Source organism: Streptomyces sp. NRRL S-646 (genome assembly GCF_000720765.1).
GTDB lineage: Bacteria > Actinomycetota > Actinomycetes > Streptomycetales > Streptomycetaceae > Streptomyces.
The window spans coordinates 56,357-113,223 of record NZ_JODC01000023.1 but is presented as its reverse complement, the minus strand read 5'-3'; the positions used below and the strand labels follow the sequence as shown (position 1 = coordinate 113,223).

Genomic DNA, 56,867 nt, shown 5'->3' with positions numbered 1-56,867 from the left:
TTCGACGACCGCCTGGTGCTCGACGACGTGAACCTGGAGGTCGACCGCGGCCGCATCGTCAGCGTCATCGGGCAGAGCGGAGGCGGCAAGACCACCTTGATGCGCTGCATCAACCTCCTCTGCGGCGGCGGGTGCGGATCAAAGAGCCGTCCGGCAGTACCATCCCGCCACCCGATCGGGTGATCTTCTTCAGCGCGCGGTCCAGGCGCGGGGCGCGGGCGGCCAGCAGCCCGACAACTTCCCGCACCCACCGTGACACCGCGATGCGGTGCACCCCGTTCCCGCCGGCCGGGTCGCCGGGCCGCTGGTCACAGCGCAGCACAGCCAGCACGATGCCCGCGATCTTCCCCGCGGGCAGGGCCCGCCACCGCGATCCGATCTTCCTCAGGTGGCTGCGGATGAGGTCGGCGAGCCACTTCAAGGTGGCGCTCGACAGCGGCAGGCGGGCGGTGCAGACAAGACCATCGGGGCCCTCGGCGAGACTGTTGTTTTTCTTCGCACCAAACTCAACTGCCGCCGAGGGGCCTCCAGTTACGCCATCGTGCCGGGTCGGGCGGTGGAGGGGCGCTTGGCTTCGGCAGTGATGATCTCGACCGCCTCGGTGATGCGGTCGTGGAGGGTCCGGTAGCCTACCAAGCGCAGGTGCGGGCCCTGCTGGTCCTGACGAACCGGGAAGTCGCCCGCTGACCGACGATCTCCACCCAAGTCACCCGCCCACAACCAGCGTGAGCACCCCGACGCCGCCGCACACCAGGCCCGCGACCTGCTACTTCACGATGCACACCACTCACTGCGCAGGGCGTCGTTTTCGATGGCCGGCTGGCGGATGGCCTCCTCGTACAGGTTCCGGCGGGCTGACTTCTCCCCGCACGTCTGCCGCGTCGACATCAGGTACCGCTCCAGGTGACGCACCCGCAGCTCCTCCACCCGTCGCGGCGGTTCCGTGAGCCCGTTGACCGTGGACACCTCCCGGTCCCAGCTCGTGTCTTACAGACGAGGTCCACGCTCGTCGCGACGACTCCACCACTCGTACGTCGCCTGGTCATCCATGGACGCGTCGCGCCAGTCACGCCGGCCTCGCGCGAACCACAGAAAGTCGAAGTACGTGCGCAGATCCCGGGCCAACTAGCTGACTACAGCTTTGGCCAGCTGCCCAACGCGAGGTTCGCGACCTGCAGCAGCTCAGGGCGGGAACTACCACTCGCGGCCTGGACGGCGATCCCATTGGCGACTGTTCTCAGGTAGAGCGCAAGCAGATGAGGATCTGTGGAAGGCGGAAGGTCACCGGCGTCCACTGCCTGTTGAAACCGGCGCGTCAAGTGGGCTATCCCCTCCTCACGCCATGCGATGAGTGCGTCTCGGACTTGGCGGCTCTCATCCCCGGTAGCCAACGCACCCTGCACGCCAAGACAGCCCGTGGGCAACCCCGGCATGGTTGCCGCCTCGACCGTCCCGTGGAGCACAGCAGTAGCCACTGCTCGACTTGTGGGCTCTGCCAGAGCTCGAGCGAAGTAGGAGGTCAAGCCCTCGGTGTACCGCTCCAGCGCCTTGTAGAAGAGGTCTTCTTTGCTGCCGAACGCCCTGTACAGGCTTGGGCGGCTGATACCCATCGCTTCGGTGAGGTCGTCAAGGCTGGAGCCCTCGAAACCCTTTGACCAGAACACCAGGACTGCACGATCGAGTGCCTCGTCGATGTCGAACGCGCGGGGCCTGCCAGGAGGGACCGGTGTCGTCGAGCGCATTTCTTCATCCTACCCCTTCGGTACCGATCGGTACGGATGTGCTAGCGTGTTTCGTACCAATCGGTACGGTAAACGGAGAGGTGGCAACATGTCACAGACCGTACTCATCACTGGCGGAACCTCAGGCATCGGCTTGAGCCTCGCGCAATCCTTCGTGGAACTCGGGGCGTCTGTCGTCGTTTGCGGACGTTCGCAGGCTGCGCTTGACCGATTCGCGCAGGCGCACCCGCAGGCGCTGGCCGTGCAGGCTGATGTGACGAACGCAGCTGACCGGGCAGCGTTGCTGCAAGCAGTCGCTGATCGCTTTGGGCGTCTGGACGTGTTGGTCAACAACGCCGGTACGTTCGAGGAACGAGACTATGCCGCCGGCAAGAACCCCAATGCGACTCTCGATGACGAGGTGGCGTTGAATCTCACCGCCCCCATCCACTTGACGGGTGAAGTGCTCGAGCGATGGCCATCGCCCGACGCGATCGTATTCATCACCTCGGGGTTCGCTTTGGTCTCGCCCACTCGCGCGCCCACCCACGGCGCGGTGAAGGCCGGCCTGCACGGCTTTGCGGACGGCTTGCGCCGTCAACTCGCCCCGCAGGGCACCCATGTCCTCGAGGTCCTCCCACCGTCTACGGACACGCCCATGAACGCCGAAGCCACGGGGAAGAAACTGACTCCCGAGCAGGTGGCGGCGGTCACGATGAAGGCTCTTCGGCGGGGGCGGAACATGGCATTCCCCGGTCAGACGAAAGTCATGCCCGCCATGCTGCGCATCGCGCCGGGCACACTGCGACGCGTCGTCGCCGAGCTCTGAACCCCACAGAAAACCCTCCCCCAGCAACACCTCACCGAGCGGGCCGAGTGGGCTCCCATCTCCCGCGAAGCCGAAGGCAAGTAGCCGTTTCGACCCAGGGCCAATGCCGTGACTGTGTTGGTGATCTCGCCGGGGTCAGCTGTGGGCGGTGCAGAGGGCGCGGAAGCGGCTTGGTGCCCTCCGGGGAGGGGCGGGTCGGTTCGGCGACCGTCGTTGCGGACCAGGTCGAATTCCTGACCCGCCAATCCTGAACAACTGACCGGCCCGTTACGGATTGAAAGGATTCTCCATGCCCAAATTCCCCCTCCACCTGGTTCCTTCCCGCAGAGCGCTGACGACTGGGCGCTTCATCGTCGCGGCCACCCACTTGTTCACCCCGCGGCTGGCTGCGCGGGTTTTCCAGCTCACGGCCAGCGGTACCCCCGCGATCCCTTATTCGCGGATGTTCGCGATCCGCAACGCTGCTCTCGGGCTTGGACTGCAACGGATGGACGGTCTCACCCGGCCTCAGCAGCAGCAGTTTCTTGCGGTGAACATCGTCATGGACTCGGTGGATGCCGCCGCTTTCCTGGCCGCGGGCCTGCGGGGCGACGTCAGCCGTAAGTCGACCATGCTGTCGGCCGCCGTGGCTCTTTCTGCAGTTGTGGCCGGTACCACGGCCCTCATCGAGCACAACAAGCAAGCGGCCGCCCAAGAAACGGCGCCGACAGCGACGGCGCCATCGGACAGCGACTGGGAGTGACCGCACCGGCGTGGCTCCGCAGCTGATCCACCGCACCGCCTCCATTGGCTGGAGGCCTCCGAGGACGGGTTGGCGGTCTCTGTCGAGTTCAGCATCAGTCCCGATGTCAGTGCGCCGGTTTCGTGGAGACCTTCCTATGCAGCCAGCTCCTCGGTGAAGCCGGGCCGGTAGCCGTGTTCGCTCGACGAGGATCTCGCACTGGCGTACCCGTCCGTCCATAGTTGTGTCTGAGCCCGCGCGGCCTGTTCGCAGTGGAACGAGGCGGCCATCAGGCGACAGTGAACGACGGCCGACTAGCAACTCCTGGATCTCCTGGTTGAGGGCCGTCAGGTCTCCGCGCAGGGAGCAGGTGTCCGGCGGCTGCCAGTCGATCTCGCCGGAGGCGTCAATGAGGTCGACGAGCAGGCCGCCGGCATCGCGCCAACGCCGGTAGACCGTGGCGCGGTGCACAGCGGCGCACCCGCCCGGCCCCGTGCCTCCACTGTGCGCCCGGCTCTGGTCAGGCGTGCCGTGGCACCTCGGCCCCCGGGGCGCGCGGGCCGGGCACCGTCGCTGCTGAGGACAGGTCCAGGCCCAGTGCCGGGCTCGGCGAGAACGCGGGAGCACGCCCTCGCGACACAAGCCGATGGCGGAGCCATGGGTCGATCAAAGGGGAGTGGCCTTTCGGCTCCTGTGCTGCGCGTCGCAGTCTGGAAGGTGACGTGTCGAACCAGCGACGTACCCACGAGTGAGGCTGGACTGTTCGTGCATTCCCAGCGCGGCCGCGATGCGCGAGAACGACAGGTCGGCCGCCGTGATCAGGTCAAGGCCTGAGTCCTGCGAACGCGGTCGACGACGCCGCTGAAGGTCGTGCCCTCCTTGGACAGGGACCGCTGCAGCGAACGCGGGTGGAGCCTCAACGCGCGAACGCGTAAAGCAACAGCATTGTCCCAAACCCAGGCCCAACCCCGAAACGGACATCAGCTCACATCCCGCACTCTCAGTTCCTCATGCTCGGCGGTGGTCACCCGTCGTCCCGCTCGCCGCGGTCGACCTCGGCCTGGCGGACCCAGTCGCGCGGAACTTGTTTCCGTGCGGCTTCGGACGGCTCAGATCTCCTGGGGCTTGTAGGAGCTGGGGTCGCGCAGGATGACGCGGCGCAGGAGGTCGACGGTTTTTGGTGACGCCCTCGACGGGGGCCACAAGAACGTCCTCGTGCTCGATGCTCAGGACGTCGTCGTAGCCGGCGCGGCGCAGGGCGAGGCAGAAAGCGCGCCAGAAAGAAGGCGAGCCGGGGCGGGCGGCCGCGCTTGACGTCGCCGTCGAGGGCCAAAGTTTCGGTGAGATCGATCAATTGCTGCCGGAACATACCGGTCAGAGCGGGATCGGACAGTAGAGCGTGGTCCCACTCCGGGGCCGGCTTCTGCGGAGCCCGGGGTGCTGGGATGACCGGGCGGGGCTGAGGGTGGAGGACATAGTTCCAGTCGCCGTGGAAGGCGTGTCGGGTCAGTGGCAGGGCCGCCATCTCCGCGTCGCCGATCCGGACTCCGGTTGGGTAGGTGTTGGTGTCCAGCTCGGCCATGACGCGTAGTCCGGTGCGGGTGGTGGTCGCGGCGATGGACTGGACGATGACTTCGTGGCTGGTCACCGGGCGTCCGCCTGCTCGTTGAGATAGCGGAACTGGGCATCCCGGTCTGGATGTTGGCTTCCCTCGATGGTCTTGGCGTTGGCCTGCAGGCTGAAGCCTTCCTCCCGCGGCAGATCGGCGATGGTGTCTGCACTGACTTTGTGCCCGGCCCGGGCCAGCTCCCGCGCCAACGTGCGGGTCGACTTCACCGTCCACAGCAATGGCGACATCGGATCACCGCGCTCGTCCCGCTGCCAGGGAGGCCATTGCGGCATGCTTCGCCGCAAGCAGGAGCTTCAACTCCAATTTCGTCGGCTCGCTCGAAGCCCACAGGCCACACGTCACACGGTGGGTCCAGGCTCACAGCGTGATCAACTCATGCCACGTAGCATTGAGCGAAGAGACGTTTGGGGAAATGGTTAATGGATGAAGCGCATGAGGAGCCTCTTGGCCATCGAATGCTGATACTCATCAGCCAACTCGAGCGGGGTTTTCCCTTCAAGGGTAGCCTTTTGCGGTGACGCCCCATAACAAAGGAGTACTGCGATGAGCGTGACCCCCATGTCGCGGCCAGCCTGAATCGCCACGTCGCTCTCGTAGTCAATCGCGTGGGCCAGTAGAGTCATTCCGCTACAAGCTTCATCCGGATCGACTCCCGAATCCAAAAGACGAGCCAGCTCTGCCGCATCGCCGTCTTCAATTGCCTGGTGAGTCGGGTCTCCTTGGTGCTCTCGGTGAGCTTGCTCAGGTCGCCCTCGGCGTTCCACGCCAGCGCCTGCTGCGCGCTCGGACCCGGTCGGGAGGTGGTGTTGCCGCTGCTGTCGTATCCGTAGGAGCCGGCTCGGGCACCTCTGGTCTTGTCCAGCGTGTGCGGCTTGGCGTCAGCCGTCGTGTGGTCGTAGGTGTACGTCGTGGTCTTGTCGCCCGACGACGTGTGCTGCGTTTCCGTCTTGCGCTGTCCGCCGTCGGTGTACGCGTACGACGTCCAGTACGGGGCCGCGCCGTCGATGTTGGACATAGTGCGGCCGGAAGCGGCACAGTCCGCGGTCTTCGGGTCCAGGACTCGGTCAGTCGGCTGTAGCCGTCGTAGTCGAAGCACTGGTAGTCAGCCTTCGCTGTGCCGCCCTGCGTGCTCGTGTCGAAGATGGACTTGACGTTGCCCGCGTCGTCCTGGGTGAAGTTCAGGTCCTGGATCGAGTAGCTGTGTACATCGTCCGTGACCTGAGCCCGAGTCAGGCGGCGCGTGCCGTCCTCGTAGGACCAGGTGATGTACGCCTTCTTCGCCGAACTGCTGCCGTCCATGCCCAGGCTGAGCTGGCGCAGGTCGCCCTGCGGACTGAACGCGGCGCCCTGGAGATAGCCGGTTGTGCCCTTTGCGGTGAGTTGGTGGCCGGTTGCGTCGTAGGTGTAGGAGACCGTTTCCGCCGACAAGCCGCCCACTGCCGGAGCAGCGGTCTGGCTGACCGTGCCATCCAGGTTGTAACCCGTGCTGAATGACAAGGTCTTGGCCACGTACCCGTCCGCGACCAGCGGTTCGGCGTCAGGCAGGATCAGCTGGTTGGCAGTTGCCCGGTACAGCGCGTCGTATGCCGTGACCTTCTGCGTGGACGCCTTGCCGGTCACGCCGCCGTCGTAGCGCACGGCAGTGTCCTGCTGTCCCTTGGCCAGCGAGTCGAAGGTCCAGGCCGCGAGCTTGTTGGTGTCGGTCTTGGAGACCTGCCACATGCCCGTCTTGCGGCCGAGATCGTCGTACTCGTACAGCAGTTTCTTGGTCTGGTCGTCGTTGGGGGTGGTGCTGACGACTTGATCGAGATTGTTGTACTCGGTGGCGCTCTTGCCCTTGTCCGGGTCCGTGGCCGTTGCCTGACGGCCGAACAGGTCATACGTGTACGACCACTTGGCCTTGTCGGGGCCGGTGATGGTTTCCTGCTGGCCTGCGGGCGTGTACGTGTATCTGGTCGTGGTGTAGCCGGTGCCGGTCGGGGTCGAGCCCGCGTATCACGGCGTTCCGTCGTCTGCCCCAGGGCGTCCGTGACGACGGCCGTGGCCTGGCCGCCGTTCGGCGCGCTGGTGGAGACCGTGTCACCCGTGTAACTGGTGTTGATGGTCCAACGGGTGGTGGAGTGTGTCTTGGTGACGGCCTTGATCGGACGCCCTGCGCCGTCGTAGGTCGTGTCCGTCTGGATGGGGGCCTGGCCCTCCGAGGTCTCCACGGCGGTGGAGCTGGGAGTCGAGGTGCTGTCCCAGATGTCCGACTGCTGGCTGACTGCGAGCCCTCGGGTGTCGTAGAGGGTCAGGGAGATGAGCCGGCCGCCCTGCGGGGTGGGGGACTGGGTCTGCCGGGTCCGCAGCAGCGAGTCGTAGAAGGTGTAGCTGGTGTTGTAGCCGGATCCGTCGCCCTTGAGGGTGCTGGTGGACACCCAGGACATGGAGGTACTGGTGACCTTGTAGTCGTAGACGTAATTGGGCGTCTTGTTCAGGACCTTGGAGCGGTTGGGCAGCCATACCTTGGTGAGGCGGCCGAGGCTGTCGTACTCGGTTTCCGTGACCTTGTTGTTGGGGTCGGTGACTTTGAGCGGCGAGGCCGTGGCGAAGTCGATCGAGGTTGTTGACTTGTACAGTTTGGCGTTTTCGACGACGGTCGACGTCAGGGGTCCCGCTGCGGTAGGCGTGTAGGTCGTCTTTGAGACCTGCAGGCCGTTGGTGTCCTTGGTGATGGACGGGCGGCCGAGCGTGTCGTACGTCGTCGTCGAGACCTTCTGCCAGGTGGGCGCGTCGTCGCTGCCGTAGCCCTTGGCGCGTCCGGTCCAGGTCGGGTCGCCCTTGGTCGGCTTCTGGGTGGCCGACCAGGTCGTCGCCGCGGCGTCGTCGTAGACGACAGCGGTGTCAGCGACTATGTCGCCGGAACGGGTGGAGTCCGCCGGAAGGTCCAGGCTCGAGTCCGCAATGGAGCAGCTCTTGGACACCGTACGGGTGCGGGAGACAAGGGAGTTGATGCCCTTGTCGTCATTGCGCGCGTACCAGGTGCGGTTGCACTTCTCGTCACCGGTGACGGCGTCGTCGCCCAGGTCTTCGACGGTTTCGGCCATGCCGTAGTCGTCGAAGGTGGTCTTCACCGTGCGCACACGGTCGGACGGGGTCAGCTTGCTGGTGATGTTGGTGCGCGTATGGGTGGCGCCGGTGCGGACGTAGTACGCCTCGATGTCGGCGTACGACTTGTGCTGGGTCGCGGTCCGCTTCGACCACGGGGCGTTGACCGTGCCCCCGACCTCGTTGTTGCCGTCGTAGGTGACGGTCTCGCGGGTGAAGCCCGCGAACTGGTCGGAGTCGGTGATCTCGCCGGCCTTGATGCCGGAGACCTTCACCGTCTTGCGGGCGTCCTGGTCCGGGGTCTTACCGTCCGAGCCAAGGACCCGGTCCCCGTTCATTCCTCGCAGGTAGACGGTGACCGTCTTGCTCTGCGTGCCGGTGGAGATGCAGCCGCTGCGCAGGCCGAGGACTACTGGCGGGAGGGGGTTATTCCGACCGTGCACTATTCCCCGTCTTCCATGCCGTTGCTTCGCCGCTGCGTCGCCCGATGTTCGCTCGGATTGTTGGCGACCCCCTGGCTATGTCAGGTCCTTGCGCATCAACGTGCACATGGTTTCGTACCGCTTGATCGAGCCCTCTTCGGTCTCCACGTCCCAGGAGTCCAGCTCACGGCCGTAGGGCCGGTAGCCCAATCGCTCGTAGAGGGCTCGGGCTCTGGGGTTGCTCTCCTCCACGCCCAGTTCGGCCACCGCCAGACCACGGGCTGTGATCCGAGCCTCTGCGGAGCTGATCAGCAGGGTGCCGATGCCGCACGACTGAAGCGCCGGATGGACACCGAGCTGCCAGAGCGTGCCGGCACCACTCTTGAGCACGTAGTCGACGCCGCCGATCGCCACCGGCACGTCTGAGGGCCCGCAAACGGCCAGGTAGTCGACCTCGCCGCGCTCGGCCCGGCGCAACTGCTCGGCGATCTGCCTCACGTGCATGGCGGAGCCCGACCAGTCGCACGAGGGCAGGTCTTCGTGGGTGAGATCGCGCACGGACAGGGAGATCCTGATGTCGGTCACTGTGACCACCTCCGGCGTGAGAGGCTCCACGACACCCCGGACAGACGCAACATCATTTGGGCAGCCGCCTCGGGGCCGAGTCATCTGCTGCCCGGGCTGCGAGGTACCCGGCCCAGTCGCGTCGGGCGTAGGCGACCCAGCGGAGCGCGGTGTGGCGGTGCATCCCGGTCACGTCGGCGAGGATCGGGCCGGGGAGATCAGCAGCGAGGGCGGCCAACGCCCCGTTGCGCGCGGTGCGAACCATGATTCCGTGCCGGTTGAGTTTCTGGGTCATGCCGTGCGTCGAGATCGGCTTGCCCGGGACCATGCCCGGGAACAGCCACTGGGGACCTGGGTGGGCTTGTGAGAGCTGCGGCCGCGGTTGGGGCTGTTCGGCAAGTTGCCGAAGGAGTTCGGCGAGCCGTGGAGGCAGCAGGACGGGGTGGCGGCCCAGGACCAGGTGGGCGTGCTTGTCACCGAACTTGAGGTGTTCAGACGTCAAGTGGCAAAGGCGTTCGGTGGACGTGCCGAACAGCAGGGTGATCGCGCCGCTGGCCCGGACGTCGGTCGGCAAGGCATCGTCCATCAGGCAGCGTTGGAGGAGCTGCCAGCGATCGTCGTCGTCGAGCAGGTCCTGGGGCTCCTGGCTCGGGATGGAGGGGACGGTCAGTTCGCGGGTGAGCCGACGGCTCGTGGTCCACTTCAGGAAATAACGGATCAGGTAGCGCCGCTGGCTGGTGGCCCCGGCGATCCAGTCGTCGATGTGCTCCTGGGCAAGGTCGGCGAGAGCCAGGCCGCGTTGGTCCATCAAGGGCAGGAAGTCCAGGGCCACGCTGACGCGGCGCCGCAGGTCACGGTCGGCGGAGGCAGGGTGGCGGCGCATGGCGGCCCGTTGGCGGGCGCGTCGGAGCAGGAACCAGTTCAGGAACGGACGGGCGAGGCTGGCGTGCGCGGCCGGCTTGTCCGCAAGCTCGTGCTCCAGCCAGCCCGGGATGCGTTCGAGGTCCTCGTTGCGTTCCTCCAAGACGCGGGTGTGGACGAGGAGTTGGCGGACGTAGCGCTGGTTCCGGCTGGGCGGGAGCTCATCCAGCAGCTGGTGGCTGAGCTCGTGCCCTTCGGACGCCAGCCGAGCGAGGAGCTTGGTGTTCGGGCTCTCCTTGAGCCACTGAATGGCGGGGAACGGCGAGGGAGCGTCCGCCAGCGCGGCCGCGAGCGGTTCCAGCTGCGGGGCGACCGTGCCGTCGGGCCCGGCCAGCAGGGCGTTGACCCGCTCGGCGAGGACGCAGTGAGCGCATCGGCCGCGGCTGTGAGGATTGCCGGCCCGGCCGCACTGCTTGCAGGTGTAGTCGGCGGCGAATCCGACACATGGTCCGCAGACCTCGGCGCCGTCGTCATCCCGCGCGATCAGTGGCTGGACCATGCCGCAGCGCGGGCACTCGGCCGGTGAGCGGAGCACGGCGGTGTAGCACGTCACGCAGACCGGCCCGATCGGCCAACGGGTGTTGACCGGTTTGGTCCGGCCGCAGCGGGCGCACGGCTCGCCGGTGCGATGACGCTGATAGCAGGTGGCGCAGACTGGCTGTCCCTGTTCGTCACGGCTGGCGCAGGGGCGGACCCGGCTGCAAAACGAACAGGTCGCGTCGGGGCCCTGGTAGCAGCCGTCGCAGAGGTCCGGTTGCCCGTCGCGCGCGTTGCGGGCGATGCGCTTGAGCTGCCCGCACCGACCGCAGAGCCGCCGTTATAGCAGAGGTGGCACAGCGCGCCGTCGTCGTCAACGAGGGCGGCGGCTGCGGTCTTTCCGCAGCTCACGCAGGTGTGCATGGGGCGTTTCCAGCACTTGATGCACAGCCCTCGGCCGTCGTCCCGTCGTACCACCGGGTGTCGGAGTTGCCCGCACTCGGCGCACTCCTCGAACGTGGCGGGGTCGGCGCGGTAACAACGGTTGCAGGTCGGCCCCTCGGGGCGCCGGGCGACGACGCGCTGGCCTTCGCGCTGGCACCGCGCGCAGGTTTCGCGTCGGCGGCTTCGGGCGTCGCACGAACCGCAGAGCCGCCCCTCAGGGCGAAGTTGCCGCAGGTCAGACCGATCTTTCCGCAGTGTGCGCATCCGGGACGGACCACAGAGTGCCCGGCATCGTGTAGGACTTCAGCGAGCCGAAGCAGGACGGGTGGACAGACCGAGCTGCCTGACGTCAGCGCGTCGGGGTGGGCAGCGAGGTGACCGGCCAGTTCTTCCAGGTAGCGAGCTGCCCCGCGGGTGGGGATCGGCACCGCGGTCACCAGCGCGGCGTCAGCCTCCTTGCGGCCGAGCGACGGCAGAGCCGAGGTGAGGTGGCCGACGGCGGCGGCCGTCGCGGCCTCCAAGCGGGCTGCCTGCGCGGCGAGCCGGGCAACAGTTGACGGAGCCGTCGGAGAGGATGCGCTCACAGGCCAGGGGCGGGTACTGGTACCACTGCCAGCGGCAGCAACCGCACCGCGCCGTCTACGACGGGACGTCGGGACCGCCTTCTGCAGACGCCGGCCGCTCATGCGACAGGCACCGAGCTCTGAGCAGTCATCGCGGACAGCGCAGTGAGGGGCTCCACGTCCTCGGCGTGGAGCCCCTCACTGCAAGCGGATCATGGAAGGCTCAGTCGCGCAGCAGCTCGTGCTGCCATTCGCTCTCCGGCTGATGGTGCAGGTCAAGGTATGCCTGGGCGAGCACGGCCGGATCGAAACGCGTTTCACCGCCGCCGATCGCTCCGGCAATGGTGACACTGGTCGCATGCACGCCCGTTCCCGCCAGCTGTGCATGCAGTGCTTGTACGTACGCGCGAAGCGCGGCCTTGCCGACGGACAGCGACGCGAATTGCGGGTGGGGGGACAGCGCGAGACCACCGCCTGTGAACAGCAGGCTCCCTGGCCAAAATCCACCGGGCGCGCTGACAGCAGGACCTCAGGCCGTCCGGGTCGCCGCAGCGGCCCCGGTGACGAGAACGAGGTGAGGAGAGGTGTCACCTGATGACCACCAGATGACCGCTGTCCGCACGGCACTTTGTCAAAGTCCAGGGAATGCTTGGAGAGCGTCACGGCGAGCGATCAGCCGCCGACACGCCGCGCGCACTACCTCGACCGCACCGGAAGGAATCTCACGCCATGACCGCGACCGCGCCCAAGGCTCCGACTGCACCAGGGGTGCGGTCCTGGTGGGGAATCCCGTACGCCACCGCCGAGCGATACCGCCGCCCCGTGGTCGCGGACTTCACTCCGGACCGCCCGTATGACCGCAAGGGCGTCGTCCCCGTCCAGCCCGATGCCGGCGACTGGCTCGAAGCAGACAGCGGGATGGGCGAGGACTGCCTGAACCTGAACGTGTGGGCTCCCGAGCAGCCGGCCGGGAAGGCGCTTCCGGTGGCCGTGTACATTCATGGCGGCGGATTCGAGTACGGCGCGAACACGCAGACCACCTCGAACGCCGCCGGTCTCGCCGCGACGGGACGCGTGGTGAGCGTCTCGGTCAACTACCGGCTCGGCGCCCTGGGCGCGCTCTCGCTCTCCCAGTACGGCGGGCGGCTCGCCGAGGCCAGCAACCTGGGTCTGCAGGACGTCATCACCGCCCTCACCTGGGTCAAGCACAACATCGCCTCCTTCGGTGGCGACCCCGACGAGGTCACCGTCTTCGGCCACAGCGCCGGCGCCTACACCACCCTCGGGCTGCTCGGGGCGTCCTCCGCGGACGGCCTGTACCGGCGACTGGCCGGGCTCTCCGGCGCGCCCTCGCGCCTCGTCCCGGCATGGTGGGCCGAGGAGCTCGCGGAGCGGTTCGTCACCGAACTCGGTGTCGCGGGCAACCCCGACAAGCTGATCGATCTCGACGCCGCCTCCCTGGTGGCCGCCCTCCACACGGTCTGTCCGACGGACCTCGGAGTCCGCGGCGGGATGGACAACCAGAGTCTCGGTGTCGTCCTGGACGCCGGACAGCCCGGCGGGGTGGTGCACGCCCACCCCCTGGACGTCCTGGCCTCGGGCTCGCACCGGGGCATCGACGTGCTCCTGAGCACGGCCAGTGACGAGATGGGCTGGTGGGTGGCGAACGACCTCGACCGGTTCGACCCGCACACCGTCGAGCGCGTCACCGACGAATTCGCGGGGTGGCGCATTCCCCGCTCCCGTGCCAAGAAAATCGTCGACATCTACGACCAGGGCGGCCGCAGCCCTGCCGAGGTCCGCGCCGCGTCCCTGACGGACTACATCTTCACGCTCCCCGCCGCCCGCGGCGCTCTGGCCCACGCCGCCGCGGGCGGGAACGCCCATCTCCTCGCGATCGGGCCCGCCGAGGGCGCGCCTGCCGTGCACGGCACCGAGATGTACGCCCTGGTCGGCCAGGAAAAGCCGGGCCGCAGCCCCGAACAGGCCGACCGTGACACCCGTATCCGCGACATCGTCCTCGACTTCGTCACCGGCGAGCAGAGGCGCCTGTGGCCCGCCGTCACGGACCGGCCCACCTCGGGAAGTATCGGCAGCCTTCCCTACGAGCCCAGCGCCCACTATCAGGAGGTCCTCGACCTGTTCGAGAACATCGCCCGCCCCTGACGGCCGTCGGACGATTACGCAACTGCGCACCAGGGAGTAGGGAACTCGACATGAGCCAACCGTCAGCAGCCGGTGACGCCACGCCGGGGACGATGCGGGCCGTCGTCGTCACCCGGCCCGGCGGTCCCGACGCACTGGAGATCAAGGATGTGCCGGTGCCCGTGCGCAAGCCCGGCTGGGTGCGGATCAGGGTGAAGGCGTTCGGCGTCAACGAGTCCGAAGTCACCACCCGCAAGGGCGAGTCGGACGCCGAGGTCACCTACCCGCGTGTACCCGGCATCGAGGGCGTCGGCGTGGTCGATGAGGCCGACGTGGACAGCGGGCTGCGGCCGGGACAGCAGGTGGCCACGATGACGGGCGGCATGGGCCGCTCGTACGACGGCGCGTACGCCCAGTACGTGACGGTCCCGGCGGCGCAGGTCATCCCGTTTGATTCCGGCCTGCCGTGGGAGGTCGTCGGTGCGCTGCCGGAGATGTTCCAGGCCGCCTACGGATCGCTGACCACCGGCCTGGACCTCAAGGCCGGGCAGACGCTGCTGATCCGCGGCGGCACCTCCACTGTCGGGCTGAGCGCGGCCACGATCGCGAAGGACCTCGGAGCCACCGTGCTGTCCACCACCCGCAGCCCGGGAAGAGCCGGGGACCTGCGGGCTGCGGGCGTCGACCATCCCCTCGTCGACAGCGGCACGATCGCCGACCAGGTGCGCGAGCTGATGCCGGAGGGTGTCGACGCCGCACTGGAGCTGGTGGGCTGCTCGGTCCTCGCCGACACCCTCGACGCCGTCCGCCGGCGAGGCACGGTCTGCTTCACCGGAGCCCTCGCGGGCCAGTGGACGATCCCCGACTTCAGCCCGTTCATGATCCCGGGCGGGGTGCGGCTGACGTCCTACGGCGGTCAGGCCGCAGACCTCCCGGCCGACGTCTTCGCCAGCCAGCTCCAGGCCATCGCCGCAGGGCGCCTCAAAGTCCCGGTCGCGAAGGTCTACCAGGGCCTGGAACAGGTCCGTGACGCCCCGGCCGACGTCGAGTCCGGCACCACGCCGGGCAAGCACGTCGTCGTCCTGGACGACTGAGACCTGGGCAACTCTGAAACGACAAACAACCGCGCACGATGCCTGCCGGTCGACGACAGCCGGCCACAACATCCCTAAGAGGAACCGGCACAGGAGTTGGAGAAGTCCTTGATGGACGGCCCAGCCCGGGCATCCCACCCGGCGCCTGCCAGCAGGCGCCGGGCTTCCACCAGGCGCCGCTCGTCGATGAGTTCCCGTACCCGCTGCCAGCAACACCCCAGAGAGCAGGATCCATATGAGAATCCGACTGACCGCCCGAGAGACCGTCCTCACCGCAACCCTCGACGACAACGCGACGGCACGCGACTTCGCCTCGCTGCTTCCGCTGACGCTGCAGATGGACGACCTGCTCACGCGCGAGAAGTACGGTCACCTGCCCCGGTCTCTGACCGCAGGGGGCAAGCCGCAGTTCGGCTACGAGATCGGCAACATCGCCTACTGGTCACCCGGTCCCGACATCGCCCTCTTCTATGCCCACGACGGCCAGTCCATCCCCGACCCCGGCATCGTCATCCTCGGCCAAATCGACTCGGGGGCCGATGCCTTCAACAAGTACGACAGCACGGTCGACGTCACCATCGAGGCCATCGACTGAGCCCCGCCCGGAAACCACCGAGAACCGTCAGTCGGCCTCGCCGGCCGCGAAGGCGGCCGGGGTGAGGCCGGTGCGGTCGCGGAAGAAGCGACCGAAGTTCGCGGGATCACTGAAGCCGAGGTGGACGGCCACAGACCGGGCATCCCACCGGGCAACTCCCAGCAGGCGCCGGGCTTCCAGCAGGCGCCGCTCGTCGATGAGCTCGCGTACACCCTTGCCGGTGGCGTCCCGGGCGGCACGGCTCAGGGTGCGGACCGAGCAGCCGAGCAACTCGGCGTAGTCCGCGGCTTGGTGCAGCTCGCGAAAGTGCAGCTCCAAGGCGTCCAGGAAGCGTCCGTACCGGTCGGCGCGGCCCGCGTGGGCCGTGGCAGTGCCGACGGGGGCGATGCCCGGGGAGTTGGCCAGGCGCAGCAGCAGCGATTCGAGCAGGCTGCGCCGCAGGGCGTGGTGGATGTCGAGGGGACGGCGCCCCAGTGCGCGGTGTTCGTCCAGGAGCTGGAGTGCCGTCTGCCGGAGCCAGGCGGTGTCGTCGGGGTGCGGGGTCAGCACGGCAGGGGCCTCGTGCGCGGTGAGTGGGGCCAGGAGACGGGCGAGGTCGGGCCGCAGCACGTCCGGTTCGAACAGGATGAACGGGCCGCGGGCCGCGCCGGGCGGATGCCAGCACTGAGCATGCCCGGGACGCACCCACAGCCACTGACCGGGCGCGACGGTCCGCGTGACGTGGTCGACGTCATGCAGCAGCTCACCCTCGGTGACCGCGATGAGGTAGTGGAAGGTGGCACGGCCCGGACGGGGCGGGTTCCACGGCCAGTCGTCGTGGTGGGCGAAGAAGTCCTCGACGGTACTCACCTCAAGGCCGTACGGGGTACCGACCGGAGGCTGGAAAGCGAACAGCGGAACCGCGGCCGGACTGGCCGCGTTTCCGCTCGGGCCGGGGTGTCGCTTGTCGACCATCACGTGTCCGCAGCCTACCGCCCTTCTGCTCGGCTGCGGCGGAAGGATGGACGTGCCACCGCGCCCGCGCGGCGCACCCTCCGCGTCCTTCGATGCCACAGTCCGTCACCACCTGAGGAAGGCAACGCCCCATGAACGGATCGGCCCTGCACAAGACCGCCGCCGACTGCGCCGAGGAACTTCCCGGAGCTCACCTGGAGCACCCCTTCGGCCCCGACTGGGAGGTCTTCAAGGTGCGCGGCAAGGTGTTCATGCTGATGACCGAAGTGCCGGGGCGGCCCGTCGTGATCCTCAAGGCGGACCCCGGAGAGGCCCACGCCCCGCGGGAGCAGTACCGCCACATCACCCCCGGCTACCACATGAACAAGAAGCACTGGATCACCGTGGAGGGCGGAGAAGGCGTCGACACGGAGCTCGTCAGGGAGCTCGTAACCGACTCCTACCGGCTCGTCGTCGCCCATCTGCCCAAGGCCGAGCAGCCCGTCGACCCGCACACCTACGGCACCGGGCCGGCCCGGTGAGCGCGGCCGGTGACCGCCTCCAGGACACCGCCCGCCAGACGGCCCTGTCCCTCCCCGACGTCAGCCACGGCCACCCCTTCACCCCGGGACTCGACGTGTACAAGGTCGCGGGCAAGGTGTTCCTGATCGTCACCGAGCACCCGGACGACCAGATCATCACGATCAAGTGCGAACCCGAGCACGCGCGGGCACTGCAGCGCGGCCATGCCTCGATCACCCCGGGCCGCTACCTCGACAAGCGCCACTGGATCTCGCTGGGGCCGGGCCCCGGCATCACCGAGCGGCTGATCACCGACGCGGTCGAGGATTCCTACGACCTGGCCGCCGAGCAGCTGCCGATAGGCGACCGCCCCAGAGCCCGATGAGCGCCGCGCAGTTCCTTCGGGGCCGCCCGGCTCGGGAAGACGGCACCGGCTTCGCCATCGACCGCGGACCCTTCTTCGACCGGCCCCGCGACTACCTGGACGCAGGCACAGGCCGGCACGCTCGACTAGGTTACGGCCGAGCCGGGCGGGGTCGGCCTCCCGCCCGACGCGAGTGCGCCGAGTGACCGTAACCCGTGTCCCAGCAAGGCGATAAGCCGTGCGCGCTGCCGTACCGCTTACACAGCTCGGTCACTGACCGCCTATACACAAGGGTGCGGGTGCCGTAAGAAGACGCCGTGGGTGTGGACAGCGCGCGGGATGCGGGCGATGAGGACCGAGGGGTCGTCTCCCGGGTACAGGCACTGGTGGACTGTCGGTATTCGAGGGTTGCAGTATTCGCCGTAGAGCAAGCAGTTCCGTACCCGGCTCGGTCACGTCAGCGGTGACACGGTGTAAAGCTCTCGCCGAACGGGCGCTGTCTGCGCGAAGACGCCGGAGCAAGAAGAAGACCGGCCTCTTGCGGTGAACCCGCGCCGGCCGCCCGCGCTCCGGTGCGGGCCTTCGCCCTCTGCCACCGCGCCGTACGGCCCCCTCCCGACAGCGGCAATCCCGCGCGGCAGAAGGCTCACCCGGCGCTACGAGGTTCACGGCGCCGGTACGGCACCGATCTGCTGCATCACCCCGAGGAGATCGGGCTGGCCCCGTTCGCCGACGATCCGGCCGTCGGCCAGGTAGTAGAAGTTCATGGCCTGCACCGAGATCTTGTTGCCGCTCGCCGGGATCCCGAAGAATTCACCGTCGTGGGTTCCCCGCATGGTGAACCGCGCGGCCACGGTGTCGCCTTCGGTGACTGTCTCCTTCAGCGTCCACTGGACGTCGGGGAAGGCACTGCGCATCATCCCGATGACTTCCATGTACCCATCGGGCCCTCGCAGTGGTTCCGGGTGGCTTGGCGCGTGGAACACCGCGTCCGGAGAAATGACCTCGCGGGCGAGATCCTCGTTGCCCGTGTTGATGAACTCGACGAAACGGTTCATCACTGACGCGGTGGACTGCGATGACATCTTGCTGTGCCTCTCCAGAGACGTTTGGACGGGTACCAGTGAGCGTAACATCGAATCGATGTTTACATCGATTCGATGTTCACGTGCGAAGATGGGCTCATGCTGGAACTCGCGATACTCGGCTTCCTCGCCGAGGGACCCCTGCCTGGACACGAGCTGCGCCGCCGCGTCTCACAGCTGACCGGCTATACGCGGCCGGTCAGTGACGGCAGCCTGTATCCGGCGATCAATCGCCTGACCAGGGCGGGTTTGATCGAGCGGCGCGCCGACCCGGCCGCGGGGGCGGCCCGGTACGTGCTCAGCCTGACTGCGGCCGGGCGGGCCGAAATGCTTCAGCGCCTGCGCAAGCCCGCCGACCACGAGATCACCGACTTCACCCGGTTCTACGTCGTCCTGGCCTTCCTCTCCCGCCTGCCCGACGTGGCCGAACAGCACGCGGTGCTGCGCAGACGGCTGGAGTTCCTGGAAGAACCGGCGAGTTTCTTCTACGACAACGAGCGGCCCCTGCGTGCCGAGGAGATCGCCGACCCCTACCGGCGGGGCATGCTGCTCACCGCCCGCGCCACCAGCCGCGCCGAACGGACCTGGCTGCGCGAGACCCTCGGGGAGGAACCGCCCGTATTCGACGCCGGATACACCGACAGCGATCCGCATGCGCCCGCTGCTCCCGCGAGCTGACTGTCCACGGAGGTACCCCCATGCTTGCTTCCTGGTACGACGACCAGGGCCCCGCCGCCGATGTCCTGCACGTCGGTGAACTCCCTGATCCCGTCCCCGGCCCCGGCGAGGTCCGCGTCCGCGTCACCGTCTCGGGCGTCAACCCCGGCGACACCAAGAAACGGCGCGGCTGGCTCGGCTCGTCCATGCCCTTCCCGCGGGTGATCCCGCACAGCGACGGCGCCGGAGTCATCGACGCCGTGGGCGCCCAAGTCGACGCCCGCCGCGTCGGACAACGGGTCTGGGTATACGGCGCCCAGTCCTACCGCCCCTTCGGCACCGCCGCCCAGTACACCGTCGTACCTGACCACCAAGCCGTACCTCTGCCAGATCATCTGAGTGATGAGCTGGGGGCGAGCCTCGGCATCCCCGGCATCACCGCCCACCGCACCGTCTTCGCCGACGGCCCGGTCGAAGGCCAACTGGTCCTGGTCCACGGAGTTCTCGGCGGTGTCGGCTCCCTGGCCGCCCAGCTCGCCCACTGGGCCGGCGCCACTGTGATCGCGACCGTCCGCCGAACCGCCGACCTCAACCGCGTCGACGCGGCCGTCGTCTCCCACGCCGTCGCCCTGGACACCGGCGACCCCGCCGCTGCCATCCGCTCGTACGCGCCGCGGGGCGTCGACCGGATCGTCGAGGTCGCGCTGTCCGACAACGCCGATCTCGACAACGCCGTCGCCGCCAACGACGCCGTCATCGCCGCCTACGCCACCCGCACGGACCGCACGGAGATCCCCTTCTGGCCGCTGCTGTTCAACAACGTCACCCTGCGGCTGCTCGGCAGCGACGACTTCCCCGCCGAGGCCAAGCGCCAGGCCGCCCGCGACCTCACCTCCGCAGCCGCCGCCGGCGCCCTCACCGTCGCCGTCGGCGACCGTCACCCGCTGGACGACATCGCCAAGGCCCACGACCACGTCGACGCCCGCGGTGGCCACGGCCGCATCCTGCTCAACATCCTCCCATAGGCCCTGTACTCCCGAAGCTGCTACGAAGTGACAAGTAGCTCTCTGTAGCGGATCCGGGGTCTGCTTGTCAGAGTTTGGATCTTCTGGGCTCATCGAGGGACCTGCTCGGCGAGTTTGGTCCGGTCATGACGACCGGAAGGAGCCCGGGGTGCGGCAGGAGTGGGAGCCGGAGGACCTGATCGAGGTCTGGACGCTGCTGGAGGAGGACCAGGAGCGACTGCGGAACAAGTCGGGGGCGAACCGGTTGGGGTTCGCGCTGCTGCTGAAGTTCTTCGAGGTGGAGGCCCGGTTCCCGGAGGACGCCGGGGAGATCCCGGTGCCGGCGGTGTCGTACGTCGCCCAGCAGGTGAAGGTGCCCGCGGAGGAGTGGGCCGCGTATGAATGGTCGGGGCGGGCGACCGGGTGGTCAGTTGTCGTGTTCGCGGGCGGGCATGTCGCCTCGCGTGGCCCGTCGTTCAGTCCGGTGTCTCGCCCGAGTCGACAGGCTGGGAGTCGTTGGCCGGTGCGGATCGCTCAATGCCGTCGTCGGTCGCAGCCCAGCTGGCCAGCAGGTTCCGGGCGTCCTGCGAGGGTGAGTGGGGCTCGGCGGTGTAGGTGAGGAGGAACTGGCTGGGCCCGTCAGGGACTAGAGCCTGTCCGGCGGATCTTGCCGGGCCGACGTGCCCAGGGTGGATGAGGCAGTACTCGACGGGGTGGTGTTCATTAATCACTCGCGCGCCCCTACGACCTGCGGGAGACTCCCCGCGATGACGCAACGAACCGATACGCCTCCCACCTGGGACGAGCGCACGCAGCTGATCACCTTCCTGGACTACGCTCGTGACACGGCGCGAGCCAAGTGCGAGGGCGTGTCTGTGGAAGACGCCCGCAGGGCCCCGCTTCCAAACTCACCGCTGATGACCCTGTGTGGGCTGATCAGCCATCTGCGGTGGGTCGAGTACCACTGGGTCCAAGTGATGTTCCTGGGGGAGGAACCAGCGGGTCCGCTCACGCAGGCGAGTGACGACGACCCCGACCCCGAGATGCGGACAGCTGTCGACATCCCGTTGCCCCAGCTTCTCGCCGCATACGAAGAGCAGAGCGACCGCTACCGTCGCCTGCTGTCCGACCACGACTTGAACGCAAGGGCCAAGCGTCCCATCAGTGACGGTCGCCACGTGGACCTCCGTTGGGTAATCCTCCACCTCATCGAAGAGATCTCCCGACACAACGGGCATCTCGACATCGTGCGAGAGCTCGTCGACGGACGGACCGGCGTCTAGCTCCCTTCAGCTGGTCACAAGCGGAGCCAGAGTCTGATCGAAGCGACGGTGACGGTGCCGTGGAAGACGTAGGCAGGCTTGTCGAACCTCGTGGCGACAGCCCGGGAGTTCTTGAGGGCATTGATCGTTCGCTCGACTTCGTTCCTCCTCTTGTAGCTCGTCTTGTCGAAGCCGGTGGGCCGGCCGCCCCTGCTGCCCCGGCGCTGGCGGTTGGCCCGCTGACTCTTCGGTTCGGGGATGGTGTGCTTGATTTGGCGTCGCCGCAGGTAGTGGCGGTTGCGGCGGGAGGAATACGCCTTGTCGCCGCCGAGATGGGCCGGCCGGGTGCGCGGGCGCCCACCATCGAGACGGGCAACTCGGATGCGTTCCATTACGGGGATGAGCTGCGGGGCGTCGCCCCACTGGCCCGGCGTGATCAGCAAGGCCAGCGGGCGACGTCCGCCTTCACCGGCGAGGTGGATCTTGCAGGTAAGGCCGCCCCGGGAGCGTCCGAGTCCCTCGTCGGGGCGGTGCTGCCGGGGCGTCGTTCTTTTCCCGGTACTCGTGGGCGTCTCCTGCGGGCCCCGGCGGCGTGCTGGTGGGCCCGGCAGGAGGTGGAGTCCACGCTCACCATCGACCAGTCGATGCGGTCCTCTGCATCGGCGTCGGCCAGGACGGCCGCGAAGAGCCTGTCCCATGTGCCGTCTGCCGACCAGCGTCGGTGCCGCTCGTATGCGGTCTTCCACTTGCCGAAACGTGCAGGCAGATCCCGCCAGGGCACTCCTGTGCGGATCCGGTACAAGATCCCGTTGATCACCCTGCGATGGCTCGCCCAACGGCCTCCCCGCTTACCGGACTTCGGCAGATGCGGCCTCAGCCGGGCCCATTCCTCGTTCGTTAGATCTCCCCGACCCATGGACATGCCAACGAGTCAAACCCGCAACGGTCACATGATCCGCCGGACAGGCCCTAGCGGCCGAGCGACTGCGAGCCGTATGGCCAGCAGGATTGGGGCGACGTGGATTCGAGGGTCCGCTTGCTGGTTTTGGACCAGCGGCTGTACGGAGAGCATCCGGCTACGGCCAAGGCTTCTACCAAGCGTTCACCGTTTGGTGTTCCAAGCTGCTGTTGGGTGGGATTCCCGAAGATTTCTAGGCGATTCACGCCGAGCCTCCTCCGTGCCACCACACTTGCTGCTGCAACGCGAACCGCTGGAGGCTGTGATCAACGAGAAATGCGTTGCTCGCGGCGACTGAAGGAGGGTGCGTGCCCGGAGGGCCCACTGCCGACACTGGCACGAGTACATGCCGGAGAACGTATACCTGGGCTCTCGTGAGCAGGTCCGGCGGTGCCGGAGCGGGGCAAGGCCCGCTACGTCCACCCCGGCGATGTGACATCTCGTGACAGATGAGAGGCTCGGGCGGGTGAGTGAGCCACCGATGAACACCCTGCAATACCGCTTTGACGGGCCAGAAGACGCTCCTGTCCTGATCCTCGGTCCCTCACTGGGTACCACATGGCACATGTGGGACCGCCAGGTGCCCGAGCTGGCGAAGCAGTGGCGCGTCTTCCGCTTCGACCTGCCGGGGCACGGCGGCGCGCCCGCCCACCCGGTGGGTTCCGTGGGCGAACTCGCCTCCCGGCTGCTGGCCACGCTCGACGCGCTCGGCGTGCAGCGCTTCGGCTACGCGGGCTGTGCACTCGGCGGTGCGATCGGTCTCGAGCTGGCCCTGCGCCACCCCGAGCGGCTCGCCTCGCTCGCGGTGATCGCCGCCTCGCCCCGCTTCGGCACGGCCGACGAGTTCCGGCAGCGCGGGGTGATAGTCCGCACGAACGGGCTCGACCCGATAGCCCGTACCTCGCCCGACCGCTGGTTCACCGGCGGGTTCGCCGCCGCGCAGCCCGCGATCACCGACTGGGCCGTGCAGATGGTCCGCACCACCGACCCCGGCTGCTACATCGCCGCCTGCGAGGCCCTGGCCGCCTTCGACGTACGGCCCGAACTCGGCCGCGTCGGCGTGCCCACCCTCGTGCTCGTCGGCTCGGAGGACAAGGTCACCGGCCCCGCCGAGGCCCGCACCCTGGTCGCCGGCATACCCGACGCGCGCCTGGCCGTCGTCCCCGGGGCCTCCCACCTGGTGCCGGTGGAGCAGCCCGCCGCCGTCACCGACCTACTGGTCCGGCACTTCTCCACCGCCTGGCAGCCCGGCTACGTCGAGTCGTCCACGGGCCAGATCGCCATCCCGGCCGCCCCCGTCAAGCCCGTGATCGCACCGTCCCCGCAGCCTCATCAGCCCGCGCCGATCGCCGAGATAGCCCCGGCCGCCGTCGTACCCCCACCGGTGAACGGACGTCCCGACCCCTACGACGCGGGCCTCAAGGTGCGCCGCGAGGTGCTCGGCGACGCGCACGTCGACCGCGCGCTGGCGCAGGCGGACGAGTTCTCCGGGGACTTCCAGGAGTTCATCACCCGGTATGCGTGGGGTGAGATCTGGGACCGTCCCGGTCTCGACCGGCGTGCCCGCAGCTGCGTGACGCTGGCCACCCTGGTCGCGGGCGGCCACCTGGAGGAACTCGCCTTCCACACCCGCGCCGCCCTGCGCAACGGCCTCACGCCGAGCGAGATCAAGGAAGTACTGATGCAGACGGCCGTCTACTGCGGCCTGCCGGCGGCGAACAGCGCGTTCAAGGTGGCCCAGCAGATCATAAGAGAGGAAACGACCCCCACCGAGTGATCGTCAGCCGGGCAGCGAAAGCACCAGTCTCAGCCGCCCGAGCCTCCCCGGACCGGGGCAGGATGGTAGCCATGAAGCTCACGAAGAAGTCGCACGCCTGCGTCCGTCTCGAGAAGGACGGGCGCACGCTCGTCCTCGACCCCGGCGGGTTCAGCGAGCAGGACGCCGCGCTCGACGCGGATGCGATCCTCGTCACGCACGAGCACCCCGACCACTTCGACGAGGGCCGGCTGCGGGCGGCCATGGAGGCCAACCAGGCCGCCGAGATCTGGACCCTCGCCTCCGTCGCGGAACAGATCTCCGCCGCCTTCCCGGGCCGCGTGCACACCGTCGGCCACGGCGACACGTTCACCGCCGCGGGCTTCGACATCCAGGTCCACGGCGAGCTGCACGCCGTCATCCACCCGGACATCCCACGCATCACGAACGTCGGCTACCTCGTCGACGGCGGCAAGGTCTTCCACCCCGGCGACGCCCTCACCGTCCCCGACCACCCGGTCGAGACGCTGATGCTCCCGGTGCAGGCGCCCTGGAGCAAGATCTCCGAGGTCATCGACTACGTCCGCGAGGTCAAGCCGCAGCGCGCCTACGACATCCACGACGCCCTCCTCACCGACCTGGCCCGCCCCGTCTACGACCGCCAGATCGGCGGGCTCGGCGGCTCGGAGCACCTGCGGCTGACCCCGGGGGACTCGGCGGAGGTCTGAGGACCCGATGCCCGGCGGGCGGGCCGGCCGCGTTGTCAGACCGGCCCGGTAGGTTGTGAGGCATGCGCATTGCGACCTGGAACGTGAACTCGATCACCGCCCGCCTGCCGAGGCTCCTGGCCTGGCTGGAGAGCAGCGGCACGGACGTGCTCTGCCTCCAGGAGGCCAAGCTGGCCGAGGAGCAGTTCCCGTTCGACCAACTGCGCGACCTCGGCTACGAGGCGGCGGTGAACGCGACCGGCCGGTGGAACGGCGTGGCGGTGCTCTCCCGCGTCGGCCTCAAGGAAGTGGTCAAGGGTCTGCCCGGCGACCCCGGTTACGACGGCGGTGCGGAGCCCCGAGCCATCTCGGCGACCTGCGGCCCGGTCCGCGTCTGGTCGGTGTACGTGCCGAACGGCCGCGAGGTGGACCACCCCCACTACGCCTACAAGCTCCAGTGGTTCGAGGCCCTCAAGGCCGCTGTCGCCGGCGACGCGGCCGGCAGCCGCCCCTTCGCCGTGCTCGGCGACTACAACGTGGCCCCGACGGACGACGACGTCTACGACGTGGCCGCCTTCGAGGGCCTCACCCACGTCACCCCCGCCGAGCGCGCGGCCCTGGCGTCCCTGCGCGAGGCCGGCCTCTCGGACGTGGTCCCGCGCCCCCTCAAGTACGAGCACCCCTTCACCTACTGGGACTACCGCCAGCTCTGCTTCCCCAAGAACCGCGGCATGCGCATCGACCTGGTCTACGGCAACGCCCCGTTCGCCAAGGCGGTCACGGACGCCTACGTGGACCGCGAGGAACGCAAGGGCAAGGGCGCATCGGACCATGCACCGGTGGTGGTCGACCTGGAGGTGTAGAGCGTCGCCTCCAGCCCCTCTTCGGCCCGACGGACGTACGCGAGGCAGGCATTTCAGCCCGTCCGGCGTTTGAGGACGAGGCCGTTCAGGCCGAAGCGGGGTCCGGGGGCGCAGCCCCCAGGCGGTCACGGCACCAACGCACGCAGATCCACCGAGCGCGCCATCGCGGCGAGCCCCGCATCCCCCGGATGCAGATGATCCCCACTGTCGTAAGCAGGCAGCATCCGACCCGGCTGCCCGGGATCCCGCACCACCGCATCGAAGTCGAGCACGGCATCGAACACCCCGGCACCCCGGATCCACGCGTTCACCGCGGACCGCTCCGCTTCGACCGCAGCCGTGCACCGCGCCTCGCCCCCGCAGGGCAGGATCGTGGCCGCCAGCATCCGCAGGCCCCGCGCATGCCCCCGGTCCGCGATCTCCTGCAGCCCCGCGACGATCTGCTGCGCCGTGGTCTGCGCCCGCAGGTCGTTCACGCCCTCGAAGACGACCGCGGTGCGTGCCGAGGTCTGGGCGAGGACGTCGCGGTCGAACCGGTTCAGGGCGCTGACCCCGGCCATGTCCGTGGAGACCCCGTCACCGGGATACCGGTCGGTGACCACCCGGTTCCCGGAGATTCCCTGGTTGAGCACCCCATAACGCGGTACCCCACGCTGCTTCAGCAGCCGTCCGGCCAGCACGTCGGGCCACCGCCGGTTGGCGCCCGTGGTGGACTTGTCCCCGTCGGTGATCGAGTCCCCGAGCAGCACCACCGACCCCGGCCCACCGCCCACGTCCACACCCGTCAGCAGGGGCCACCTGGTCAGGGTCGTGGTGTACGCCGCCCCGGAGCCCTCCGCCGTATGGTCGCCCGCGGTGCTCACATACGACCGCTGCACCGCCAGCTGGTGCACGGGCGCAGCCGCCACCGGCCCGGGCAGATGGAAACTGACCAGCAGATTCGCATCCGAGGGCACCACGAAGCCGAGCGGATCGCTGAACGCCTGAGCCCCGGCCGGGATCTCGACCCCCGCCGCGCCCCGGAACGACAGCGGCACCGGCACGCCCCGCGCCGTAGCCCCCTCCTGCTGCACGGCCACAGTCGCGCCACCGATCCGTACCGGCGCCGCCGCGAAGGTGTTGTCGAACCGCAGCCGCACCCGCGACCCGCCCGCCGACGTGTGCACCACCAGCCGTACCGTCCGGTCACTCCACGGCCCCACGGCCCGGACACCGGAGGTCGCCGCCGCCCAACTGCCGGTCCAGCCCCCGCCCGAGGCTCGCACCGCCAGCGCGAAGACATGCAGACCGGCTGCGCGCGGCAGCCGCACGGAGGCGACCTGGAGCCCCCGGACCAGCGGCACGGTCACCACGTACAGCCGTGCCTGCTCGGTGAGTTGACCGCCGGGTGTGTTGATGTGCGGCAGTGCCACCGCCTTCGTGGCGAGCGGGCCGGCGCGCCAGTCGGGAGCGGTCAGCGCGTACGAGGAGCGGGTGCCGTCCCGGTACGAGACCGAGCCCGTGCCGCTCGCGCCGGCCCCGCCCGTGCCCGCCACCAGGAAGGCGAGCGCGTCGCCGCGTCCGCCGACGCGTACGGACTGTCCGTCGGCGAGTACGTTGTCCGGCTCGCCCGGCAGCCGCCGCGGCCAGGTCAGCCGGGCCCCCTGCACGGTGAGCGCGCGGCCGGGCGTCCAGCCCGCGGCCTGCAGGTCCTGTGCCGACAGGGAACCGCCGTAGCCGTCGAGGTTCGCCAGGCCCGGACGGGCGTTGTCGCTGACCGCGACGCTGTCGAAGAGCCGCTGCAGCGGCTGTGGTTGTGCCCTCTCGTCGGCAGCAGCTCCTGCCGACACGGCCGGCGCCAGGAAGGCGAACGAGACGATGGCAACCGCGAATCCCCGCACATGTCGACGCACGGCCGACTCCTCCCGCTCACCGGTGGGACGAAAGACGCATCGCGAAGCTAGAGAGACGTGAGGGGCCCGTCAACGAGCCATGCACGGAGTCGACGCGAAATCGACCCGAAGTGACCGCCCGCGCGCCTGTGGTGCGCACGCCGGTGCGAATGACACGCTGGGAGGTATGAAGATCCCTTTTCTGGGCCACCGGCATGAGAAGCACGGCATCCCCGACCCGGAGGGCATCGCCGAACTCCTCTCCGAGTGCGAACTCCTCCGCTCGCAGGCGTCCCAGGAGGGCGTCCAACTCGACGATTCCGCAGCCTCGTTGGAGGCCCTCGACCAGCTGCTGCCGCGCTGGCGGGACGACCCCGAGGTGCTGCACTGGCTCGGCAACGACGCGGGCCTCTATCTGGGCACCGTCATCGTGCGTACCGTGCCCGGCGCCGCCTGGGAGATCTGGCCGGACGGCCAGCCCGTCGTACGGCTCGCCTCGGGCCGCGAGTTCGACGTCGTGACCTCCGGGCACGAGTGGGCGGCCAGCGGGGTGCCCGAGCTCTCGCAGCTGTACGGGGAGGTCGCGGAGACATGAGGGGAGGGACCGACCTAAGATCGACGTAAATACGGCTTATGCCCGAAAAGTGCGTGTCGTGACGTAAGTCAACTCCCGTCCGGATAGTTTGCGGCAACCACGACACAGCTGAGAGTGAGTAGGGCTGCGAATGGCCGTCGATCCGCTGATCGAGCTGCATGACGTCAACAAGTACTACGGGGAGTTGCATGTCCTGCAGGACATCGACCTCACCGTCGGCAAGGGGGAGGTGGTCGTGGTCATCGGCCCGTCCGGGTCGGGAAAGTCGACACTGTGCAGGACGATCAACCGGCTGGAGACCGTCCAGTCAGGCACGATCCTGCTCGACGGGCAGCCGCTGCCCGAAGAGGGCAAGGCCCTCGCGCGGCTCCGCGCGGACGTCGGCATGGTCTTCCAGTCGTTCAACCTGTTCGCCCACAAGACCGTTCTGCAGAACGTCTCGCTGGGCCAGATCAAGGTCCGAGGGCGCAAGAAGGAAGAAGCCGACAAGCGCTCCCGCCGGCTCCTCGACCGCGTCGGACTCGCCGACCAGGCGCCCAAGTTCCCCGCTCAGCTCTCCGGCGGCCAGCAGCAGCGCGTGGCCATCGCCCGCGCCCTCGCCATGGAGCCCAAGGCGCTCCTGTTCGACGAGCCCACCTCAGCCCTCGACCCCGAGATGATCAACGAGGTGCTCGAGGTCATGCGGCAGTTGGCCCGCGACGGCATGACGATGGTCGTCGTCACCCACGAGATGGGCTTCGCCCGCTCTGCCGCCAACCGCGTCGTGTTCATGTCCGACGGCCGCATCATCGAGGACCGCGCCCCGGAGGAGTTCTTCACCGACCCGCACAGCGAGCGCGCCAAAGACTTCCTGTCCAAGATCCTCAAGCACTGAGCGACAGAGCCATGCCCGGCCGGCGGCAGCCGGAGATCACTGCTTGCGCAGCGGAATCGACACGTACGACGGGTCGTTCGCCGGCGAGGAGAAGGTCAGCTGAGCGCCGGACGGGTTGTGCTCGATGTAGAGCGGGTCGACCGTGTCGACGACCAGGGCCAGCCGGTGCCCTGCCGGGACGTCGTAGGCCGTGGAGAACAGATCCAGGTCGAGACCGAACGGCTCTCCGGGTGTGCGCCCGTGGAAGGTGTACGGCGCGTTGCTGACCAGCTTGCCGAGGCCGAGCGGCCCCACGTCGTAGAGATAGGCGACGAGGGTGCCGCTCTCCTTGGTCGGGGTGACCGTGGTGTGCAACTCGGCCGTACCGCGGATCTGCTGGGCGGCGGCGTACTTCTCCGACTGCCATACGGCGGCCCAGCGGCGGGGGAGCAGCGGGATCGAGGCCATCGGGGGCAGCTGGGCGATCTGGTCGAGGATGCTCGACAGGAAGACGATTCCGCCGTCCGCCCCCGAGTCGACGTTGGTGTGGATCGTGGTCGTGCCGCCGAGGGCGATCTTCCGCTCCGTCGCGGCGACCGACTTCCAGTCCGGGTAGCCCTCGTAGCCGCCCGTGGAACGGGACTTGAGCTGGACCGGCTCCTCACGGTTGATGCCGTTGTCCTCGCCCTTGAGGTAGTGGTCGAACCAGCGCTCGGTGTCGGTCCACACATCGTTGGGCAGGCCGAACAGTCCGGTCAGCTCGGCGGTCGCGTGGTCGCCGGGGCGGAACTCCAGTCTCTTCGGGCCGGTCAGCTTCTCGTAGAAGTTCGCGTACTGGTTGGGCGCGAAGATCGTGTCGCCCCAGGCGTTGGCCATCATGACCGCGGCGCCGTTCTTGTTCAGTTGGTCCACGTATGTTGCGGCCGAACGTTTCTTCCCCCAATTGATCATGTCCTGTTCCTTGGACAGGTTGGAGGCGTAGAAGTCGTCGAAGATCTGCCGGATTTCGGGGCTCTGGCGGCCGGTGACCAGGCTTGCGCCGTCCAGCAGGGCCGCGGCCTGGACGTGCTGGGTGCGGCCGGAGTAGATCGAGTCGATCAGGTCGGCCCAGCCGCTGAGGGAGGCGACCGCCTTGATCCGCTTGTCGTGCGCGGCGGCGATCAGGCTGATGCCGGCGCCATAGGAGACGCCCGCCATGCCGATGTGCTGCGAGTCCGCCGGGGTGTTGGCGAGAGCCCAGTCGATGACCTTGGACGCGTCGGCTATGTCCGGAGGCCCCGCCACTTCTATCTCCCCGCCGGACTGCCAGAAGCCCCGTACGTTGTAACTGACGACGATGTAGCCGGAGTCGGCGAGCTTCTGGGCCTGGGCGAGGTACTCGACCTGGGGCAGGCCCCAGCTCGTGGGGAGCACGAGCAGCGGGTAGCGGTGCGCGCCGTCGGCGCCCGCGGGCATGACGACGTTCGCCTTGAGGACGGTGCCGCCGTCGCCGGTGATGTCGACGAAGCGGACGGCGTCCGCGGCCTGTGCGGCGGGGGCGAGCCCGAGGGCGCCACCGGCGATCAAAGTCGCGGAGACGGCGCCCACGGCGGTCGTGCGCAGGGCCTTGCGATGGGTTCCCACGGGTCACTCCTCACTCGTGTCAGTGCAAAGTGACCAGACGGTAACCTCGCTCCTTTACTGGAGGTAACCCGTCGGTAAGTTACGTGCCAGTAACGATTGTTGGCATGTGAATGAATTCAGGAGGCACGGTGGGAGTTGCGCGGAGCGGCGGGTGTCGGCAGGGGTGCCTGTGCCGCGCGGGTCACGTCCGCGACGAGCTCGGCGACGTCCGGGCCGTACGCCTGTGAGTTGACCACCTTCAGCAGCAGGACGAACGTGTTGTCGCCGTACTTGCGGGCCAGTCGCTCGTGGTTGCGGGCGAGGTAGCGGGTCGCGGCCTGGTTGGTGATCGCGGTCTGGCCGCTGAAGAGGAAGACGGGGCGGGTCAGGCCGGGCTGTCCGGCAGTCAGCCGTGCCAGCAGCACGTATTCGGACAGGCCCTTCTCCATGCGGTAGCGCTCGCTGCCGATCTGGAACGCCAGCCGGTCCGGGCCCGGCTCCGGGTCGGTGTTCACGCGCACTCCGGGCAGCATGGCGTGCAGGTGGGCCGCCATGCGCCGGTTCGACCCCGGCCCGCCGACGCAGAACTCGGTCCGTTCGCCGAAGCCCTGCCGGGCCGCGTCCTGGGTGATCACCTCGGCATGTGCGCCGCAGTCCTTGATGAGCGCGGCGAGTTCCAGGAGCGCGAACACGTCGTAGCGGTGCACCGCGAGGTCCGGGCTGCCTGCGTCGCGGTTGACGACGAGCAGCGACTCGGAGTGGTCGGGCAGCCCGAAGAACGCCTGTTTGCGGCGGAGTTTCCGCTTCCACAGGTAGGTACGGGCCAGCCAGCCGAGTGCGGCACTGATGCCCGCCGCGACCACGCCCAGGACGATGTTGCGCACGTCGTCATTCATGGGCGCGCATGCTAGCGGGCCGATATGGCTGGTACGTACCGGTGTTCGATCCATGGCATTCGTATGACAGCAGCCGGAAGGGGGCTGTTGGGGCCCCGGAGATGCGGTTACGCTGCGCGGACGTCCCTGACTGGAGGTACGGATGCGTCGCCCTGTCGCGCGGAAACTCTCGATCCTGGCGGTCTCTGCCGCCGTGTTGTCGGTCGGGGCGGCAGCACCGCCGACCACGGCGACGACGACACCGCAGAAGGTGCCCGTCGCCGTCGGCTACGGCGGCGCCGTCGCAAGCGTCGACGCGGACGCCTCCGCCGCCGGCATCGAGGTCCTGAGGAAGGGCGGCAACGCGGTCGACGCGGCCGTCGCCACCGCGGCTGCGCTCGGCGTCACCGAGCCCTACTCCTCCGGCGTCGGCGGAGGCGGCTACTTCGTCTACTACGACGCCAAGTCCCGTACGGTGCACACGATCGACGGCCGCGAGACCGCGCCGCTGACTGCCGACTCCCACCTCTTCGTGGAGAACGGCAAGCCGCTCGCCTTCGCCGACGCCGTCAGCAGCGGCCTGAGCGTCGGCACGCCGGGCACGCCCGCCACCTGGCAGACGGCGCTCGACAACTGGGGCAGCAGAAGACTCGGCACGGTGCTGAAGCCCGCCGAGCGGATCGCCCGAGACGGCTTCACGGTCGACGACACCTTCCGCTCGCAGACCGCCTCCAACGAGACCCGGTTCCGCTACTTCCCGGACACGGCCAAGCTGTTCCTGCCGGGCGGGCAGCTCCCGGTGGTCGGCTCCACCTTCAAGAACCCCGAACTTGCCAAGACTTACGAGGAGTTGGGCAGGAAGGGGGTCGGCGCCATCTACGACGGCGACCTCGGCGACGACATCGTCCGCACCGTGAACAAGCCGCCGGTGGACCCGAGTTCCGGCTGGAACGCCCGCCCCGGCAAGCTGTCCGACAAGGACCTCGCGGCCTACCGCGCCAAGCTCCAGGCGCCCACGAAGACCTCGTACCGCGGACTCGGCGTCTACTCCATCGCGCCCTCCTCCTCCGGCGGCACGACCGTCGGCGAAGCCCTCAACATCCTGGAGAAGACGGACCTTTCGAAGGCGAGCGAGGTCCAGTACCTGCACCACTACATCGAGGCCAGCCGGATCGCGTTCGCGGACCGCGGGCGCTGGGTCGGCGACCCCGCCTTCGAGGACGTACCGACGAAGGAACTGCTCTCGCAGAAGTACGCCGACTCGCGGGCCTGCCTCATCAAGGACGACGCGGTGCTGACGAGCCCGGTGGCGCCGGGGGATCCGCGGAACCCTGCTGCGTGCGCATCCGGCGGTACGGCGGCGCCGACGACGTACGAGGGTGAGAACACCACGCACCTGACCGTGGCCGACAAGTGGGGCAACGTCGTCTCCTACACGCTGACCATCGAGCAGACCGGCGGCAGCGCGATCACCGTGCCCGGCCGTGGGTTCATCCTCAACAACGAGCTGACGGACTTCTCCTTCACCCCGGCCAACCCGGCCGTGCACGACCCGAACCTGCCCGGTCCGGGCAAGCGGCCGCGGTCCTCGATCTCGCCGACGATCGTGCTCGACAAGCACAACAAGCCGGTGGTGGCGCTCGGTTCGCCCGGTGGGGCGACGATCATCACCACCGTGCTGCAGACGCTCACCGAGTTCCTCGACCGCCATCTGCCGCTTGTCGACGCGATCGCGGCGCCGCGGGCCAGCCAGCGGAACGCTGCGCAGACTGAACTGGAGCCCGCGCTCTACAACGACACCGGTGCCGGGAGTCTGCGGGCGCAGCTGGAGGCCATTGGGCACTCGTTCAAGTTGAACCCGGAGATCGGTGCGGCGACCGGTGTGCAGCGGTTGCCGAACGGCGAGTGGCTGGCGGCCGCCGAGAAGGTGCGGCGGGGCGGGGGCTCGGCGATGGTGGTGTATCCGGCGCCCTAGTCGTCTGCGGGTGCGTGGGGGCTGGTCGCGCCCACGCGGCGGAGCCGCATATCGATACAGCCCCGCGCCCCTTTCGGGGCGCTCAGGCCCCGCCTGGTCATTACAGTTCCGGGGCGATCGGCAGGTCCTCCGTCCGGAACGCCAGCCGTCCCTCCTCGACGTCCACCGTCACCCGGCCGCCCTCCCCGACCCGCCCGTCCAACAGCAGCCGCGACAGCTCGTTGTCGACCTCGCGCTGGACGGTGCGGCGCAGGGGGCGGGCGCCGTACTCGGGCTGGTAGCCGCGTTCGGCGAGCCAGTTGACGGCCTGGTCCGTGAACTCGACCGTGACGCCCTGCGCCTGCAGCAGGCGGCGGGTCTTCTCCAGCAACAGGTCGGTGATCTGCCGCAGTTGGTCGCCGGTGAGCTGGCGGAAGACGACGATCTCGTCGATGCGGTTGAGGAACTCCGGCCGGAAGTGCTCGCGGAGCGGCCTGAGGATCTGCTCGCGCCGGGCCTCCTCGTCGGCGTCGGCACCACCCGCCCCGAAGCCGATGCCCGCGCCGCGCCGGGTGATCGCCTCGGAGCCGAGGTTGCTGGTCATCACGATGACCGTGTTGGTGAAGTCGACTGTGCGGCCCTGGGAGTCGGTGAGACGGCCGTCGTCGAGGACCTGGAGCAGGATGTTGAAGACGTCCGGATGCGCCTTCTCCACCTCGTCCAGCAGCAGGAGCGAGTACGGGTGGCGGCGGACGACCTCGGTGAGCTGGCCCGCCTCCTCGTGGCCCACGTAGCCGGGCGGGGCGCCCACCAGGCGGCTGACGGTGTGGCGCTCCTGGTACTCACTCATGTCCAGGCGGACCATGCGCTCCTCACTGCCGAAGAGGGCCTCCGCGAGGGCGCGCGCCAGTTCCGTCTTGCCGACCCCCGTCGGGCCGAGGAAGAGGAAGCTGCCGATCGGCCGGTCGGGGCTGGCGAGTCCCGCGCGGGAGCGCATGACGGCCTCGGCGACCACGGCGACGGCCGCTTCCTGCCCGACGACCCGCTTGTGGAGGTGCTCCTCCAGTCCGAGCAGCTTCTCCTTCTCCTCCTGGGTGAGGCTGGCGACCGGGATGCCCGTCTGCCGGGACACCACCTCGGCGATCGCCTCGGCGGTCACCTCCAGCTGCCCCTCGTCGGCCTCGTCGCCGCCCGTGGCGTCCGCGATCCGCTTCTTCAACTCGCCGATACGGTCGCGCAGTTGCGTCGCCTGCTCGTACTGCTCGTCGGCGACCGCCTGGTCCTTGTCGCAGGTCAGCTGCTCGACCTCGCGCTCCAGGGCCCGTACGTCGGTGCCTTTCGTCCGTGCCCGCAGCCGTACCCGCGCGCCGGCCTGGTCGATGAGGTCGATGGCCTTGTCGGGCAGGCGGCGGTCGGTGAGATAGCGGTCGGACAGCTCCACGGCGGCCACCAGGGCCTCGTCGGTGTAGCGGACCTGGTGGTGGGCCTCGTAGCGGTCACGCAGGCCGCGCAGGATCTCGATCGTGTCCGGTACGGACGGTTCGGGCACCAGGATCGGCTGGAAGCGGCGGGCCAGCGCCGCGTCCTTCTCGATCCGGCGGAACTCCTCCAGGGTGGTGGCGCCGACGATGTGGAGTTCGCCGCGGGAGAGCGCCGGCTTGAGGATGTTGCCGGCGTCCATCGCCCCGCCCTCGCCGCCTGAGCCGGCTCCGACGACCGTGTGCAGCTCGTCGATGAAGACGATCAACTGGTCCGAGTGCGTGCGGATTTCGCCGACGATGTTGTTGAGGCGCTCCTCGAAGTCACCGCGGTAGCGGGTGCCCGCGACCACACCGGTGAGGTCCAGGGCGACCACCCGCCGCCCGATCAGTACGTCGGGCACGTCCCCGTCGGCGATGCGCTGCGCGAGCCCCTCCACGATGGCGGTCTTGCCGACGCCCGCGTCACCGATCAGCACCGGGTTGTTCTTGCCGCGCCGCGACAGCACCTCGATGGTCTGCTCGATCTCGTCCTCCCGGCCGATCACGGGGTCGATACGGCCCTGCCGGGCCAGCTCGGTGAGGTCGCGGCCGTACTTGTCCAGGGTGGGCGTGCCGGTGGCGCGTGCGTGCTCGGTACGGGGCTGTGCGGTGTCCGGTGCCTCGGGCGGCAGCCCGGCGGGCGCGAAACGGGCCGAGTGGAGGATGTGCCCGGCCGCCGAGTCGGGGTTCGCGGCCAGGGCGCTGAGCACATGCTCGGGGCCGATGTAGCCGGCGCCGCTGGCCCGCGCCAGGTCGTGGGCGTCGAGCAGGGCCCGCTTGACTGCGGGGGTGAGGGAGAGCGAGGTGGGCGGGGGAGCTTCCTCCGCTGTGTGCTGGACCGGGCCGGAGCGTTCGTCGATCTCCGATGCCAGCGAGTCGGGATCCGCGCCGGCCCGGCTGAGCAGACTCCGGGTCGGCTCGCTGGCCAGCGCGGCCCGCAGCAGATGCTGGGTGTCCAGGTCCCGGCTGCCGTGCTCGGCCGCGTACTGGGCGGCCCCACGGACCAGTTCCCGGGCGGGCTGACTGAGGAGCCTCCCTATGTCGATCTGCCGGGGGCCCGGGCGCGGGCCGCTGAAGAAGCGGGCGAGGAATTCTCCGAAGGGGTCGTAGCCCTCGGGGCTGCTGAAGCCGCTGGTCATGGCCTTCCCATCCGGCGTCCCTGCGGGGCCCGGGACGCCCTCGCTGATCGACGTGCCGCAGTCGGGTAACCCGGGTGAGAGCCGGTTACACCTTGGCGCACGCCCATAGAACACCTTCGCACGAAGGGTGGCCCGGGGCACCTCCAGCGCCTGCCCGGCACGTCTTCCTCAGCCGTTCGTCCGACGGCCCCCACGGTCGGCGGACGGTGCGCCGGGGCGCAGCATCTGGCTTGTGGCCAGGTCGCGGTAGAGGGGGTTGTGGGCGAGCAGTTCCTCGTGGTCGCCGGCTGCGACGCTGCGGCCCTCATGGAGTACGACGATGCGGTCGGCGTGCTGCACGGTCGAGAGTCGGTGGGCGATGACCAGCAGGGCGCATTCCTGGGCGATCTCCTTCATCACGGTGGTCAGCGCGGCTTCGTTGATCGCGTCGAGATGCGAGGTGGGCTCGTCCAGCAGGAGCAGCGCGGGGCGGGCGAGCAGGGCGCGGGCCAGGGCGACGCGTTGGCGTTCGCCGCCCGAGAGGGTGCTCCCGCGTTCACCGATGACGGCGTCCAGGCCGCCGGGCAGCCGGTCGACGAGTTCCTCCAGCCGGGCCAGCGCGAGGACCCGCCGTACCTCGGCCTCCGGGGCGTCGGGGACGGCGTAGGTGATGTTCTCCCGCAGGGTGCCGTGGACGACATGGGTGTTCTGGTCGACCACGGCGATGCGCCGGCGGCAGGCGTCGCGGCCGAGCTCGGTGGCGGGCCGCCCGTCGAACAGCACGGCCCCCGAGTCGGGTTCGTAGAACCGCGCGACGAGCGCGAAGACGGTGCTCTTGCCCGCGCCCGAGGGGCCCACGAGGGCCACCTGCCGGTGGTGGGGCACGGTGAAGGACACACCGGAGAGCACCCGACGGCCCGGAGCGTAGCCGAACCGGACGTCGTCCAGCGCGAGCGCGGGCGAGCCGGGTGCCGCGGGTGAGACGGGCCGGGGGAGGGGGCGGTCCTGCGCGACCAGCGGGTCCGTTTGTTCGGTGGGGAGGCGCAGCGCCTGGTCGACGCGCCGGTAGGCGCCCATGCCGCGCTGGATCAGTCCCACCGCGTGGAAGACGGAGGAGAGCGGCATGACCAGGTACGAGGCGTACAGCAGGAACGCGACGAGATCTCCGAGGGAGCCGGCGTGACCGCCGACGCGCAGGCCCCCGACGACGAGGACGACGAGGAAGGAGCCCTGGACGGCGAGTTCGACGGCGGGACTCATGACGGACGCGAGCCGCGCTGTGCTCACCCCCGCCTCGTACGCCTCCTCGACCCTGGCCCCGATGCGGGCCGCCTCGCGATCCTCGGCGCGGTGCACCCGGACCATCGGCAGGGCGCCCAGCGCCCGTTCCAGGTCCGCGGCGACCGCGCCGACCGAGTCCTGCATACGCTCGGAGGCGCGCCGGATGCCCTGGAGCAGCGAGGTGACCACGGCTGCCGCCACGGCCACGGTGAGGGCGACCAGAAGCAGCAGCAGCGGGTCGAGCCACGCCATCAGGACCAGCGCCCCGGCAGCGACGAGGCTTCCGGTCACCAGGTCGACGAGCGCCTGTGACACGACCTCGCGCAACAGGGTCGTGTCCGCGGTGACCCGGGAGACGAGGTCGCCGCTGCGGTGCCGGTCGTACTCCCGCATCTCCAGCCGGAGCAGACGTCCGACCAAACCCATGCGGAGCTGCCGTACGACACCCTCGCCCATCCGCTCCAGCAGGAAGCGCCCCACCGACCCGATGGCCGCCTCGACGAGGAACAGCGCACCGAGGAGTGCCAGCAGTGGCCAGAGGACCTGTCCGCGGCCACCCGCGTCCACAGCGTGCCGGGCCACGAGCGGCTGGGCCAGCCCCAGGGCGGAGCCGGCCAGTGTCAGAGCGGTGGCCGCGGCCACCGCGGCCCGGTGCCCGCCGGTGAGCCGGAACAGCGTGGCCACGGCCGCGCGGGTCGACCGGTCCTCGCCAGGGGGCTCGTCCGGCGCCGTACCGCTGCTCACCGGTGCGTCGGCTCGACGGCCAGCAGCCGGGCGAAGTAGCCGTCCGGTACGCCCTCGCCGACGGGGCGGCCCTCCGTCTCGATCCAGGCATGCGCGGTGAAGGGTGGGACGACACGGACCCCGGCGCACCATGTGGGCCAGGTCCCCCGGAGCCGGCACAGCAGCGCGGCCCCCAGTGAACGCGGCAGGCACCCCTTCGGCCCGGTGCAGCGCAGGCTGACGGCGCACATGGCGTCCCGGGCGGCCTGGGCCTGCACAGTGGTGGCGGGCGTCGCCCCGTGGCGCAGGACACCCAGGACGGCACGGATGCGCCGGGGCGGCAGCAGAGCGAGCACGACGGCGGGGAGCAGCATGAGGCGGGCGGCCAGGCGGAGGCCCAGGGACACACCGGTGGGGCGCTCCAGCGCGCTGGGTGTCGTCATGAGGCCAGCCCCGCCTCGCGCAGGTGACCGACCAGCACCTCGACGTCCTGCTGGGCCTGCGCCCGGTCGATGTCGAACTCACGGACCAGCGCGGCGGCCGCGTCCGTCTCCTCGCCGCCGTCCAGCAGCGTGCGGACCACCAGGGTCGCGGTCGGGTTCAACTCCCAGTAGGTGCCGGCCCGTTCGTCCAGCAGAACGGTGCCGTAGTCGGTCTCGGCCGTGGAGATGTGTGCGTCGAACCGCAAGGGCATGTGCTCGCCTTTCTGACGCGGTGGGGATTCTCAAGGGGTGCGGGCACGGCTGCGGGAGCGTCCCCGCAGCCACACCTCGGCGGCGATGGTGGAGTAGAGGATGGCGTCGGACAGGCCGGGAGAGGCGGGCCGCCGGGCGAGGCGGCGCAGCTCGGCGCCGTCCACCAGGCCGAGCCGGGCGAGGTGGGAGTCCTCCCACAGCGCCAGCAGGTCGGCGCGGTGATCGCGCAGGCCGTTGGCGGCGTCCATCGAGGCCGCGGCCTTGGTGGTGCGCCGCAGGCACTCCTCGGGCACCCGGCCGCTCATCGCGGCGGTCAGCACCGGCTTGTACGCCCACGGGGTGACGCGCTCGCCGGGCCGTACGGCCAGACACGCCTCGATGACACGGTCGTCGAGGAAGGGCGAGGCCATCGGCAGACCGGCGCGGGCCGCCATCGCGTCCCACTGGCGGATGACGCGCGTGGTCGAGCGGATCTGCTCCAGGTCCGTGTGCATCCCCCGGTCCGGGTGCAGCGGTGCCACCTTCGCCGCGGCGTCGAGCAGCGCCCGGCGTGCCAGCCGCTCGGCGTCCTGTGTCACCCAGCCGAACAGCCGCGGTGCCATGCCCCAGCCCAGCCCCGTGGCCACGGAGGAGGAGGGCGACGGGTCGCGCAGCCGGGCCGCCGCGTCGGCGAGCCACCTGCCGTACGGACGGGAGTCCGCCAGGGCGCTGACGGTGCCGCCGAGCGGCCAGCGCCACAGGGCCCGGAACCCGCGCAGCTGCCGCAGGGCGAACAGCGGACGGGTGCGCACCAGCCGGTGGTAGTAGGCCTCGGAGCACCAGGCCACGTGGTCGCCGCCGATGCCGGTCAGGTGGACCCGGCTGCCGCGTGCGGCGAGGGCCGGCAGGTGGTGCAGGGCCCGGGAGCGGTCCATGACGCCGATGGTGGGCTCGTCGAGGAGGTCGTCGATGCCGAGCAGGTCCTCGTAGACCAGGGGTGAGGCGTCCGCGTCCCAGATGACGTGCTCGACGTCCGGGAGGTGCCGCGCGGCCAGCTCGGCCCAGTGCAGGTCGGTGTCCGCCGGATCGCGGCCCGGCCAGGTGCTGGCCACCACGCGGGCTGGGGAGCGGTCGGCGAGGAAGCAGACGGAGGTGGAGTCCAGCCCGCCGGACAGGTCGCAGCTGACCACGCCGCCCTGCCGGGTCCGCGCGTCGACGGCTTCCTGGAGCGCCGTCCGGATCAGCGGCGCCGACTCGGCGAGGGAACGGACCGGCTCCGGCGGGGTCCACCAGCGGGTGTGCCGTGCGGAGCGCCCGTCCGCGGCGACGATCACGGCGTCGTGCGGGGGCACGGCGGTGACCGGGCGCCACAGGGAGGTCTCGAACAGGGGGTACGGGGCCGGCCACAGCAGCCGGACGGCGAGCTCCTGGGGATCGGGGTCGAGGTCGAGGGCGGCGGCGAGCGTGTCGGCGCGGCTTGCCGCCACCCGTACGCCGTCGATCTCCGCGTGGAAGACCAGCCGCAGGCCCGAGGCGGTGCCCTGCACCCGGATCCGCCCGTCGAGGGCGGCGACGAGGTGGAAGCTGCCGGGGAGGGAACGGGCCAGCGCGTCGAGCTCCGCGAGGTCCCTCAGCCGTGCGGCCCTGCGGCGCAGTTCGTCCGCCTCGACGGGACAGCAGCCGATGACCGCGAGGGCGGCGTCACCGGCGCTCGCCGTGACGATCTCGTCGTCGTGCCAGTGGCCGACCAGCCACGGCCGGCCTGAGGAGTGGGTGAGGGTGCGGCTGCCGGGCGGGGCGAAGGAGCGGGCCACGGCGGCCGCGTCCTCGTGGTCGGTGAAGACCGCGAAGTCCGCGTCGCCGGGGCCCGTCCCCGCACTTGCGTGCAGTTCAGTCATGACGTCGGATCTGCGCCGTCGCCCGTCAGTTCTTGCTCAGGATCAGCCGGTCGTTGCCGTGCTCTCCCAGGAGCCCCGTCTCCTTGCGGAACGTACCGAGCCGGACGAGTGTCGGCGCTTCGTATGCCTTCTTCATGACTACTCCTCACTGCGGTGGTGTCCCAGACCCCGGGTGGGGAGTGGGCGCAGGACCAGCTAGCTGCCGAACGTGAAGAAGGGGCAAGACGCAGCGTGAAAGTATGACGGTATGAAAAAGCAGATGCCTCTGGTCTGACGTCGGCGCACGTGCCTGGCGTGAGGGGGGTACGACTGTTCGCAATTTGCCGTACGCATGCGTGAAGAAACGTTCCCATCTGTGCCTCGCTCTGACCGGCGCGCACCGCGCACAGAATCCGGGAAGGGAGCCGCCGGAGCGCGCGGCCCGGTCGGCACGCACCATGTTCGGTGTGGGCGGGGTCATGGTGGCTCGCTCAGAGAGCTTCCCTGGCGGTGAGGATCCGGGGGCCGTCCTCCGTGATCGCCACCGTGTGCTCCACGTGTGCCGCGCGTGAGCCGTCGTTCGTGCGCAGGGTCCAGCCGTCCGCCGCCGCGTGGTAGTCGTCCCGGCCGCCCGCGATGAGCATGGGCTCGATGGCGAGGGCCATGCCCGCGCGCAACGGGAAACCGCGGCCGGGGCGGCCCTCGTTGGGTACCCCCGGGTCCTCGTGCATACGGCGCCCGATGCCGTGTCCGCCGAACCCGTCCGGGATGCCGTAGCCCGCCGCGCGGCACACCGAGCCGATCGCGTGCGCGATGTCGCCGATGCGGTTGCCGACCACTGCCGCCTCGATGGCCGCCGCAAGTGCCTGTTCCGCCGTCTCGATCAGCCGTACGTCCGCCGGGCGCGGCTCGCCGACCACGAAACTGGTCGCCGAGTCGCCGACCCAGCCGCCCAGTTCGGCGCCGCAGTCGATGGAGACCAGGTCGCCGTCGCGCAACCGGTAGCCGGTCGGGATGCCGTGCACGATCGCGTCGTTCACCGAGGCGCAGATGACGGCGGGGAAGGGGACGGGGGCGAAGGAGGGGCGGTAGCCGAGGAACGGGGAGGACGCTCCCGCCTCGCGCAGCACCCCGCGGGCCACCTCGTCCAGCTCCAGCAGGGAAACACCCATGTCGGCGGCCTTTCGTACGGCCGTCAGCGCGCGCCCGACCACCTGCCCCGCCTCGTACATGGCGTCGATCGATGTGTCTGTCTTCAGCTCCACCATGCCAATTACTATACCGGTATTAGAATGACGGCATGGTGCGCACCCCTCTCACCCCCGAAGAACGTGAACGCGGCGAGCGGCTCGGCCGACTGCTCCGCGAGGCCCGCGGCGGACGGAGCATGACGGACGTCGCGGCGGACGCCGGAATCTCCGCGGAGACCCTGCGGAAGATCGAGACGGGCCGGGCTCCGACGCCGGCCTTCTTCACGGTCGCCGCACTGGCCCGAGCGCTCGGCCTGTCGATGGACGAACTCGCCGGGGCCTGCGCACCGGTCGCGGTGTGAGTTCCCCAAGAGCTGCCCACGCGCTCGTCACGTTCCGGCAGGCAGGGCGTACTCTGCGTTCCGTCGGAAAACTTCTCGTAGCGCTCCTGTAACACGGCTCGTGTTGTCTAACGGACCGGAGTGCTCCGGTCTGGCGGGAGTTGGGCGATGGCTGTGGATCAACTCCCGGGCCGGGTACGGGAGTTCGTGAACTACCTGAACGGCCTGCTGGCGCGCCTGGATCAGGGCGGCGGCTGGTGCGCCGTCTTCTGGCAGCGCGACCCCGACGGCATGCGGGCCTGTCTCGAGGGCCGTGAATTGCCCCCCTGGGACGTGCTCGAGGCCCTCCTGCAGGACCTCGCCGCGGAGTACGGTCCGGGCGCCGCCGCCCAGGAGAAGGAGCATGCCCGCGGGCTGCACACCGCAGCGCTCGCGGCGCACGACGCCCGGCCCGGCGGCCGGGACGCCCTCGGTGACCGGCTCGACGTCATGCTCCGCGAGCAGCGCTACGCCGCCGAACGCCAGGCGGAACTGGGCCACCGGCTCGCCTCCGCCGCCACCCGGCAGGAGGCCGACGCACTCCGCCTCGACCTGGCCTGGGCCCGCGACGACCACGAACGGGCCACCGCCCGCTGCGCCGAACTCCGGGCCCGGATGGCCGACTTGGACAGCCGCACGGCAGACGGCCGGGCGGCGGCGATCCGCCGGGCCCGCATCGCGGAAGGCGCGGTCTACCGCATCGACAGGGAGTTCACCCCCGACGAGCCACCGCCGACCGACACCCCCTCGGACGACCGCGAGACCCACAACCCGGCCTTCCCGCACCAGCGCGGCTCGTACGACCCCGGCCCCGCAGACGGGCAACAGGGGCCGTACGAGACCAGCACCCCGGCCGGCACACCGCCGCCGGACACGCACGGCGGTGGCCCTGCGTGGGCCCGGAACGAGCAGGCCGCCCCCTACGAGGCTGCTGCCTCCGGTGCCGGGCGGCCGTACGAACCGCACGGCCGTGGTCCTGCGGGGGCGCACGGTGGTTCGTACGAGCGCGGTGGCATGGACGGGTTGCAGGGTGGCCCGTTTGAGGCGGCTGCTTCCGGTGCCGGGCGGCCGTACGAACCGCACGGCCGTGGTCCAGCGGGGGCGGGGCAAGGCTCGCACGGCTCGCGTGCGGTGGGGGCGCGCGGTGGCGTGGATGGGTTGCGCGGCGGTCCGTTTGAGGCGGGTGCCCCCGGTTCGGCGAGGCCGTACGAGTCGTATGGCCGTGGTCCCGCAGGGGCGGGGCAAGACGTGCGGGACTCCGGTGCTGCAGTGGCGCGCACAGGTGCCGCAGACGGGCTGCGTGGCTCCTACGAGTCCGGCGCCCGTGGGGCGTCAGAGCACCGTGGCCCGTTCGAGGCGGCGCGTCCTGTCTCGTACGACGGCGGCTTTCCGAGCGCGCCCCAGCCTGACGCACACACGAATCCCGCGGACGGCCCGGGTCCCTCCGGCGCGGCACAGCCCGCCCCTGAACCCCCCGCCCCCAAGCAGCGCAAGCGCCGTCGAGGCAGTGCCCGGTTTGCCGGGATGGTCGAGGAAGAGGCCGCTCCCGTAGTCGTGCCGCCGACCGATGCATCCGTCCTGCCCACTCCGAAGGCCACCGGCCGTACCCCGCGCGGAGCGCGGTTCGCAGGCGCTGCCGAGGTGGCGGAGCGGTCGCAGCAGCCGGAGGCCGAGCCCTTGGACACGGCAGGGCCGCGGGAGGTCGTCGGGGCCGTCGAGCGGCTGGTGCAACTGCGTGCCGAGGGGCGCAGCGGCGAGGCGCATGCGCTGCTCGTCGACGCCGCCCACTGGCCCGCCGCCCGTTTCCCGCTGCTCGCCGCGGAACTGCAGCGCGCCGGGCTCGGCGCCGACTGGGCTTCCCTGCTGTGGGAGGCCGCCTCGCTGCCCGCCGACCGGCTCGTGGCCGCCGCGGACGCCCTGGTCGCGGCCGGGCGCGGGAAAGACGGCGAGCAGATCCTGCGGCAGGGCGTCGCCCGCCCCGCCACCGAGATCGGGCGGGCCGTCCTGGATCTGGCCGGCGAAGGGCGCGACCGCGAGGTGCGCGCGCTGCTCGACGCATACGTCCGCGTCCGCACCCCCGAGGAGGCGGCCCGCAGCGCCGAGCCCGACCCGCGGGCTCTCGTCCCGCTGCTCCTGGAGGCGGCGCAGGGCGTTTCGGAGGAGCGACACTGGGATCTGGTGCACGCTCTCCGGGTCGCCGGCTTCACCGCCTGACACACCCCCTCCACCCGTCCCACCGGCCCCTCCGCTCCTCCACCGGAGTGCGAAACGTGATCGACTCCGCGGGTTAACGGCGATGGTCTTGGCAAGGCTCTCCCGGAGGCTTACGTTCATCCCTCTACGGCCTGTTCTACGGGCGTAGAGGCTCTGACGACCCGCCGAAGGAGCAGCTCATGGCCAACGTCGTACGTGCCGCTCTGGTCCAGGCCACCTGGACCGGCGACACCGAGTCCATGGTGGCGAAACACGAGGAGCACGCCCGCGAGGCGGCCCGACAGGGTGCGAAGATCATCGGGTTCCAGGAGGTCTTCAACGCTCCCTACTTCTGCCAGGTCCAGGAACCCGAGCACTACCGCTGGGCCGAGCAGGTGCCCGAGGGGCCGACCGTGAGTCGTATGCAGGATCTCGCCCGCGAAACAGGCATGGTGATCGTCGTGCCGGTCTTCGAGGTCGAGCAGTCCGGCTTCTACTACAACACCGCCGCCGTGATCGACGCCGACGGCACCTTCCTCGGCAAGTACCGCAAGCACCACATCCCGCAGGTCAAGGGCTTCTGGGAGAAGTACTACTTCAAGCCCGGCAACGTCGGCTGGCCCGTCTTCGACACGGCGGTCGGCAAGGTGGGCGTGTACATCTGCTACGACCGCCACTTCCCGGAGGGCTGGCGCCAGCTCGGCCTCAACGGCGCCCAGTTGGTCTACAACCCGTCGGCCACCCACCGCGGCCTCTCCTCCTACCTGTGGCGGCTGGAGCAGCCCGCCGCGGCCGTCGCCAACGAGTACTTCGTCGCCGCGATCAACCGGGTCGGGGTCGAGGAGTACGGCGACAACGACTTCTACGGCACGTCGTACTTCGTCGACCCGCGCGGCCAGTTCGTCGGTGACACCGCGAGCGACAAGACCGAGGAACTCCTCGTCCGCGACCTCGACTTCGACCTGATCGAGGAAGTGCGGCAGCAGTGGGCGTTCTACCGTGACCGACGACCCGACGCCTACGAAGGGCTGGTGCAGCCGTGACCGACCTCTACGCCCGCCACAGGTCGGTCCTGCCCGACTGGCTCGCCCTCTACTACGAGGAGCCGCTGGAGATCACGCACGGCGAGGGCCGGTACGTCTGGGACTCGGACGGCAACAAGTACCTCGACTTCTTCGGCGGCATCCTCACCACGATGACCGCGCACGCGCTGCCCGAGGTCACCAAGGCGGTGAGCGAGCAGGCCGGGCGGATCCTCCACTCGTCCACGCTCTACCTCAACCGCCCGATGGTCGAACTCGCCGAGCGGATCGCCCAGTTGAGCGGCATCCCGGACGCCCGTGTCTTCTTCACCACCTCCGGCACCGAGGCCAACGACACCGCCCTGCTGCTCGCCACCACCTACCGGCAGAGCAACACCGTCCTGGCGATGCGCAACAGCTACCACGGCCGCTCCTTCAGCGCGGTCGGCATCACCGGCAACCGCGGCTGGTCCCCGACCTCGCTGTCACCCCTCCAGACGCTGTACGTCCACGGCGGCGTCCGCACCCGCGGCCCGTACGCCTCCCTCAGCGACGACGACTTCATCGCGGCCTGCGTCGACGACCTGAAGGACCTGCTCGGCCACACCCGCCCGCCCGCGGCCCTGATCGCCGAGCCCATCCAGGGCGTCGGCGGCTTCACCTCCGGGCCGGACGGTCTGTACGCGGCCTTCCGCGAGGTCCTCGCCGAGCGCGGCATCCTCTGGATCGCCGACGAGGTGCAGACCGGCTGGGGCCGCACGGGCGACAACTTCTGGGGCTGGCAGGCACACGGCCAGAGCGGCCCGCCGGACATGCTCACCTTCGCCAAGGGCATCGGCAACGGCAGCTCCATCGGCGGTGTCGTCGCCCGCGCCGAGATCATGAACTGCCTCGACTCCAACAGCATCTCCACCTTCGGCGGCACCCAGATCACCATGGCGGCCGGCCTCGCCAATCTCACCTACCTGCTGGAACACGACCTGCAGGGCAACGCCCGGCGCGTCGGAGGGCTGCTCATCGAGCGGCTGCGGGCCGTCGCCGCCCAGGTCCCGCACGTACGCGAGGTGCGCGGCCGCGGCCTGATGCTCGGCATCGAGCTGGTGAAACCGGGGACCGACGAGGCCGACCCGGACGCCGCGTCCGCCGTCCTCGAAGCGACCCGCGCGGACGGGCTGCTGATCGGCAAGGGCGGCGGCCACAACACCAGCGCCCTGCGTGTCGCCCCACCCCTGTCCCTGACGGTCGCGGAGGCCGAGGAGGGCGCCGCGACCCTCGAACGCGCTCTGAGGAGCCTTACGCAGTAGTGCGCTGAGCAAGGGAAGACCGCCATGACCACCACCTTCGGGACCCTCGAACCCGCCCTGTCGGTGCGCCAGGTGCTGACCCTGGAACGGGTCCTCGCCGGGGAGCCCGAGGTGGTGGCCGGCGCGGCCCAGCTCGACCGGCCCGTGCGCTGGGTGCATGTCGCCGAGGCGCCCGACGTGGGCGTCATGCTCAGCGGCGGCGAGATGGTCCTCACCACCGGCGTGCTGCTCGCCGGCGACGAGGAGAAGCAGGCCGAGTACATCCGGTCCCTGCACCGCGCCGAGGCCGCTGCCGTCGTGCTCGGCCTCGGGCGGGCCTTCCCCTCCCCGCCGGACGTGATGCGCCGGGTCGCCGAACGCTGCGGGCTGCCGATGATCGTCCTCCACCGGCCCTTCCCGTTCGCGGAGCTGACGGAGGAGGTCCAGGCCCGGCTGGTACGGCGGAAGTTCGCCGCCGTGAGTCTTTCGGAGTCCGTCCGCACGGCGCTCACCGGACTCATCACCGCTGGCGCCCCCCTGCAGCGGCTCCTCGACGAGATCGCCCAGCACAGCGCCTGCCCGGTCGTCGTCACCAACCTCGCCCACCGCGTCCTCGCCACCGCGGGGGAGCGGCCCGCCGTGGACGACGTGCTGCGCGACTGGGAGCGCATCGCCCGGCAGGCCGGCGGCAGCGAGGGTGACGGCTGGATCCGCGCCGAGCTCGGCGGGCGCGGCGAGCGCTGGGGGCAGATCATGCTCTGCGGCTACCGCGGCGACACCGCCACCGGACGCCTCCTCGCCGACCGGGCCGCCGAGGCCCTCGTCCTGCACCGCATGCTCGGCGGCACCTCGGCCCACACCTGGGAGGAGCAGTCCGCGCAGAGCCTGCTCACCGACCTGGTCAGCGGGGTCGTACCGGCCAGGCAGCTGCTGCCACGCGCGCGTGCCGCCGGACTGCCGGTCAACCGGCGCACCTTCGTACCGCTGGTGGTACGGGACGCCGATCTCGCCCAACTGGACCGCGTGCTGCGCCTGTTGGGCCTGTCGGGACTCGTCGCGGAGCTCGCCGACGAAGCCACCGCCGTGCTCCTCAGCCTCGCCCGCGACCAGGACGCGGCCGCCCTCACCGCGCACTTCGCGGCCCGGCTGCGTACGGAATCGGGGTCGACGAAGACCGTGGTGGCCGCCGCCGACCCGCGCACCGCCTGGGACGACGTGCCCGCCGGACTGCGCGAGGCCCAGCACGTCGCCGACGCCGTGGCGGACTCCTCGGCCGCCCTCGACCTCCCGGCCGTCGTACGCCTCAAGGACGTACATCTGCGCGGCCTGATCCGGCTGCTGAGGGACGATCCGTATGTGCAGTCGTTCGCGGAGCGGGAGCTGGACGGGCTGCTGTGCTCGGCCGACGAGGACCTGCTGTCCGTGCTGCGCACCTATCTCGCCACCGGACGCAACAAGTCCCGCACCGCCCAGCTCCACCATGTCTCCCGGCCTGCCCTGTACCGCCGCCTGGAGGCCATACAGGGTCGCCTCGGTGTGGACCTCGACGACTTCGAGCAGGCCGCCTCGGTGCACATCGCGCTCCTCGCGCACGACGCGCAACAGGGCTGAAACATGCCACGACCTGGGAAAACGGCGGTGAAACATGAGCTCGGGAAAGGGTGACACCGTGGCACGCCGCACGCCCGCAGACGTGACAGCGTGCAACTCAACGCCCGTTTTCGGACTTCCTAGTCTTCTCGCACACCGAGCGACCGGAGGTCCCGATGAGCAGAGTGATTCGTGCCGCCCTCTTCCAGACCGCGTGGACGGGCGACAAGGAGTCGATGATCCAGGTACACGAGCAGGCGGCCCGCGACGCGGCCGCGCAGGGTGCTCAGGTCCTGTGCTTCCAGGAGCTTTTCTACGGGCCCTACTTCTGCCAGGTCCAGGACAAGGCGTTCTACGAGTACGCGGAAGCGATCCCGGACGGCCCGATCGTCAAGCGCTTCCAGGCCCTCGCCAAGGAACTGGGCATCGTCCTGATCCTGCCGATGTACGAGGAGGAGCAGCCCGGCGTCCTCTACAACACGGCCGCGGTGATCGACGCGGACGGCTCGTACCTCGGCAAGTACCGCAAGCACCACATTCCCCAAGTCCCGGGATTCTGGGAGAAGTTCTACTTCCGCCCCGGCAACGCCGGCTGGCCCGTCTTCGACACCAAGGTCGGGAAGATCGGCGTCTACATCTGCTACGACCGCCACTTCCCGGAGGGCTGGCGGGCGTTGGGGCTCGCGGGTGCCGAGATCGTCTTCAACCCGTCGGCCACCTCGCGCGGCCTGTCCGCCTATCTGTGGCAGCTGGAGCAGCCGGCGGCGGCCGTCGCCAACGAGTACTTCGTCGGCGCGATCAACCGGGTCGGGGTGGAGGAGCTGGGCGACAACGACTTCTACGGCACGACGTACTTCGTCGACCCGGAGGCGCAGTTCGTGGGCGAGGTGGCGAGCGACAAGGAGACCGAACTCGTCGTCCGCGACCTGGACCTGGCCAAGCTCCGCGAGGTCCGCGACCGCTGGCAGTTCTTCCGAGACCGCCGCCCGGACGCGTACGGCCCGCTCACGGCGCCGTAACCAGCCGACGGGCAGTCCCTGCGCCCTGAAAGGGGCGCGGGACAGCGTCCATATGCGGCTCCGCCGCGTGGGCGCGACCAGCCACAGACGACCGTCACTTTTTCGACAACCGAACGGAGCGTGAACCCATGGTCGGCCGTACCGTCATCCGCGGCGGTCTCGTCATCACCGCATCCGACGAACTCCACGCCGACGTCCTCATCGAGGACGGCCGCATCGCCGCCATCGCTGCCGCCGGCACTTCCGCCGCCGAGGCCTGGACGGCCGAGCGGACCATAGACGCCACCGGCAAGTACGTCATCCCGGGCGGCGTCGACGCCCACACCCACATGGAGCTGCCGTTCGGCGGCACCTTCGCCTCCGACACCTTCGAGACCGGTACCCGGGCGGCAGCCTGGGGCGGTACGACCACGATCGTCGACTTCGCCGTGCAGAGCGTCGGCCACTCCCTGCGTGAGGGCCTCGACGCCTGGCACGCGAAGGCGGAGGGCAACTGCGCGATCGACTACGGCTTCCACATGATCATCTCCGATGTGAACGAGGGCACGCTCAAGGAGATGGACCACCTCGTCGAGGAAGGCGTCACCTCCTTCAAGCAGTTCATGGCCTACCCCGGCGTCTTCTACAGCGACGACGGCCAGATCCTGCGCGCCATGCAGCGCTCCGCGGACAACGGCGGCCTGATCATGATGCACGCCGAGAACGGCATCGCGATCGACGTGCTGGTGGAACAGGCGCTGGCCCGCGGCGAGACCGACCCCCGCTACCACGGTGAGGTCCGCAAGGCCCTGCTGGAGGCCGAGGCCACGCACCGCGCCATCAAGCTCGCACAGGTGGCGGGCGCCCCGCTGTACGTCGTGCACGTCTCGGCCATGGAGGCAGTGGCCGAGCTGGCGCGGGCGCGCGACGAGGGTCTCCCCGTCTTCGGCGAGACCTGCCCGCAGTACCTCTTCCTGTCCACCGACAACCTCGCCGAGCCGGACTTCGAGGGTTCGAAGTACGTGTGCAGCACGCCGCTCCGCCCCAAGGAGCACCAGGCCAAGCTGTGGCAGGGCCTGCGCACCAACGACCTCCAGGTCGTCTCCACCGACCACTGCCCCTTCTGCTTCGTGGGCCAGAAGGAACTCGGCCGCGGGGACTTCTCGAAGATCCCGAACGGCCTTCCGGGTGTCGAGAACCGCATGGACCTCCTCCACCAGGCCGTCGTCGAGGGCCACATCTCCCGACGCCGCTGGATCGAGATCGCCTGCGCCACCCCGGCCCGTATGTTCGGCATGTACCCGAAGAAGGGCACGATCGCGCCCGGCGCCGACGCCGACGTCGTCATCTACGACCCGAACGCCGAGCAGGTGCTGTCCGTCGAGACGCACCACATGAACGTCGACTACTCGGCCTACGAGGGCAAGCGGATCACCGGCCGGGTCGAGACGGTCCTCTCGCGCGGCGAAGTCGTCATCAACGAGCGGGAGTACACGGGACACGCCGGCCACGGTGTCTACACCCCGCGCTCCACCTGTCAGTACCTCAACTAGGAGTGGCGCCCATGGACTTCGGACTCGTCCTGCAGACCGACCCGCCGGCCTCGAAGGTCGTCAGCCTGATGAAGCGCGCCGAGCGCAACGGCTTCACCTACGGCTGGACCTTCGACTCCGCCGTGCTGTGGCAGGAACCGTTCGTGATCTACAGTCAGATCCTGTCGAACACCACCAAGTTGACGGTCGGCCCGATGGTCACCAACCCGGGCACCCGCACGTGGGAGGTCACCGCCTCCACCTTCGCCACCCTCAACGACATGTTCGGCAACCGCACCGTCTGCGGCATCGGCCGCGGCGACTCCGCGATGCGCGTCGCGGGCCGCAAGCCCAACACCCTGGCACGCATCAGCGAGGCCATGAAGGTCATCCGGGCGCTGGGCCGCGGAGAGGAGGCCGACCTCGGCGGCACGGTGGTCAGGTTCCCGTGGATCAAGCCGGGCGCCGAACTCCCCGTATGGATGGCGGCGTACGGCCCCAAGGCCCTGAAGATGACCGGAGAGGAGGCCGACGGGTTCATCCTGCAGCTCTCCGACCTCTACCTCACCGAGTACATGGTGAAGGCGGTCAAGGAGGCGGCCGTCGCTGCGGGTCGTGATCCCTCCGCCGTGAAGATCTGCGTGGCCGCCCCGGCCTATGTCACCGAGGACGACTCGCCCGAGGCGCTGGCTCATGCGCGCGACCAGTGCCGCTGGTTCGGCGGGATGGTCGGCAACCACGTCGCCGACCTCGTCTCCAAGTACGGCGAGCACTCCGCCGCCGTACCCGACGAGCTCACGGACTACATCAAGGCGCGCGAGGGGTACGACTACTCCCACCACGGGCGCGCCGACAACCCGGACACCCAGTTCGTACCCGACGAGATCGTCGACCGGTTCTGCATCATCGGCCCGGTCGAGAAGCACATCGAGAAGCTGAACGCGCTGCGCGAGCTGGGCGTCGACCAGTTCGCCGTGTACGACATGCACGACGCGCAGGAGGCCGTGATCGACGCGTACGGCGCCCAGGTCATCCCCGCGGTCAACTCCTGACCTGCGCCTACCAGTTCCCTCCCCACCCCCCACTCCAGTTCCCCCCTCCCCACCTCCCCGGGGAGGGGACCGGAGACCCGCACGGCCTTTCCGGACCACCCCTCATTGATTGGCCTGCCCATGACCGACACCGCTCCCACGGCCATACCGCCGACAGCCCAAGTCACCCTCGCCGACGGGCGCGTTGAGATCGCGCCGGGGTCCCCGCTGCCCAGCGGCCCGTACGCCAACGAGGACCTGCTCCCGGTCCCCGTCGAGAAGCGCACCTGGACCACGTACAACTTCTCCGCCCTGTGGGTCGGCATGGCCCACAACACGGCCTCCTGGACCCTGGCCTCCGGTCTGATCGCCGTCGGCATGGACTGGAAGCAGGCGGTGTTCACCATCGCCCTGGCCAATGTGATCGTGCTGATCCCGATGCTGCTCACCGGGCACGCGGGACCGAAGTACGGCATCCCCTTCCCGGTCTTCGCCCGTGCCTCCTTCGGCATCCGCGGCGCCAACCTGCCTGCTGTCGTGCGGGCGTTGGTGGCATGCGGCTGGTTCGGCATCCAGACCTGGATCGGCGGCGAGGCGATCTACTTCCTCGCCGGGAAGCTGATCGGCAACGGCTGGTCCGACGCCGGGAAGGTCGGCGGTTACGCCTGGACGATGTGGCTGTCGTTCGCGATCTTCTGGGTGATCCAGGTCGCCATCATCTACCGGGGCATGGAGACGATCCGCCGCTTCGAGAACTGGGCGGCGCCCTTCGTCATCGTCGGCGCGCTGGTCATGCTGATCTGGATGAGCAACAAGGCCGGCGGCTTCGGCCCGCTGCTGGACCAGCCCTCCAAGCTCGGCTGGGGCGGCGGCTTCTGGAAGCTGTTCTGGCCGTCCCTCATGGGCATGATCGGTTTCTGGTCCACGCTGTCGCTGAACATCCCGGACTTCACCCGCTACGGGAAGTCCCAGAAGGCGCAGACCTGGGGCCAGGCGCTCGGTCTGCCCACGACCATGACGCTCTTCGCGCTGCTGTCCGTGCTGGTCACCTCCGGTTCGCAGGCCGTGTACGGGCAGACGGTCTGGGACCCGGTCCAGCTCGCCGCCAAGACGGACAACGTCTTCGGCCTGCTGTACGCGCTGGTGACCGTGCTGGTGGCGACCCTGTCCGTGAACATCGCGGCCAACCTTGTCTCGCCGGCCTTCGACTTCTCCAACATCGCGCCCCGGAAGGTCAGTTTCCGGGCAGGTGCGCTCGCCACCTGCGTCATCGGCGTGCTGATCTTCCCGTGGAAGCTGTACTCCGACCCGCAGGGCTACATCTTCACCTGGCTCGGCCTGGTCGGCGGACTGCTCGGCACGGTCGCCGGCATCCTCATCGCCGACTACTGGATCCTGCGCCGCGGCAAGCTCGATCTCGTCGACCTGTACCGGGCGGGCGGCCGCTACTGGTACGAGGGAGGCTGGAACTGGCGGGCCGTCGTGGCCTTCGTGGTCGGCGGTGTGCTGGCGATCGGCGGCGCCAGCTTCAAGCCGCTGATCGACGGGAGGCCCATCCCGGCGCTGGAACCCCTTGCGGACTACGGCTGGGCAGTCGGCCTCGGCACCTCGATGGTGCTGTACGTGGTGCTGATGCTGCTGCGCGGAAGGGACCGACTCGAGGCCTGAGCCTTCGCCTGCGCGCCTCGGAGGGCAGCCGGTCCTACTGGCTGCCCTTCAGCGCTGTCACAGCGTCCCTCGACGCCTTGATCGCACCCTTGTTGATCTCGTCCGTACTGGGCGCCTTCTTCGTCTCGAAGTCGCTGCCGTTGTACGTGACGACCACCAGCACGTTGGAGACCTGGGCGAACACCATGCCCTCGCGGGTCTGCTGCTTGTCCTCGGTGGTGAGATTGACGACGGAGTAGGCCTGGTCACCGAGTCCGGGAACCGCCCCTCCGCCGCTCTTGTCCGCAGTTCGCTGCTTGTATGTGCTCTGTGCCGTTTCGTCCGAGTTCATTACCTCGAAGGAGACGTCGAGCCACCGGTAGTCGTAGCCCTTGAGCGCGTTCCAGGAGCAGGTGCGGCGCAGTTTCGCGTCCGTCGACTGGATTTCCTTGCCGGCCGTCTTGGCGCCCGGAACGAGCGCCTTGAGCGTCTTCTCGGCCACGCTGCCGCATGGTGCGGGGGCGGCGGCGTACGTCTTGGTCTGCGCGGTCGTGGAGGGGGCGGAGGCCGACTGGTTGCCGGTCTTCGCTGCGTCCTTGTGCTCGGCGGTCGTCGTCGCCGCGGGGCCGGAGGTCAGTGCCCAGCCTGCCGCGGCCAGCACGACGACCGGGGACAGACGCGCGGTCAGAGCGAGCGGCAGAGGAAAATCGCGCACGGCACACTTTTCGGTGGGGGACGGTGTGCGGAGGGGGTCCGCACTGCGGACGGGGCGCCAGTCTCACATGAGTCCCTGTGAGACGGAAGTGCCAACTCGCTCCGTGGCCGCGCGGTTACTTTTCAGTCAACATCGGTCGGCATGCGGCGCGGCCGTTCGGCGGTGACGAGCCGGATGCCGCCGCGCAGCCCGACCTCGACGTTCTCCCAGCCGTCCAGTACCACCCGGACGCGGTCGGGGCCGGAGCGGGACCGGGGGCACACCAACGCCAGCCGGCCGCCCGGCATCAGCGCCCGCGCCAGATTGCGGAAGGTCGCCGCAGGGTCCGCGAAGGACAGTACGCCGCCCCGGCCGACGATCACGTCGTAGCCGCACGGCGGGAACGGGTGGACCTGCGCGTCCGCCACCTGGTACGAGGCGTTCGAGACCTTCTCGGCGGCCGTCAGCTTCTGGGCCGTGCGCAGCAACGGCGCCGAGATGTCGACGCCCACCGCGTGCCCCCGCGAGGCCAGCCGGGCGGCGATCCGGGTCGTGGCCCCGGTGCCGCAGCCGACGTCGAGGACACGGTCGGCGGGCTTGACGGCCGCCGCCGCGAAGAGCGCAGCGTGGACGCCGTTCCAGGTGTATGGCTGCCGGATGTCGGCGATCGCGGTCATGACGTCTCCCGGGCGGCGTGCAGACTGAACGAGCTCTCCATGCGGTCCACGGCGGCGAAGGCGCCGTAGGAGACGAGGTGGACGAGGCAGTGGTCGGTGTGCTCCGGCCGGCGCCAGGCCGTCACGTCCTCCTCGGTGATGCGGTACGGCGCGAGGGCGGCCAGCAGCGCGAGCCGCGCTGCGGGGTGCTCCCGGCGGTCCGGGAGCCCGGCCCACGCCAGGGGCGGGTGCGAGCCGTCCCAGTCCCACAGGGTCTCCCGTACGAGGGCCTGCTCGTCGGCGTCGAGCAGGCCTGCGCCGGCCGCGGTCGCCGACCGGAGTGCGGCGTAGGCCGGGCCGACGGTCGTGCCGGCCGCCCACGCCGGTCCCGGGGCCGGATCGTCGAGGAGGGCGAGAGCAGCGCCGGGCACGGCGGTCCGGCGTACGGTCCGGGCGAGCGAGCGGCCCGCGAGGCTCCGTACCGGGCGCCACCGCTGGGCGTTGCCCGGCAGCAACTGCTCGGTCAGCAGGGCCGACACGATCCGGTTGATGAAGTGGAAGGCGAGCACGGTGCCGATGTAGGCCGGGGCGTGCTCGTGCGGGAACGGGTACGACATCAGGCCGGCGCCCGGCACGCGCGTGTGCTGCCCCCACGTCAGTACGCGCGCGTGCTCCTCGCGCTCCGGCTGCTCGCCCCGGGCCAGTCGTTCGGCGAGGGCGTGGTCGCCGGTGGCGTGCAGCAGGACCGTGTGCGCGTCCACACAGAACGGGCACTTGTTGGCGCGCGACACCCCGTAGGCCGCCAGCTCCTTGCCGGTGCGGCTGCCCGGGCCGGCGATCAGTGACTCGCGCATCAACGCCCAGGCGGGGGTGAGGATTTCGGGCGCGGAGGACAGCACCACGAAGGTGGCCGCCCTGTCGATGCCGAAGTCGCGGGAGAGCTGCTCGTACACCTCGGCGACGCGGCCGGTGGCCGCCTTGGGCGGCAGGGGTTCGGTGAAGCGGAAGGGTGTGGACATGGGCAGCAGCGTGCGCCTCGGGGGCGGGCGCGGTCGTCGTACGGCCGAAGACAGTCCGCACTGCGACTGAGGGGCGCGGCGGGCCAGGGCACTACTACGGGAGGAGTAGCCGCAGAGCCGTCCACAGGTCTGACGCCGTTGTCGGTGCCGCCGTCTACTGTGCGTGCATGGGCGGGCACCCGGTCTTGCGCAGGTACCTCGCCGACGTGGCCCTCGCGGTCGTCGTCGGCGCCCTCGTCATGACCACGGCCGCCTTCGACTCGGACACCACCGCCGTCGACTACGCGCTGATCGCGGTGAGTTCGGCCGCCCTGGCGTTCCACCGTGCCGCCCCGCGCGCAGTTCTGGCCGTGGCGGCGGCGAGCGGCGGCGCCTACGTCCTGCACGCCCACCCGGGACCGGTCTCCGCCCTGCCTGTGTTCGCGGCCGCGCTCACGGCGGTCCGGCTGGGGCACCGCGGGTATGCGGCCGCCACGAGCGGTGTGTTCCTGGCGGCATACTTCGCGACCGGGCCTACTACCCAGGAGGTCGTCGAACGGACCGCGCTGCTCGCGGGCTGGTTCCTGTCCGCGGTGGTCGCGGGCATGGCGGACCGCAACTGGCAGGCGTATCTGCGCCAGACCGAACAGCGCGCCCTGGAGGCCGAACGCACCCGGGAGGAGGCGGCCCTGCGCCGTGCGGGCGAGGAACGCCTGCGCATAGCCCGCGAGTTGCACGACTCGCTCACCCACAGCATCTCGATCGTCAAGCTCCAGGCGGGAGTCGCGGTGCACCTCGCCCGCAAGCGCGGCGAGGAGATACCGCCCGCGCTGCTCGCCATCCAGGACGCGAGCGGCGAGGCCATGCGCGAACTGCGCGCCACCCTGGAGATCCTGCGCACAGACGAGCCGACCGGCACGCCCGCTCTACTGGTGGAGCGCGCCTGCGCGGCGGGCCTCGCGGTGGAGCTGACGGTGACCGGTGAGGAACGGCCCCTGGCGGCGACGGTCGACCGTGCGGTGTACCGCATCGTCCAGGAGGCCCTGACCAACGCGGCCCGGCACGCGGGAGCAGCCAAGGTCGGTGTCCAACTCGCCTATGGGGACGATGACTTGACGATACGAGTCGAGGACGACGGCAGCGCCGACCCGGACCGTCCGCCCGCACCCGGCGTGGGCCTCACCGGCATGCGCGAGAGAGTGTCGGCGCTGGGCGGGACCCTGCACGCCGGGCCGAGAGCGGAGGGCGGCTTCGAGGTGCGGGCCCGGCTGCCGCTGGGGGAGACGCGATGATCCGGGTCGCCCTCGTCGACGACCAGGCCCTCATGCGCGCCGGATTCCGGGCCCTGCTGGAGGCCGAGGACGGCCTTGAGGTGGTCGGCGAGGC

Annotated in this window: 50 protein-coding genes and 4 pseudogenes (2 of these 54 running past the window's edge); 29 read left to right on the top strand and 25 right to left on the bottom strand. The window is 69.8% G+C overall.

Annotated features, from left to right (window positions below; translation table 11 throughout):
- Positions 1-183, top strand: part of the annotated coding region (locus IH68_RS58670; protein ID WP_030947142.1) for an ATP-binding cassette domain-containing protein (this coding region is incomplete at its 5' end). 175 nt of the annotated region lie to the left of the window's left edge; 183 of its 358 annotated nt are in view.
- On the opposite strand, the pseudogene IH68_RS58665 reads toward IH68_RS58670, so the two are convergent.
- The 3 genes and pseudogenes from IH68_RS58665 to IH68_RS0142315 all read right to left on the bottom strand — a co-directional run.
- Positions 116-442 (bottom strand): annotated as a pseudogene (locus IH68_RS58665) (IS5/IS1182 family transposase); the annotation flags it as partial. The gene IH68_RS58670 and the pseudogene IH68_RS58665 overlap by 68 nt on opposite strands.
- A 329-nt stretch (positions 443-771) precedes the next feature.
- Positions 772-966, bottom strand: a complete 195-nt coding sequence (locus IH68_RS0142320) for a hypothetical protein (RefSeq protein ID WP_030947140.1) — start codon at positions 964-966, stop codon at positions 772-774.
- A gap of 167 nt (positions 967-1,133) precedes the next feature.
- Positions 1,134-1,742: a TetR/AcrR family transcriptional regulator gene (locus tag IH68_RS0142315; protein ID WP_030947138.1), complete on the bottom strand. Its 609-nt coding sequence runs from the start codon at positions 1,740-1,742 to the stop codon at positions 1,134-1,136.
- Between the two features lie 88 nt (positions 1,743-1,830).
- Here IH68_RS0142315 and IH68_RS0142310 point away from each other — a divergent pair, with 88 nt between their 5' ends.
- Entirely contained in the window at positions 1,831-2,550 is a 720-nt protein-coding gene (locus tag IH68_RS0142310; protein WP_051833990.1) for an SDR family NAD(P)-dependent oxidoreductase, read from the top strand.
- 289 nt (positions 2,551-2,839) lie between these two features.
- The gene (locus IH68_RS0142305) at positions 2,840-3,292 is read left to right on the top strand and encodes a hypothetical protein (RefSeq protein WP_063763590.1); all 453 of its coding nucleotides are present in this window, start codon (positions 2,840-2,842) and stop codon (positions 3,290-3,292) included.
- 177 nt (positions 3,293-3,469) lie between these two features.
- Here IH68_RS0142305 and IH68_RS59990 read toward each other — a convergent pair.
- The 6 genes and pseudogenes from IH68_RS59990 to IH68_RS56760 form a co-directional block, all read right to left on the bottom strand.
- Positions 3,470-3,930: pseudogene (locus IH68_RS59990) on the bottom strand (hypothetical protein); the annotation flags it as partial.
- Positions 3,931-4,553: 623 nt separating this feature from the next.
- A pseudogene (locus IH68_RS54310) lies at positions 4,554-5,146 on the bottom strand (ISAzo13-like element transposase-related protein); the annotation flags it as partial.
- 467 nt (positions 5,147-5,613) lie between these two features.
- Positions 5,614-8,371: pseudogene (locus IH68_RS50760) on the bottom strand (RHS repeat-associated core domain-containing protein); the annotation flags it as partial.
- Between the two features lie 135 nt (positions 8,372-8,506).
- A complete protein-coding gene (locus IH68_RS0142285) occupies positions 8,507-8,995 on the bottom strand; it encodes a GNAT family N-acetyltransferase (RefSeq protein ID WP_030947125.1) in 489 nt (162 codons plus the stop codon).
- A gap of 52 nt (positions 8,996-9,047) precedes the next feature.
- Complete coding sequence (locus tag IH68_RS0142280) at positions 9,048-10,448, bottom strand: hypothetical protein (RefSeq protein ID WP_159403828.1); 1,401 nt, start codon at positions 10,446-10,448, stop codon at positions 9,048-9,050.
- A 1,154-nt stretch (positions 10,449-11,602) separates the two neighbouring features.
- The gene (locus IH68_RS56760) at positions 11,603-11,743 is read right to left on the bottom strand and encodes a hypothetical protein (protein WP_159403827.1); all 141 of its coding nucleotides are present in this window, start codon (positions 11,741-11,743) and stop codon (positions 11,603-11,605) included.
- Positions 11,744-12,108: 365 nt separating this feature from the next.
- Between IH68_RS56760 and IH68_RS0142270 the strand changes: the two genes are divergently transcribed.
- From IH68_RS0142270 to IH68_RS0142260, 3 genes are all read left to right on the top strand, one after another.
- On the top strand, positions 12,109-13,545 hold the full coding sequence (locus IH68_RS0142270) for a carboxylesterase family protein (RefSeq protein WP_030947117.1): 1,437 nt from the start codon (positions 12,109-12,111) through the stop codon (positions 13,543-13,545).
- A 50-nt stretch (positions 13,546-13,595) separates the two neighbouring features.
- The gene (locus tag IH68_RS0142265; protein ID WP_037886151.1) at positions 13,596-14,618 is read left to right on the top strand and encodes an alcohol dehydrogenase catalytic domain-containing protein; all 1,023 of its coding nucleotides are present in this window, start codon (positions 13,596-13,598) and stop codon (positions 14,616-14,618) included.
- A 235-nt stretch (positions 14,619-14,853) separates the two neighbouring features.
- A complete protein-coding gene (locus IH68_RS0142260) occupies positions 14,854-15,213 on the top strand; it encodes a cyclophilin-like fold protein (RefSeq protein WP_051833989.1) in 360 nt (119 codons plus the stop codon).
- Positions 15,214-15,240: 27 nt separating this feature from the next.
- Here IH68_RS0142260 and IH68_RS0142255 read toward each other — a convergent pair whose 3' ends face one another.
- Positions 15,241-16,062, bottom strand: coding sequence for a helix-turn-helix domain-containing protein (locus tag IH68_RS0142255; protein WP_234341768.1), 822 nt, complete (start codon positions 16,060-16,062; stop codon positions 15,241-15,243).
- Positions 16,063-16,298: 236 nt separating this feature from the next.
- Between IH68_RS0142255 and IH68_RS0142250 the strand changes: the two genes are divergently transcribed.
- Entirely contained in the window at positions 16,299-16,688 is a 390-nt protein-coding gene (locus IH68_RS0142250) for an MmcQ/YjbR family DNA-binding protein (protein ID WP_030947107.1), read from the top strand.
- Positions 16,685-17,053, top strand: coding sequence for an MmcQ/YjbR family DNA-binding protein (locus tag IH68_RS0142245; RefSeq protein ID WP_030947105.1), 369 nt, complete (start codon positions 16,685-16,687; stop codon positions 17,051-17,053). Before IH68_RS0142250 ends, IH68_RS0142245 begins: the two co-directional genes overlap by 4 nt.
- 644 nt (positions 17,054-17,697) lie before the next feature.
- Here IH68_RS0142245 and IH68_RS0142240 read toward each other — a convergent pair.
- Complete coding sequence (locus IH68_RS0142240; RefSeq protein ID WP_234341767.1) at positions 17,698-18,090, bottom strand: ester cyclase; 393 nt, start codon at positions 18,088-18,090, stop codon at positions 17,698-17,700.
- Between the two features lie 126 nt (positions 18,091-18,216).
- Here IH68_RS0142240 and IH68_RS0142235 point away from each other — a divergent pair, with 126 nt between their 5' ends.
- From IH68_RS0142235 to IH68_RS0142220, 4 genes are all read left to right on the top strand, one after another.
- A complete protein-coding gene (locus IH68_RS0142235; protein WP_030947101.1) occupies positions 18,217-18,795 on the top strand; it encodes a PadR family transcriptional regulator in 579 nt (192 codons plus the stop codon).
- 20 nt (positions 18,796-18,815) lie between these two features.
- Positions 18,816-19,799, top strand: coding sequence for an NADPH:quinone reductase (locus tag IH68_RS0142230; protein WP_030947097.1), 984 nt, complete (start codon positions 18,816-18,818; stop codon positions 19,797-19,799).
- Between the two features lie 148 nt (positions 19,800-19,947).
- Positions 19,948-20,397 (top strand): DUF4158 domain-containing protein, encoded by a 450-nt coding sequence (locus IH68_RS59985; protein ID WP_063763589.1) that lies wholly within the window; start codon positions 19,948-19,950, stop codon positions 20,395-20,397.
- 148 nt (positions 20,398-20,545) lie between these two features.
- Complete coding sequence (locus tag IH68_RS0142220; RefSeq protein WP_030947091.1) at positions 20,546-21,061, top strand: DinB family protein; 516 nt, start codon at positions 20,546-20,548, stop codon at positions 21,059-21,061.
- Positions 21,062-21,075: 14 nt separating this feature from the next.
- Here IH68_RS0142220 and IH68_RS54295 read toward each other — a convergent pair.
- A protein-coding gene (locus IH68_RS54295) for an IS5 family transposase (protein ID WP_107057625.1) occupies positions 21,076-21,956 on the bottom strand; the annotation gives its coding sequence in 2 pieces (ribosomal slippage) (positions 21,076-21,596 and positions 21,596-21,956; 882 coding nt in all).
- A 508-nt stretch (positions 21,957-22,464) separates the two neighbouring features.
- Here IH68_RS54295 and pcaC point away from each other — a divergent pair.
- The 3 genes from pcaC to IH68_RS0142200 all read left to right on the top strand — a co-directional run bounded on the left by pcaC (position 22,465) and on the right by IH68_RS0142200 (position 25,324).
- Positions 22,465-23,775 (top strand): 4-carboxymuconolactone decarboxylase, encoded by a 1,311-nt coding sequence (gene pcaC / locus IH68_RS0142210; RefSeq protein WP_037886149.1) that lies wholly within the window; start codon positions 22,465-22,467, stop codon positions 23,773-23,775.
- A 71-nt stretch (positions 23,776-23,846) separates the two neighbouring features.
- Positions 23,847-24,482, top strand: a complete 636-nt coding sequence (locus IH68_RS0142205) for an MBL fold metallo-hydrolase (protein WP_030947082.1) — start codon at positions 23,847-23,849, stop codon at positions 24,480-24,482.
- A gap of 62 nt (positions 24,483-24,544) precedes the next feature.
- Positions 24,545-25,324 carry an exodeoxyribonuclease III gene (locus IH68_RS0142200; RefSeq protein WP_030947080.1) on the top strand — a complete coding sequence of 260 codons (780 nt, stop codon included), beginning with the start codon at positions 24,545-24,547 and terminating at the stop codon, positions 25,322-25,324.
- Between the two features lie 125 nt (positions 25,325-25,449).
- Here the strand turns inward: IH68_RS0142200 and IH68_RS0142195 are convergent, their stop codons facing one another.
- Complete coding sequence (locus IH68_RS0142195; RefSeq protein ID WP_051833988.1) at positions 25,450-27,216, bottom strand: SGNH/GDSL hydrolase family protein; 1,767 nt, start codon at positions 27,214-27,216, stop codon at positions 25,450-25,452.
- 166 nt (positions 27,217-27,382) lie between these two features.
- Between IH68_RS0142195 and IH68_RS0142190 the strand changes: the two genes are divergently transcribed.
- Both IH68_RS0142190 and IH68_RS0142185 read left to right on the top strand, forming a co-directional pair.
- Complete coding sequence (locus IH68_RS0142190) at positions 27,383-27,790, top strand: DUF6278 family protein (RefSeq protein ID WP_030947073.1); 408 nt, start codon at positions 27,383-27,385, stop codon at positions 27,788-27,790.
- 130 nt (positions 27,791-27,920) lie between these two features.
- Positions 27,921-28,664: an amino acid ABC transporter ATP-binding protein gene (locus IH68_RS0142185; protein ID WP_030947069.1), complete on the top strand. Its 744-nt coding sequence runs from the start codon at positions 27,921-27,923 to the stop codon at positions 28,662-28,664.
- A gap of 36 nt (positions 28,665-28,700) precedes the next feature.
- Here IH68_RS0142185 and IH68_RS0142180 read toward each other — a convergent pair whose 3' ends face one another.
- Complete coding sequence (locus IH68_RS0142180; protein ID WP_030947066.1) at positions 28,701-30,266, bottom strand: CocE/NonD family hydrolase; 1,566 nt, start codon at positions 30,264-30,266, stop codon at positions 28,701-28,703.
- Positions 30,267-30,382: 116 nt separating this feature from the next.
- Complete coding sequence (locus IH68_RS0142175; RefSeq protein ID WP_030947064.1) at positions 30,383-31,141, bottom strand: hypothetical protein; 759 nt, start codon at positions 31,139-31,141, stop codon at positions 30,383-30,385.
- Positions 31,142-31,283: 142 nt separating this feature from the next.
- Here IH68_RS0142175 and ggt point away from each other — a divergent pair, with 142 nt between their 5' ends.
- A complete protein-coding gene (gene ggt, locus IH68_RS0142170) occupies positions 31,284-33,095 on the top strand; it encodes a gamma-glutamyltransferase (RefSeq protein WP_030947061.1) in 1,812 nt (603 codons plus the stop codon).
- Positions 33,096-33,195: 100 nt separating this feature from the next.
- Here ggt and IH68_RS0142165 read toward each other — a convergent pair whose 3' ends face one another.
- The 7 genes from IH68_RS0142165 to map all read right to left on the bottom strand — a co-directional run bounded on the left by IH68_RS0142165 (position 33,196) and on the right by map (position 41,535).
- Complete coding sequence (locus tag IH68_RS0142165; RefSeq protein ID WP_030947059.1) at positions 33,196-35,733, bottom strand: ATP-dependent Clp protease ATP-binding subunit; 2,538 nt, start codon at positions 35,731-35,733, stop codon at positions 33,196-33,198.
- A 168-nt stretch (positions 35,734-35,901) separates the two neighbouring features.
- Positions 35,902-37,737 carry an ABC transporter ATP-binding protein gene (locus IH68_RS0142160; RefSeq protein ID WP_030947058.1) on the bottom strand — a complete coding sequence of 612 codons (1,836 nt, stop codon included), beginning with the start codon at positions 37,735-37,737 and terminating at the stop codon, positions 35,902-35,904.
- Complete coding sequence (locus IH68_RS0142155; protein WP_030947056.1) at positions 37,734-38,159, bottom strand: lasso peptide biosynthesis B2 protein; 426 nt, start codon at positions 38,157-38,159, stop codon at positions 37,734-37,736. Before IH68_RS0142155 ends, IH68_RS0142160 begins: the two co-directional genes overlap by 4 nt.
- Positions 38,156-38,410 carry a lasso peptide biosynthesis PqqD family chaperone gene (locus IH68_RS0142150; protein ID WP_030947054.1) on the bottom strand — a complete coding sequence of 85 codons (255 nt, stop codon included), beginning with the start codon at positions 38,408-38,410 and terminating at the stop codon, positions 38,156-38,158. Before IH68_RS0142150 ends, IH68_RS0142155 begins: the two co-directional genes overlap by 4 nt.
- A gap of 30 nt (positions 38,411-38,440) precedes the next feature.
- A complete protein-coding gene (locus IH68_RS0142145; protein WP_030947052.1) occupies positions 38,441-40,288 on the bottom strand; it encodes a lasso peptide isopeptide bond-forming cyclase in 1,848 nt (615 codons plus the stop codon).
- A gap of 25 nt (positions 40,289-40,313) precedes the next feature.
- On the bottom strand, positions 40,314-40,424 hold the full coding sequence (locus IH68_RS55810; RefSeq protein WP_107057622.1) for a keywimysin-related RiPP: 111 nt from the start codon (positions 40,422-40,424) through the stop codon (positions 40,314-40,316).
- Between the two features lie 334 nt (positions 40,425-40,758).
- Positions 40,759-41,535 (bottom strand): type I methionyl aminopeptidase, encoded by a 777-nt coding sequence (gene map / locus IH68_RS0142135; RefSeq protein ID WP_030947050.1) that lies wholly within the window; start codon positions 41,533-41,535, stop codon positions 40,759-40,761.
- 32 nt (positions 41,536-41,567) lie between these two features.
- Between map and IH68_RS0142130 the strand changes: the two genes are divergently transcribed.
- The 9 genes from IH68_RS0142130 (at position 41,568) to IH68_RS0142090 (ending at position 53,154) form a co-directional block, all read left to right on the top strand.
- Positions 41,568-41,819 carry a helix-turn-helix domain-containing protein gene (locus tag IH68_RS0142130; protein WP_030947047.1) on the top strand — a complete coding sequence of 84 codons (252 nt, stop codon included), beginning with the start codon at positions 41,568-41,570 and terminating at the stop codon, positions 41,817-41,819.
- A gap of 147 nt (positions 41,820-41,966) precedes the next feature.
- Complete coding sequence (locus tag IH68_RS0142125) at positions 41,967-44,051, top strand: hypothetical protein (protein ID WP_030947044.1); 2,085 nt, start codon at positions 41,967-41,969, stop codon at positions 44,049-44,051.
- Between the two features lie 179 nt (positions 44,052-44,230).
- Positions 44,231-45,073, top strand: a complete 843-nt coding sequence (locus IH68_RS0142120) for a nitrilase-related carbon-nitrogen hydrolase (RefSeq protein ID WP_030947041.1) — start codon at positions 44,231-44,233, stop codon at positions 45,071-45,073.
- On the top strand, positions 45,070-46,356 hold the full coding sequence (locus tag IH68_RS0142115; protein ID WP_030947038.1) for an aspartate aminotransferase family protein: 1,287 nt from the start codon (positions 45,070-45,072) through the stop codon (positions 46,354-46,356). Before IH68_RS0142120 ends, IH68_RS0142115 begins: the two co-directional genes overlap by 4 nt.
- A 24-nt stretch (positions 46,357-46,380) precedes the next feature.
- Positions 46,381-47,946 (top strand): PucR family transcriptional regulator, encoded by a 1,566-nt coding sequence (locus IH68_RS0142110; protein WP_030947033.1) that lies wholly within the window; start codon positions 46,381-46,383, stop codon positions 47,944-47,946.
- A gap of 155 nt (positions 47,947-48,101) precedes the next feature.
- Entirely contained in the window at positions 48,102-48,944 is an 843-nt protein-coding gene (locus IH68_RS0142105; protein WP_030947030.1) for a nitrilase-related carbon-nitrogen hydrolase, read from the top strand.
- Positions 48,945-49,072: 128 nt separating this feature from the next.
- Complete coding sequence (hydA, locus tag IH68_RS0142100) at positions 49,073-50,476, top strand: dihydropyrimidinase (protein ID WP_030947028.1); 1,404 nt, start codon at positions 49,073-49,075, stop codon at positions 50,474-50,476.
- A gap of 11 nt (positions 50,477-50,487) precedes the next feature.
- The gene (locus IH68_RS0142095; protein WP_030947025.1) at positions 50,488-51,507 is read left to right on the top strand and encodes a TIGR03842 family LLM class F420-dependent oxidoreductase; all 1,020 of its coding nucleotides are present in this window, start codon (positions 50,488-50,490) and stop codon (positions 51,505-51,507) included.
- Between the two features lie 120 nt (positions 51,508-51,627).
- A complete protein-coding gene (locus IH68_RS0142090) occupies positions 51,628-53,154 on the top strand; it encodes an NCS1 family nucleobase:cation symporter-1 (RefSeq protein ID WP_030947022.1) in 1,527 nt (508 codons plus the stop codon).
- A gap of 34 nt (positions 53,155-53,188) precedes the next feature.
- On the opposite strand, the gene IH68_RS0142085 is transcribed toward IH68_RS0142090, so the two are convergent.
- From IH68_RS0142085 to IH68_RS0142075, 3 genes are all read right to left on the bottom strand, one after another.
- Complete coding sequence (locus tag IH68_RS0142085) at positions 53,189-53,848, bottom strand: hypothetical protein (RefSeq protein WP_030947021.1); 660 nt, start codon at positions 53,846-53,848, stop codon at positions 53,189-53,191.
- Positions 53,849-53,970: 122 nt separating this feature from the next.
- A complete protein-coding gene (locus IH68_RS50750; protein ID WP_051833987.1) occupies positions 53,971-54,504 on the bottom strand; it encodes a class I SAM-dependent methyltransferase in 534 nt (177 codons plus the stop codon).
- Positions 54,501-55,502, bottom strand: a complete 1,002-nt coding sequence (locus tag IH68_RS0142075) for a carboxymuconolactone decarboxylase family protein (protein ID WP_030947017.1) — start codon at positions 55,500-55,502, stop codon at positions 54,501-54,503. The genes IH68_RS50750 and IH68_RS0142075 overlap by 4 nt, the downstream gene beginning before the upstream one ends.
- 167 nt (positions 55,503-55,669) lie before the next feature.
- On the opposite strand from IH68_RS0142075, the gene IH68_RS0142070 reads away from it, so the two are divergent.
- Entirely contained in the window at positions 55,670-56,773 is a 1,104-nt protein-coding gene (locus IH68_RS0142070; RefSeq protein ID WP_030947015.1) for a sensor histidine kinase, read from the top strand.
- On the top strand, positions 56,770-56,867 hold the 5' portion of the coding sequence (locus IH68_RS0142065) for a response regulator (protein WP_030947012.1). 580 nt of this gene lie beyond the right edge of the window; only the first 98 of its 678 coding nucleotides appear in the window; it begins with the start codon at positions 56,770-56,772; its stop codon lies beyond the right edge, outside the window. The genes IH68_RS0142070 and IH68_RS0142065 overlap by 4 nt, the downstream gene beginning before the upstream one ends.

Bases quoted from the DNA above. Each gene is read 5' to 3' on its own strand.
- IH68_RS0142130 (WP_030947047.1), top strand. From the start codon at position 41,568: ATGGTGCGCACCCCTCTCACCCCCGAAGAACGTGAACGCGGCGAGCGG.
- IH68_RS0142260 (WP_051833989.1), top strand. From the start codon at position 14,854: ATGAGAATCCGACTGACCGCCCGAGAGACCGTCCTCACCGCAACCCTC.
- IH68_RS55810 (WP_107057622.1), bottom strand. From the start codon at position 40,424: ATGAAGAAGGCATACGAAGCGCCGACACTCGTCCGGCTCGGTACGTTC.
- IH68_RS0142075 (WP_030947017.1), bottom strand. From the start codon at position 55,502: ATGTCCACACCCTTCCGCTTCACCGAACCCCTGCCGCCCAAGGCGGCC.
- IH68_RS0142230 (WP_030947097.1), top strand. From the start codon at position 18,816: ATGCTTGCTTCCTGGTACGACGACCAGGGCCCCGCCGCCGATGTCCTG.
- IH68_RS0142175 (WP_030947064.1), bottom strand. From the start codon at position 31,141: ATGAATGACGACGTGCGCAACATCGTCCTGGGCGTGGTCGCGGCGGGC.
- IH68_RS0142265 (WP_037886151.1), top strand. From the start codon at position 13,596: ATGAGCCAACCGTCAGCAGCCGGTGACGCCACGCCGGGGACGATGCGG.
- IH68_RS0142270 (WP_030947117.1), top strand. From the start codon at position 12,109: ATGACCGCGACCGCGCCCAAGGCTCCGACTGCACCAGGGGTGCGGTCC.
- IH68_RS0142315 (WP_030947138.1), bottom strand. From the start codon at position 1,742: ATGCGCTCGACGACACCGGTCCCTCCTGGCAGGCCCCGCGCGTTCGAC.
- IH68_RS0142125 (WP_030947044.1), top strand. From the start codon at position 41,967: ATGGCTGTGGATCAACTCCCGGGCCGGGTACGGGAGTTCGTGAACTAC.
- IH68_RS0142185 (WP_030947069.1), top strand. From the start codon at position 27,921: ATGGCCGTCGATCCGCTGATCGAGCTGCATGACGTCAACAAGTACTAC.
- IH68_RS0142120 (WP_030947041.1), top strand. From the start codon at position 44,231: ATGGCCAACGTCGTACGTGCCGCTCTGGTCCAGGCCACCTGGACCGGC.
- IH68_RS0142220 (WP_030947091.1), top strand. From the start codon at position 20,546: ATGACGCAACGAACCGATACGCCTCCCACCTGGGACGAGCGCACGCAG.
- IH68_RS50750 (WP_051833987.1), bottom strand. From the start codon at position 54,504: ATGACCGCGATCGCCGACATCCGGCAGCCATACACCTGGAACGGCGTC.
- IH68_RS0142205 (WP_030947082.1), top strand. From the start codon at position 23,847: ATGAAGCTCACGAAGAAGTCGCACGCCTGCGTCCGTCTCGAGAAGGAC.
- IH68_RS0142110 (WP_030947033.1), top strand. From the start codon at position 46,381: ATGACCACCACCTTCGGGACCCTCGAACCCGCCCTGTCGGTGCGCCAG.
- IH68_RS0142190 (WP_030947073.1), top strand. From the start codon at position 27,383: ATGAAGATCCCTTTTCTGGGCCACCGGCATGAGAAGCACGGCATCCCC.
- IH68_RS0142150 (WP_030947054.1), bottom strand. From the start codon at position 38,410: ATGCCCTTGCGGTTCGACGCACACATCTCCACGGCCGAGACCGACTAC.
- IH68_RS0142165 (WP_030947059.1), bottom strand. From the start codon at position 35,733: ATGACCAGCGGCTTCAGCAGCCCCGAGGGCTACGACCCCTTCGGAGAA.
- ggt (WP_030947061.1), top strand. From the start codon at position 31,284: ATGCGTCGCCCTGTCGCGCGGAAACTCTCGATCCTGGCGGTCTCTGCC.
- map (WP_030947050.1), bottom strand. From the start codon at position 41,535: ATGGTGGAGCTGAAGACAGACACATCGATCGACGCCATGTACGAGGCG.
- IH68_RS0142250 (WP_030947107.1), top strand. From the start codon at position 16,299: ATGAACGGATCGGCCCTGCACAAGACCGCCGCCGACTGCGCCGAGGAA.
- IH68_RS0142155 (WP_030947056.1), bottom strand. From the start codon at position 38,159: ATGACGACACCCAGCGCGCTGGAGCGCCCCACCGGTGTGTCCCTGGGC.
- IH68_RS0142090 (WP_030947022.1), top strand. From the start codon at position 51,628: ATGACCGACACCGCTCCCACGGCCATACCGCCGACAGCCCAAGTCACC.
- IH68_RS0142240 (WP_234341767.1), bottom strand. From the start codon at position 18,090: ATGAACCGTTTCGTCGAGTTCATCAACACGGGCAACGAGGATCTCGCC.
- IH68_RS0142095 (WP_030947025.1), top strand. From the start codon at position 50,488: ATGGACTTCGGACTCGTCCTGCAGACCGACCCGCCGGCCTCGAAGGTC.
- IH68_RS0142070 (WP_030947015.1), top strand. From the start codon at position 55,670: ATGGGCGGGCACCCGGTCTTGCGCAGGTACCTCGCCGACGTGGCCCTC.
- IH68_RS0142145 (WP_030947052.1), bottom strand. From the start codon at position 40,288: ATGACTGAACTGCACGCAAGTGCGGGGACGGGCCCCGGCGACGCGGAC.
- IH68_RS0142305 (WP_063763590.1), top strand. From the start codon at position 2,840: ATGCCCAAATTCCCCCTCCACCTGGTTCCTTCCCGCAGAGCGCTGACG.
- IH68_RS0142200 (WP_030947080.1), top strand. From the start codon at position 24,545: ATGCGCATTGCGACCTGGAACGTGAACTCGATCACCGCCCGCCTGCCG.
- hydA (WP_030947028.1), top strand. From the start codon at position 49,073: ATGGTCGGCCGTACCGTCATCCGCGGCGGTCTCGTCATCACCGCATCC.
- IH68_RS0142105 (WP_030947030.1), top strand. From the start codon at position 48,102: ATGAGCAGAGTGATTCGTGCCGCCCTCTTCCAGACCGCGTGGACGGGC.
- IH68_RS0142235 (WP_030947101.1), top strand. From the start codon at position 18,217: ATGCTGGAACTCGCGATACTCGGCTTCCTCGCCGAGGGACCCCTGCCT.
- IH68_RS0142310 (WP_051833990.1), top strand. From the start codon at position 1,831: ATGTCACAGACCGTACTCATCACTGGCGGAACCTCAGGCATCGGCTTG.